A 55,864-nucleotide genomic window follows, 5' to 3' on the forward strand; every position below is an offset into this window, starting at 1 on the left:
AGGTGCTGCTGTGGACGCCGGTGCCCACCGAGGGCATGATCCCCGCCAAGGCCACGCTGAGCGTCGAGGGGGTCGACTTCTTCCCCGTCGACCGGGGCACCGCGGCCTTCCGCGGTGAGGGCGTCACCTCGATGCCCGAGCGGGGCCTGCTCGACTTCGCCGACTACCGCGCCGCCGACGGCCGCCTGCTCAGCTTCGAACGCCTCCAGGGCAAGCGCTGGAGCTCCTCCCACGCCCAGCCCCTCCCCCCCGGCACGATCAGGATCGAGAAGAAGCAGGGCGGCTAGACCGGGGTCCCGAGTGCCGGGACGAAGCAGGGCGGCTGGACCGGGATCCCGGGCGTCGAGGAGAAACAGAGCGGCCAGGACCCCGCGCCAGGAGAGCCCGGTGCCGAGAGCCGTCAGGAAAGGCCAGGAGAGCCCGGTGTCAGGAGAGCCTGGCGCCGGGAAAGGCCGACACCGGGAGAGCCCGGCGCTAGGAGAGCTCGACCTTCTTGGCGGAGGACCCGGGGTCGGCCGTCCAGCCGTCGTGGCTCTTCGCGGAGACCCACGACTGGCCGTCGTAGCGGATCCTGGACAGCCCGAACGTCTTGGCGTGGGCGATCGACCAGGCGGCCACCAGCCAGCCGCGCCTGCGCGAGGGGGCCTCGAAGGCGTCCCCGGGCCCCAGGGCCCTGGCGAGCCTGCGCGCCGCCCCCTGCTCGTCGGGGAGGGGGGTCTTGCCCGTCGGCGCGGGGTACCAGCAGTGCACGGCCCCGGGCACGCGCCCGGTGAACCCCGCGGCGAGGATCTTCCCGTCGGCCTCGTGCTGGGCGTACGCCGATCCGTCGGCCGAGCGCTGCACCTCCTGGGCCGCCTCGTGGAGCGGCAGCTTCCGATAGTTCCGCACCTTCACCAGCGCGGCGAAGAACTTCCCCGACGCGTAGACGGGGTCGACGAGCTGCTTGGGAGTGCCCCAGCCCTGGGAGGGGCGCTGCTGGAACGCGCCGACCGAGTCGCGGTCGCCGCCCGTCAGGTTCTCCAGCTTGGACTCCTGCATGGCGGTGGCGTAGGCGATCACCACGGCCCGCTCGGGCAGCTTCCTGCGGGCCGCCACGGCCGCGATGACCGCCGCCACCTTGGCCTGTTCGATATCCAGCTCCAGCGACCCCTCCGGTGTCGTGATCCTGCAGCCCTCGCCGAGGTCGACGAGCGGTGTCACCCGCCTGAGCAAGGTGAAGAGACCCACGGTGATGGCCACCGCGAGCACGGTCACGATCACGATGATCGCGATGACCCCTTTTGAGAAGCGCCGTCGCACGGTCAAGAACCTACAGGTCCCCAGCGATTGCGCGGCCTCCCCGAACCTCGCGAACATAGGCTCCGGGCCATGAGCCAGAGCGATGCCAGCCCGTTGCCCGCGGCCGTCGACGAGCTGTGGTGGCGCAGGGCCGAGCTGAGTCCCGCCGACGCCGAGGCCCGCGCCGTCGTGGTGGACGCGGTGGACATGCTCGACAGCGGCAAGGCCAGGGTCGCCGAGGTCTCCCGCACCGGCGAGGTGGTCGTGGACGAGCGCGCCCGGCGGGCCGTCATGCTCGCGTTCCGGGTGCTCGGCATGGCGAGGTCCCAGGTGGGCGACTTCCACCACCACGACCGCGTCCCGCTGAAGACCTCCGTCGAGGGGGTACGCGTCGTGCCGGGGGCGATCGCCCGCTGGGGCTCCTACCTGGCGCCGGGCGTCGTGCTGATGCCCTCGTTCGTCGACATCGGCGCCCACGTGGACGAGGGCAGCACGGTCGGCACCTGGGTGTCGATCGGCGCGGGCGCCCAGATCGGCAGGAACGTCCGGCTGTCCGGGGGAGCCGGTGTCGGGGAGACCGGCGGCCGGGACGGCGCGGAGGACCCCCTCGGCACCGGGGAGCCGTCGGCGGTGCCCGTGGTCGTCGAGGACGGCGCGCTGATCGGCGGCCGGGCCGTGATCTCCGACGGGGCCCGGGTGGGCCGGGGCGCCGTGGTCGGCGCCGGGACGATCCTGTCGGGCTCGACCCCGGTCGTCGACGTGCGGACGGGCGAGGAGCTGAGCCGCGGGCACGTCCCCGACTGGTGCGTGGCGACCGGCGGCACCCGGTGGCACGACTTTCCCGGCGGGGGCTTCGGCCTGCGCTGCGTCCTGGTGCTCGACCGCCTGGAGGAGGGCCACCGCCCCGGCCGGGCCGAACTCGGCCGCCTCCTGCACGGGTAGGCCTTCTCGTACGCGTTTCCGCACGGGTGGGCCTTCTCGTACGGCTTCCCGCACGCGTTCCCACACGGCTTCCCACACGGCTTCCCACACGGCTTCCCGCACGGCTTCCCGCACGGCTTCCCGTACGGGCAGGTCCGGGCGTCGAGGGGACCGGATCCGGCGCGGGCGCGGGCGGTTTCCCGCGGAGCCGGGCTCGGCCGGATCCCGTACGAGTACTAGGGTCGCGGGCATGAGTACGCGTCTGGACCTCACGCAGGATGCCGGGGAGCTCACCGCCAGGATCGTGGACGTCGAGTCGGTCAGCGGCGGCGAGAAGGCCCTGGCCGACGCCGTGGAGGAGGCACTGCGGCCGCTCCGGCACCTGACCGTCGAGCGCGACGGCGAGTCGATCGTGGCCCGCACCCACCTGGGCCGGGGCGAGCGGGTGGTGATCGCGGGACACCTCGACACCGTCCCCGTCGCCGGAAACCTGCCCAGCCGGGTCGAGGGCGACCGGCTGTACGGCTGCGGCACCTCGGACATGAAGGCAGGCGTCGCGGTCGCCCTGAAGCTGGCGGCGGCCCTCCCCGAGCCCGGCAGGGACGTGACCTACGTCTTCTACGACTGCGAGGAGATCGAGTCCGAGCGCAACGGCCTGCTGCGGCTCAGCCGCGACCACCCCGGCTGGCTCGCCGGTGACTTCGCCGTGCTCATGGAGCCCACCGACGGCGTGATCGAGGGCGGTTGCCAGGGCACGCTCAGGGCCCGGATCGTCACCCGGGGCAAGCGGTCGCACAGCGCCAGGTCCTGGCTCGGGGTCAACGCCGTCCACGCGGCCGAGCCGGTGCTCGCGATCCTGAACGCCTACGAGGCCAGGCTTCCCGTCGTGGACGGGCTGGAGTACCACGAGGGCCTGAACGCGGTGGGCATCGACGGCGGCGTCGCGGGCAACGTGATCCCCGACGAGTGCGTGGTGACGGTGAACTACCGTTTCGCCCCCGACCTGTCGCTGGACGAAGCGCGCGCCCACGTGAGCGAGGTGTTCGAGGGCTACGAGGTCCGCTTCACCGACGCCGCGGCGGCGGCCCGGCCCGGCCTCACCCATCCGGTGGCGGCGGCCTTCGTGGACGCCGTCGGCGGCACGCCGCGGGCCAAGCTCGGCTGGACCGACGTCTCGCTCTTCTCCGGCCTCGGCGTGCCCGCGGTCAACTACGGCCCCGGAGATCCGAACCTGGCGCACCAGAAGGACGAGTTCGTCTCGTTGCGGAAGATCGCCGACTGCGAGCGCGGAATGCTCGGCTGGCTGTCCTGAGAGGCCGGGCCCATCGAGCCGTTCGCGAGATCCTCGGCGGGCGAGACCACGCCGGACCCTCGGTACACGAGGCGATGCGAGCCACGCGAGCCATGAGAGACCGCGCGAGCCCTGGAGGGGCCGGTACAAATGAAAGTGGCTTTCCTCGCCGGCCATTTGGCGGGGAAAGCCACTTTCAGTCCCGAGCAGCACCCTCGGCAGTTAGACGCACCCTGTTCAAAATCCGGTTCCATGTTTTCATGGAGATTTTTCAAGATTTTTCTGGGACGGCGCTACGGTGACCCGCATGAAGAAAAAACGTCCGGAACGTCGCCAGGGAGCCGCGGTGGTTCGTGGTGATCTCGTCTCCGACTCCACCCACGACCAGCGGCTTCTTGATCGGAGAGGGCCGGCCGACTGGCTGCACATGGATCCGTGGCGGGTGCTGCGCATCCAGGCGGAGTTCGTCGAGGGCTTCGGCCAGCTCGCCGAGCTGCCCCAGGCGGTGACCGTCTTCGGGTCCGCGCGCACCCCCGTGGACAGCCCCGAGTACGAGATGGGCGTCCAGCTGGGCCGCAAGCTGTCCGAGGCGGGCTACGCCGTGATCACCGGTGGCGGTCCCGGCTGCATGGAGGCCGCTAACAAGGGTGCCGTGGAGGCCGAGGGCATCTCGGTGGGCCTGGGCATCGAGCTGCCCTTCGAGCAGAGCATGAACGAGTACGTCGACCTCGGCATCGAGTTCCGCTACTTCTTCGTCCGCAAGACCATGTTCGTGAAGTACTCCTGCGGATTCGTCACCCTGCCCGGCGGTTTCGGCACCATGGACGAGCTTTTCGAGGCGCTCACCCTGGTCCAGACCCAGAAGGTCACCTCCTTCCCGGTGGTGCTCATGGGAACGGAGTTCTGGGGCGGCCTGATCGACTGGATCAAGAACACTCTCGTGGGGACGGGCAAGATTTCCCCGGCGGACGTGGATCTCATTCACGTCACCGACGACGTGGACGAGGCGGTCCGGATCATCGTGGAGGCCGACACCAACAGGGGCGGGCGGCTGGAGGACGAACGCAAGTCGGCCATGACCACGGTCGGCGATGCCGAATAAGGTCAGTACGTGTTCATCTGTGTATTCCTCGCATCGAGTCAGAAGATCGACAAGAAGTACCTGGAGCTCGCGGAGCAGGTCGGCTCCGAGCTCGCGAGCCGGGGGCACTCCCTGGTGAGCGGCGGGGCCAGGGTCTCCTGCATGGGAGCCGTGGCCCGCGCGGCCCGCGCCGGTGGCGCCCGCACCATCGGGGTGATCCCCCAGTCGCTGGTGGACATCGAGCTCGCGGACGACGGGGCCGACGAGCTGGTGGTCACCACCGACATGCGCGAGCGCAAGGGGGTCATGGACGCCCGCTCCGACGCTTTCCTGGTGCTGCCCGGCGGCATCGGGACGCTGGAGGAGCTGTTCGAGATCTGGACGTCCCGCACGCTCGGCCTGCACGACAAGCCGCTGGTGGTCCTCGACCCCTGGGGGATCTACACGCCGCTGCGGGAGCTGGTCGAGGGCATGGACGAGGCGGGCTTCACCCGGCCGAACGTCTTCGACGCCATCTCCTGGACCACCACGGTCGACGAGGCGTTCCGGCTGCTGGAGAAGTCGACCACGCACCTGGAGCCGAGCCCGGAGGAGCTAGGCGAGGCCACGGCGGGTTAGCGCGGGCGGGCGTCGCCCGGCGAGGGAGTCGGTCATCTCGACCGCGAGCCGCACCTGCTCGACGCGGTCCGTACGGAAGACGCGGGCGCCGGCCCAGGCGCAGATCGAGGCCGCGGTGAGCTCCGCGGCCTCGGCGTCCCGCTCCCTCGCGACGGAGTCCCTGGAATCCCCGGCGTCCTCGTCGTCGCCGTCCCCGGCGTCCCTCACGGCCGCGGGGGCCAGCCGGGCGGGGGTGACGACAACGGTGTGCCCGGCACGGGCGAGCTCCTCGACCTCTCCGACCGAACGGGCCTCGACCCAGCCCGGTTCGGCCCGGTCACCGGGTCTGAGCACGACGAACGTCATGATCCGATCCTAGGCCAGCGGAGATGTGGCACGATTCGTATGTGCTGGTCGTATTAGCTTTCGCTGCCGTAGCCGTCATCGCCGGTGTCACGGTGGTCGCCATGGGCCGGGGAGGCGAGCTGAGCGAGTTCGCCCCCGACGTGCCTCCCCTGAACCTGCCCCAGGCGGGTCAGCTCGGCGCGGTCGACTTCATGGCGCTCCAGCTCCCGGTGAGCCTCGTCGGATACAACACGCAGAGCGTGGACGAGACCCTGAACCGGGTCGCCGGAGCCCTGAGCGAGCGTGACACCAGGATCGCCGTGCTGGAGCAGCGGGTCTCCGAGCTGCTCGCCGGCAGGCTCCAGGCCCGCCACGAGCTCAACCCCGGCTCCCCGCCCCCTCAGCGCGGCCTCGAGGCGCCGTACGAGCTTGCAGGCGGGAGCGGTTTCGGGGTGTCCGAGGAGCTGTCCGACGGGTCACCGGCCGTCTCGCGCGCCGAACGCGAGAAGGCGCAGCCCGGCCTTTCCGGCGAGAGCGGCTTCGGGGCGTCCGAGGAGCTCTCCAGCGGGTCACCGGCCGTCTCGCGCGCCGGGCGCGAGCCTGAGGTGCCCGGCGAGCCCTCCGGGCCGGAGAAGCCCTCCAAGGCCGCTGAGATCCCCGGGACCTCCGGGACCCCCGGGGCCACGGGGACGGCCGAGACCGCCGCGCCGTCCGGTGTGTCGCCGTTCGCCAGGCCGGCCGAATCGTCGGAGCTGCCCGAATCGTCAGAGCTGCCCGGACCGTCAGAGCCGTCCCCGGTGCCGGATTCGCCGTCGCCGTCGTCGTCGTCGCCTTCAGCCGCCAGGGTTTCGGATTCGAAGGACCTGAAAGGCGCGGAGGCGTCTCCCGGTTCCGTCGGCCTCCGCACCGGGGAGCGGCAGGAGACGGAGGACTCCCGGTGACCGAGGTCTCCCAGGTTGTGACTCCCATGACCCCCACGACCCCCGTGACCCCCGCGAACCCAGTGACCTCGGCGGAGCCCGCGGAGCTCGTGCGTTGCGGCTGGGCGACCTCCGCCCCCGACTACGTCGCCTACCACGACGAGGAGTGGGGGCGCCCGGTCACCGGCGACGACCGGGTGTTCGAGCGGATCGCGCTGGAGTCGTTCCAGTCGGGCCTGTCGTGGATCACCATCCTGCGCAAGAGGGAGAACTTCCGGACGGCCTTCGAGGGGTTCTCCATCCCGGCCGTGGCCGCGTTCGGCGACGAGGACGTCGCCCGCCTGCTCGGCGACGCGGGCATCGTCAGGAACCGGGCCAAGATCGAGGCGACGATCGCCAACGCGCGGGCCGCGCTCGGCGTCGGCCTGTCCGACCTCGTCTGGAAGCACGCGGACCCCGCCGCGCCCGTCCCGAGGACTCCGGCGGAGGTGCCCGCCCAGACCGCCGGTTCCAGGGCCCTGGCCAAGGACCTCAAGGCGCACGGCTTCCGTTTCGTCGGCCCGACCACCGCCTACGCGCTGATGCAGGCCATCGGCCTGGTCAACGATCACCTGGCCGACTGCTGGACACGCCGGGCCTGACGCCCGGAACGATCTGGGAAGGGTTCGGGAACGGCCCGAGGTCAGTGTCCCTCGAAGACGGGGCGCTCCTTGGCGAGGAACGCGCGGGTCGCGTTCAGGTGGTCCTTGGTCCTGGCGCAGGCGTCCTGGAGGTCGGCCTCCAGCTCCAGGGCCTCGGCGGGCGAGCTGGTGGCGGCGAACCGCAGGGCGCGCTTGGTCGCCGCGTAGGCGCTCGTGGGGCCCTGCGCCAGCCGTACGGCGAGGGCGCGGGCCTCGGTGTCCAGGTCTCCGGCCGGGACGACCCGCGAGACGATCCCGAGTTCGAGGGCGCGGCCGGCGCCGAAGGGCTCGCCGAGCAGCAGGAGCTCGGCCGCGCGGGCCGTGCCGACCAGGCGCTGGAGGGTCCAGGAGGCGCCCGAGTCGGGGGCCAGGGCGATCCCCGAGAAGGCCGTCGCGAACCTGGCCTTCTCCGAGGCGATCCGCAGGTCGCACGCGAAGGCGAGGGAGGCGCCCGCGCCCGCGGCGACGCCGTTCACCGCCGCGACGACCGGCTTGTCCATCTCCATGATCGTTCGGATGATCGGGTTGTAGTGCGCGCGCACGGTCCCGTCCAGCCCCCGGCCCGCCTCCAGGTTCGCGGCGTGTTCCGTCAGGTCCTGGCCGGCGCAGAACGCCCGTCCCGACCCGGTCAGCAGCACCGCCCGCACCGAGGGCGCCTGCGCCGAGGTCAGCGCCTCCAGCAGGGCGGTCTTCGCCCGGACCGTGAGCGCGTTCATCGCCTCCGGCCGGTTGATGACGATGGTGGCGACGGCGTCGTCGACGGAGTAGAGGACCTCGTTCAACGGATGCTCCTTCCGGACGTCCCGGTCGCGCCTGAGAGCTCACCGGGCCCCTGTCTGTACGGCTCTGTGTGGCTGTGTGCGGCTTCTGTCCTGTCTGTACGGCTGTTCGTGCGGGCCCGACGGCGGCTCCCGGGCTTCGTCCTGCCCATGGCCGTCCGCCAGGTTTTCGCCTTGTTTCGCCACGTATCAGGCATGGCGCCCGCTACGCCGCGCCGAGGTGGCGGTCGACGAAGGCGGCGGCGGCCGGGAGCAGCCGCCCGGCCTCGTGCTCGAAGTAGATCCTGGCCTTCTCCCCGGGCCAGCCCCGGGGCAGGAGCTCGGCGGGAAGCCCGGGGTCGCGGAACAGGAAGTTGCGCCACCCGTGCACCAGCCTGCTCCGGGTGGCGAACACCCGGTCGTCGCCCGCGTTGGCCGGCAGCCCGCCGACCAGGTCCATCGCCTGGGCCGTCCACTCCTCGTAGGCGGCCCCGATGCCGTCCAGGTCCCAGGTCCTGGCGACCAGGGCCGCGGGGTCGCCGTCGAGCACCGCGTCGAACCGGTCGGCGGAGAGGCCCTCGCCGTCGAGGATCGCGTCCAGCCCGGGGGCGGGGCGCGGCCCGATCCAGGTCGTCTCCGACATCGGGGCGTATCCGATGAAGGCCAGATCGGAGCGCAGGCGCTCGCGCCTGGACCGCTCGCGTACGGGTTCCACCACGAGGATGTGCCACCGGCCGTTCCACGTGATCGTCCCGACTCGGTAAATTCTCAGCGCGGCCTCGTCGAGGCGGTGCACGCATTTGGGGGTGACCTCGTAACCGGGGCCCTTGGGCAGCCTGGCGGGCGCGAGCCAGCCCTGCCGCACCATCCGCGAGACGGCGGTGCGCACGGCGGGAGCCGCGATGTCCAGCGGGGCGAGCAGACGCACGAGGGCGGCCACGGACGCGCGACCGCCTCGGGACCTGAGGTGGTCCCCGTACAGATCGAAGAGAGCGGCGCGGGCGTTCACGAGGACAAGTTTGGTCGTCTGAGGGGGCTCGGACAACGGTCTTGATCGCCGGATGAGCCGACGCTAAGACTGATCGTTCCCATTCTCCGTGCGGAGGCGGGATAATAGGACATCACAGAAGACGTGAATGCGTCGGCCACCCTCGGGTCAGTCGGAGATCCGGAGCCCGAAGCAGGAAGGGATACACGCATGGCGGCTATGAAGCCGAGGACCGGTGATGGTCCGCTGGAGGTCGTCAAGGAAGGCAGGGGGATCGTCATGCGGGTTCCTCTGGAGGGTGGCGGCCGCCTTGTCGTCGAGCTTTCGGCGGACGAGGCAAGTGCCCTCGGTGAGGAACTGAAGAAAATCGTCGGTTGATCCCGATCTAAGACAGAAGTGGTGGAGCCGGGCCCTATTTGAGCTTGCTCGGGGAGCATGACACCTGCGATGGCCCGCGCGACCGACGACGAACACGGCCCTGGCCGCCGGACCGCCTCACGGCGGCTCGCGCCAGGGCCGCGGTGTTCCTCCGGGCGTTCTCCCCGGTGTTCCTCCCGGTGTTCCCCGCCCCGCCGGGCCTGATGACTGGAGTTACCCCTATGCCCATCTCCCCCCATCTGCTCCTGCCTCGCGTTCCGTACGCGCAGGGGCTCTCCGCCGCGTCCCCCGGGGGCGCGGAGCCCGCCGCCGGGGAGGAAGCCGGGACCTCGCCCCCCGGTGACGCCGAGCTGCTGGCCGTCCCCTTCGCCGAGGACCTCGCGCCCGAGATCGAGCTGCCGGTGCCCGCGGCGGCGCTGCTCGCCCACCACAAGGCCAAGGGCGAGGCGGGTGAGATCGTCGAGGTCCCCGTCACGAACGGCGACGCCGTCGGCCGGGTGCTCCTCTACGGGATCGGCGACGGCTCGGCGACCGCCCTGCGCAAGGCGGGCGCGGCGGTGGCGCGGCGCGGCAAGGGCAGGGACGCCATCAGGATCGTGCTCCCGGGCGGGCCGGTGGCCGCGTTCGCGGAGGGCGCGCTGCTGGCGACGTACACCTTCAGGGCCGGTGAGGCGAAGTCCGCCCCGGTGAGGCTGGAGTTCGTCGGCGAGGAGGTCGAGGCGGAGATCGCCGAGGCCGAGGTGATCGCCGGGGCCGTGGCGCTCGCCAGGGACCTGGCCAACACCCCCTCGTCGGTGAAGTCCCCCGCCTGGCTCGCCGAGCGCGCCGCCGAGCAGGGGGTCGCGGTGCGGGTGTGGGACGAGCGGGAGCTGCGCTCCGGCGGGTTCGGCGGCATCCTCGCCGTCGGGCAGGGGTCGGTGAGCCCGCCCCGGCTGATCCAGCTCTCCTACGAGCCCGAGGGCGCGACCGGCCACGTGGTCCTGGTCGGCAAGGGCATCACGTACGACACCGGCGGCATCTCGCTCAAGCCGACGAGCAACATGGTGTTCATGAAGACCGACATGGCCGGAGGGGCCGTCGTCATCGCGGTCCTGGGCGCGCTGGCCGCGCTCGGCGTGCGGGTGCGGGTCACCGGCCTCGTCGCCGCCGCCGAGAACGCCTTCTCCGGCACGGCCCAGCGCCCCTCCGATGTGATCACGCAGTACGGCGGCCGGACCGTGGAGGTGCTCAACACCGACGCCGAGGGACGCCTGGTCCTGGCCGACGCGCTGGCCTACGCCGACGCGGAGCTGGACCCGGACGTCATGGTCGACATCGCCACGCTGACCGGGGCGATCGGCGTCGCCCTGGGCAAGGACCTCGGCGCGGTCTTCGCCTCCGACGACGAGCTGGCCGGGGCGCTGGCCGGGGCGGGGCAGACCAGCGGGGAGCGGCTCTGGCGGATGCCCCTGATCGACGACTACGTTCCCGCGCTCGACTCGTCCGTGGCCGACCTGGCCAACATCGAGGTCGGGTCGACCTACGGGGCCGGTTCCATCACCGCGGCGCTGTTCCTGCGCGAGTTCACCGGCGGACGGCCGTGGGCGCACCTGGACATCGCGGGTGTGGGCCGCAGCGGCGCGGACGAGGGCGTTCTCAGCAAGGGGGCCACCGGGTTCGGCGTGCGCCTGCTGCTCGAATGGCTGTCGGGACTCCACGAAGGTGACCGGGAGACGACGGTCGGAACGCGGTGACCGGGTGGCGGTGACCGGAAACGGTGACCGGGCAGGCGGTGATCGGGTGGCGGTGACCGGAACACGGTGATCGGAAAACGGTGGCCGGGCAGGCGGTGACCGAGGGGCGACGGCCGGAAGGCCGTGACCGGCGCGGTCGTGACCGGGAGGCGACGACCTCAAGGCGACGACCTCAAGGCGGTGACCGGGCAGGCGGTGACCGGCGCCAGGCTCGCGAGCCTGGCGCCCGCCCGTGCTCGTTCCCGTGCTCGGTCCCGTGCGCGGGTCGCCGCCGCCCGGCGGCTCGCTACCTGTTCGCTACCTGCTCGCCTCGGAGAGGCTGACGATGGCCTCCGCGGCCCGGAAGTGCTTGTTGCGGCCGAGGTCGCCGATGGTCTTGATGCCGAACGCCTTGGCCAGGTCCTTGGCGTCGCTCTCGCTGACGCCGGAGAGCGCGCTGACCGGGGCGTTGGCGAGCGTGTTGAGGTCGGCCCCCTCGTACTCCTTGTCGAGAATTTTGTCCAGCTTGGCGGCAACCGTCATGGTGCACCCCTGTATATCGATGATCATGGAAAAGGGCCGCGTTGTGGCCTTAACCTGCATCGTTTCCGGTCGATGGGGAATCGACCCGCCGCTTTCGGGATCCTGGTGATCACTTGACGGACCCGTATGAACGGGATTGCCCGGCCCGGGGCGTGTCGCGGACGGTGACGGCAGCCGGTGGGTCAGACCCGCCGCGGCGTCGTCGTGAACATCGTCACCGTCAGTCGGCGAGCTTGACGGCCGCCAGGATGCCGTCGCCCAGGGGCATCATCAGCGGGCGGAGCCGCTCGTCGGAGCGGACCAGCTTGCCCAGCTCCCTGATGGCGACCGTGTCGGGGTCCCGCTGCACGGGGTCGGCCACCCTGTTGCCCCAGAGGGCGTTGTCGAAGACGACGATGCCGCCGACCCGCAGCAGCCGGACGGACTCGGCCAGATAGTCGGCGTACTCGTGCATGGCGCCGTCGCAGAAGACGAGGTCGTAGCCGCCGTCGGAGAGGCGGGGGAGCACGTCGAGGGCGCGGCCGGTGATCAGGCGGATCCGGCCGCCGGAGAACCCGGCCTGGGCGAAGCTCTGCCTGGCCAGCCGCTGGTGCTCGGGCTCCACGTCCACGCTGGTGAGCGTGCCGTCCTGGCGCATGCCGCGGAGCAGCCACAGCCCCGAGACGCCGCAGCCGGTGCCGATCTCCACGACGGCGCGGGCGTTGATGGCGGTGGCGAGGAAGCAGAGGGCGGCGCCGCCACCGGGCAGGATCGGGGGCGCTCCCACTTCGGCGCCGCGCAGGCGCGCGGCCCGCAGGATGTCGTCCTCCCGGTGGAACTCGTCGGCATAGGCCAGAGTGGCCTCCAACGGACTTGTCGGCGTCTCTGCCATCGGCCTCTCCTCCCGCTTTCTCCGTACACAGTCATATAGGCGCTGGGTCGCAGCCTAAGGGAGGCAGGCCCGATCGGGAACTCATGTCACCCCCGGTGCGTTGCACGGTTTAAGCGGCCTTTGCCGGTCCTGAAGGTAGTCAGTGCGCACGAAGGGACGAAACCAGGCACTATGGCGATAGCGGTGGTCCCGGAGAGAGGAGTGCTGGTGGAGGAGTCCGACCACCAGGCCGAAGCTCCCGTGTCCGATTGGACACCTCCTACATGGGAGGAGGTGGTCCGGACGCACTCGGCGCGCGTCTACCGGCTGGCCTATCGGCTGACCGGCAACGTGCACGATGCGGAGGACCTCACACAGGAGGTCTTCGTCCGGGTCTTCAGGTCATTGTCGAACTACACGCCAGGCACTTTCGAGGGCTGGCTGCACCGCATCACCACCAACCTGTTCCTCGACATGGCGCGGCGCAAGCAGCGCATCAGGTTCGAGGGGCTCGCCGACGACGCCGCCGAGCGGCTGCGCGGGCGCGAGCCTTCTCCCGCACAGGTGTACGACGACACCCATCTGGAGCCCGACATCCAGGCGGCACTCGACGCGCTCGCGCCCGAGTTCCGCGCGGCCGTCGTTCTGTGTGACATCGAGGGGCTGTCCTACGAGGAGATCGCGGCGACGCTGGGCGTGAAGCTCGGCACGGTACGCAGCCGGATCCACCGTGGGCGGGCGCAGCTGCGTGAGGCGCTGGAGCATCGCGCGCCGCGGAACGATCAATTCCCCCCGAGCGTTACCCACGGGGAGGAATTCGCATGAGAAACCACAGTCATGACGAATGTCACGACGAGCCACTTGGCAAGGAGTGCGCATGAGTCACCTTGGAGAACGCGTTTCCGCGCTGGTCGACGGTGAGCTGAACCACCACGAGCGCGACCGTGCCCTGTCGCATCTGACCTTCTGCGCGCCCTGCAGGGCCGAGGTCGACGCCATGCGGGCGCTGAAGAGCCGGCTTCGCTCCCTCGACGGTCCCGCGATGCCGACGGACCTGACCATGTCCCTGCTGCGGATGGCGGAGCCCGGCGGCCCGTTGCCCCCGCGTGAGCGCCCCTTTCCGGCCTCACGCACCTTCGGCGGCGCGCCCATTCCGAGCATGCACAGCGTCGCTCCCCCCGACAACCGGCCCCGGGGCCGCGCCGGGGGCCCTCGCCGCGCCAGGAGAGCGGGATACGTCGCGGTGGGCGTCGCCTCGGCGGCCGTGGCGATCGGGACCCTGTTCGTGGTAGGCGGGACCGACCCCAACCCCCGTGTCGTGCCACCGGTCGACATGTTCGCCAACCAGCACAGGAACACCGTGCCCTACGGCGGTTCGGCGACGCCGATTCTCTCCCCCTCTCCGTGATCCGGCTGCCCGCCACGGTCATCCTGGCCGCCATGTTGCTGCTGGGGCTGGTGGCGGGTGGTCCGGCGTACGCCGTCCGGTCCCCGCACGCCGCGCCGCCGGACGACGTCGAGAGCGAGGACACCGGCCTGCACCTGCTCCGCGAGGCGGCGGTGGCGGGCCGGTCCCGCGGATACTCCGGCACCCAGTACGTCACCGCCTGGGGCGCCTCCGGCGCCACCTCCGCGGTGCTGGAGGTGCGCAACGTCCCGGGCAAGGGGCTGACGGTCCGCGCCGAGCCCTCCGGTTCCGTACGGACCGCCGATCCGGGCACCCCGGCCGGGGGCATGTCCAGCCCGTCCGAGGTGATGCTGGAGGTCCTGGCCCGCAACTACCGGGTCGTGGCCGCGGGGGAGGGCTTCACCTGCGGGCGCCCCGCCCGCCTCGTGGACGTCCTGCGGGCCGACGGCACGGTCGCCGCCCGATACTGGCTCGACGAGTCCGGGGGCCCGGTGCTGCGCCGCGAGCTCATGGACGCGGAGGGCCGGGTCGTCAGCGCCGGGGCCTTCGTCGACCTGACGCTCGACCCGGTGGCGAGGGGGGCGGCGGTGCCCGTGATGGCCGCCGGCGGCCTCGACCTGGCCGAGCTTCCCCGGCTGGAGAGGGCGGGCTGGCGGTTCCCCCGCGCCCTGCCCGGGCGCCTGGAGCTGTTCGCCGCGCACGACACCCCACCCGGATACCTGTACCTGGGTTACTCGGATGGCCTGTCGGTTGTGTCGGTCTTTATCCAGTCTGGGATGCTTGACGAAGAACGTCTCCGAGGTTGGCATGCGGAGCGGCGCGAGGGGCATACGATCTGGGTTCGAGACCCAGCTGGGCAGGAGACGATCTGGGCGAGTGGGGGTCATGTCTACACCGTCTTTGCCGACGCGCCGGCCGACATGGTCGACGCCGCCGTCGCGGCGTTGCCGCACGAGCCCGTTCCCGATCTCTGGACGCGGCTCGGCCGAGGCGCGAGCCGCCTGCTCTCCTGGGTCAATCCCTTCGGATAACGCGTGCTTTACACATCTCGTATGCCGCTCGGGGGAAGATTGCCGGGTTGACTCGGTGAGCGGCCGCCTGCGAGGCAAGGAGTAGTGAGTATTCGATGACCGACGATGCCCGTACTTCCCATGAGGCGCACGATGCTGAGGGGCGTACACCGTCGGACTTCACCGACGGCGGACACGGCACTCCCGAGTCCCGGCGCGCCGACTCCTCAGGCCCTTCAGGCGCTGATCTCCCGCGCCCGGACGGTCCCGAGTTCTCCCGGCCGGAGTTCCTGCCCGCCGGGGAGGGGCCCTTCCAGGCCGACCGGCCCCGCGACGACGGCTGGAGCCAGCTGGGCGCCCAGCCCGGCCGCGCCCGGTGGGGCGGCGGGCGGCGGGACCAGCCCGAGCTGCTCCGCCACGACGACGGGCACGGCGACAGGCGCGACGACGGATACGGTGTCAGGCCCGGCGACGGATACGGCGACAGGCCCGGCGACCGGGACGTGCCGCCCGGCGAGGGCGGCCGGGACCCCGGCTTCACGGGGGAGCACTGGGGTGACCCCTCTGGCAGGCCCAGGCACGACACGGCGGTCTTCGCCTCCCAGCCCGCTCCGCCCCCGCCCGCCCAGGCGTTCGGCATGGGGCCAGGCTGGGCGCCGCCCCCGGGAGGTCCGAGCGGTCCCGGGAGCTTCGGCGGCCCGCCGCCCGCGTCCGCGCCCGTACGGCGCGGGCCGCGCACCGCGACGCTGGTGGTCCTCGCCCTGATGATCGCGCTGCTCGCCTCCACGCTGGGCAGCGTCGGCACCTACCTCCTCACCAAGCCCTCCGGCTCGGGGCGCGACCCCTCCTTCAGCCTGGGAGGGGCGCCGACGGGCTCCAACACCCGGGCCCCCGACTCCGTCGCGGGCGTCGCCTCGAAGGTCCTGCCCAGCGTGGTGTCGCTCGCCGTCGAGGGCGGTGCGAGCTCCAGCACCGGCTCCGGCTTCCTGATCAAGGGCGGCTACGTGGTGACCAACAACCACGTGGTGGCCAACGCCGGGACGACCGGCCAGATCCAGATCCAGTTCAACAACCGCAAGTCCACCTCCGCCGTCGTCGTGGGCACCGACCCCGAGTCCGACCTGGCCGTGGTCAAGCCCGCCGAGACCTTCGGCGCCCCCGAGATCACCCTCGGCAACTCCGACAACGTGGTCGTGGGCGACCCGGTCATCGCCATCGGGTCCCCGCTGGGCCTGACCGGCACCGTCACCTCCGGCATCGTCAGCTCGCTCAACCGTCCCGTCCAGGCGGGCGAGGAGAACAGCACCGAGGCGACCTGGCTCAGCGCCGTGCAGACCGACGCCGCCATCAACCCCGGAAACTCGGGGGGCCCGCTGGTCAACGTCAACGGCGAGGTCATCGGCGTCAACTCGGCGATCGCCACGCTCGGCAGGTCGGTCGGCGGCCAGAGCGGCAGCATCGGCCTCGGCTTCGCCATCCCGGTGAACCACGCCCGGCGGGTCGCCCAGGAGCTGATCACGACGGGCAAGGCCAAGAAGTCGCGGATCGGCGTCGCCATCGACCCGACGTACCAGGGTGTCGGGGTGCGCATCGCCACCGAGTCCAGGCAGGGCGCCCAGCCGGTCGAGCCGAACGGTCCCGCCGCCCAGGCGGGTCTCAAGCCCGGAGACGTCATCCTGGAGGTCGAGGGCGTCGTGCTCCAGGACGGCAACGAGCTGATCGCCATGATCCGCAACCGGGCTCCCGGCGAGAAGCTCTCGGTCAAGTACCAGCGGGGTGGCCAGGAGAGCACCGCGACGGTGACCGTCGGCGTCGCTCCCGAGCAGCCCTCTCCCAAACCCTCCTGAGCGTGAGGGCGGGGCGCGTGCCCGCGAGCGGGCGCGTTAGTGTGGAACCTCTCCGGCGTATGGCCGGAGAGGAGCTTCTGGCATCCTCCCGGTAGGAGATCACCGTGTTCGGACTCGGCTGGCCTGAGATCGTGGCGCTGGTGGTGATCGCCCTTCTCGTCTTCGGCCCGGAGAAGCTTCCCCAGGCCGCCTCTCAGGCGGGCAAGACGCTGCGCAACCTGCGCCGGATGGCCAACAACGCGAGAGACGACCTGCGCACGGGCCTCGGGCCCGAGTTCGCCGACTTCGACCCGGCCGACCTCAACCCGAAGAACTTCGTCCGCAAGCACCTCACCGCCGACCTTGAGGACGACTGGAACGGCACCTCGGCCACCACCGCCACCGCCGAACCGGCCGCCCACGCGATGAGCGGCGCCGACGAGCTGGGCTACGGCGAGATCCCTCCGTACGACTCCGACGCGACCTGATCCCGATCGCCGGGTTTTGCGTGGTTTTTACGCTTCGACCGGCTGTACCCGTTCCGCGCACGGCCGGCATGGCCGGTCTGTCCCGCTCACGGTCGGGATGCGCGGCGCGTACGGCCGACCCGTCCCACACGCTTCCACACACCTCCCGGCATGACGACGGCGGCGCCCCCGTGAAGGGGCGCCGCCGTCGTCATGTCAGGGGAGGGCCGGTCCGGCCTCCCGGGGAGTGCGGGCCGGGGCTCAGCGCCGGGTGGGCGAGATGCCGAGCTGGAGGCCCTTGATGCTGCCCGACTTCTTGCTCAGGGAGGCGGCGATGCGGCTCAGCTCGGTCGCCGCGGGGGCGTCCGGGTCGGTCAGCACCAGCGGCTTGCCCTCGTCGCCGCCCTCGCGCAGGCGCATGTCGATGGGCACCTGGCCCAGGAGCGGCACGCGGGCGCCGAGGGTGCGGGTGAGCGCGTCGGCCACGGTCTGGCCGCCGCCCTCGCCGAAGACCGGGATCCGCTCGTCGCAGTGCGGGCAGGGCAGCCACGACATGTTCTCGATGACACCGGCGATCTGCTGGTGGGTCTGGACGGCGATCGACCCGGCGCGCTCGGCGACCTCGGCGGCGGCCTGCTGCGGGGTGGTCACCACCAGGAGCTCGGCCGAGGGCATCCGCTGCGCCACGGAGATCGCGATGTCGCCGGTCCCCGGGGGCAGGTCCATCAGCAGCACGTCCAGGTCGCCCCAGTAGACGTCGGCCAGGAACTGGTGCAGCGCCCGGTCGAGCATCGGGCCGCGCCACACGACCGGGGTGTTGCCCTCCGGTTTGAACATCCCGACCGAGATGACCTTGATGTCATGCGCCACCGGCGGCATGATCATGTCCTCGACCTTGGTGGGCCGCTCGGAGATGCCGAGCATGCGGGGAATGCTGTGGCCGTAGATGTCGGCGTCGACGACGCCGACCTTCAGGCCGCTCGCGGCCATCGCGGCGGCGAGGTTGACGGTGACGGACGACTTGCCGACGCCGCCCTTGCCGGAGGCGACCGCGAAGACGCGGGTGAGCGAGCCGGGCTGGGCGAAGGGGATCTCCTTCTCGGGCCCCTTGTTGCCGCGCAGCTTGGTCTGCAGCGTCTTGCGCTGCTCGGTGCTCATGACGTCCATCTCGACGGAGACGCCGGTCACTCCGTCGATCGCGGAGACCGCGCCGGTGACGTCACGGGTGATGGTGTCCTTCATGGGACAGCCGGAGACCGTCAGGAAGATCGCGACACGTACGGCTCCCTCGGGGGAGATGTCGACGCTCTTGACCATGTCGAGTTCGGTGATCGGCCGACGGATCTCAGGGTCGTTGACGGTCGCGAGGGCGGCCATCACCAGTTCCGGGGTAGGTGCCATCGAAGTGTCGGCAATCACGCCACCCTGGGGCGACGGGGGATGCCGTCCCTCCTTGTCTGTTATCGATGAGGCGTCTCACGGGCGGGATGCGCCCGTTCGTGGCGCCCGAATGGCTTGGCAGGAGGCCGATCCCATCGGGGAACGGTCGGCGTCGTGAGCCCATGGTACGAACCCGAGGACACCGGGAGGAATTCCGAACCCGGTGATGATCACTGAATTCGGACAATTCGCTGTGTAGATGCGCGTGCAACGTTCTAAGGTTACTCCGTGACCCTCACGGCGGGCGAGTCAAGAGAGAGCGTCGGCTCGGCGGAGCTGGTGGTCTGGCGCATGCTCCAGCGGGCCCAGGTGCGCATCACCCGGGCGCTGGAGGCCGACCTGCTGGTCGAGCACGACCTGGCCCTGCCCTCGTACGAGGTCCTGTCGCAGCTGTCCGAGGCGCCCGAGCGGCGGCTGAGGATGAACGACCTGGCCGACCGGGTGCTGCTCTCGCGCAGCGGCCTGACCCGGCTGATCGACCGCCTCCAGCGCGACGGCCTGGTCGAGCGCGAGGCCTGCAGCAGCGACGCGCGCGGCCTGTTCGCGGTCCTGACGGACGCGGGCGCCGCGCGGCTGGCCGAGGCCGGTCCCACCTATCTGCGCGGGGTCCGCTCCCAGTTCCTGGACATGCTCGACGCCGACGAGCTGCGGCAGTGCGCGGCCATGCTGAACAAGCTCTTCCCGGGCCCCCAGGGCGACAGCGACCCGTACTGACGGGCTCCTTCCCGGTTTTCGGGCCGATGCCGGCCCGTACCGGCGACTCCCTCCCCGGCCCCTGGCTCCCGGCCCCGTTCCCGGGCGGCGCCGACTCATGCGGGCCCGGGCCGACCCGTGCTGGCTCACCGGCCTCTTCCAAGTCACCCGGCGGTTTTCCACCTGTCGCGGCGCGGTTCTGTCGTTCTGACCTCTCCCCGGACAAGACTGTTGGGCGCCATGTCACATGCCAGCCCCAGAGTGATGTCGAACGCATAAAGGATCTTGCCGGTCATACGGACACTCATGGAGATTGCGGATATTCCCGACTAATGCGGAGGCTCGATGCCAAAGTTACGAGCAGCCCTCACCGCCCTCATCGTGGTCGCGGTGGGTGTCACCCCGGCCCACGCGGCCGCCCAACCCTCTATCACCGTTGAGCAGGGAAGGACCCAGCCGGTCTTCTCGTACGCCGACGCCGTCCGCGAGCACGTCTACGTCGAGTCGAGCGTCGACAGCGACTCCGACGGGAGGCCGGACCGGGTCCGTGTCGACATCATCAGGCCGAAGGAGTCCGGTCCCGGGCTCAAGGTGCCGGTGATCATCGACGAGAGCCCGTACTACGACAACTCCGGCCGGGGCAACGAGTCCGAGCGGAAGGTCTACGACGCCGCCGGGAACGTCACGAAATTCCCCCTGTACTACGACAACTACTTCGTGCCGCGCGGCTACGCCGTCCTCAACGTCGACATGATCGGGACCACCAGGTCCGACGGCTGTCCCGACGTCGGCGGGAAGGCCGACGTGCTGGGCGGCAAGGCCGTCATCGACTGGCTGAACGGCCGCGCCACCGCCTACCGCGCCGACGGCACGCCCGCGGTCGCGGACTGGACCACCGGCAAGTCCGCGATGATCGGCAAGTCGTACGACGGCACGCTGGCCAACGCCGTGGCGGCGACCGGCGTGCGGGGGCTGGAGACGATCGTCCCGATCTCGGCGATCAGCTCCTGGTACAAGTACCAGCGCTCCAACGGAGTGATCTACAACTACGACTACATGTCGTGGCTGGGCAACTACGTCGACAGCGACCCCACGGCCAAGTGCGCGGCCACCTGGGCGCGCCTGGACGCCGAGGACGGCGACGACACCGGGAACTACAACGGCTTCTGGGCCGAGCGCGACTACATCGCGGGCTCGCTGGCCGACGCCTCCAAGGTGCGCGCCAGCGTCTTCGCCGTGCACACGGTCAACGACCTCAACGTCATGCCCGACAACTTCTCCAAGTGGTGGAAGGCCCTGGCCGACCGGAACGTGCCCCGCAAGATCTGGGTCGGGCAGTACCAGCACGTGGACCCCTTCGACTTCGAGGGGCGCCGTGACCTCTGGGTCGACACGCTGCACCGCTGGTTCGACTACTGGCTCCTCGGCGTGCGGAACGGCATCATGCGCGAGCCCCGCGCCGACGTGCAGAGCAGCCTCGACCGCTGGACCACCCAGTACGACTGGCCCGCCCCGCTCGCCCTGAAGGTCCCCTTCCGCCCCGCGGCGGACGGCTCCTTCAGCCTCGTACCGGCGAAGAAGGGGCAGACCGCCACGTTCACCGACATCCGCCAGTCCGAGGAGGCGATGGTCGCCGACGTCGGCACGGCGAAGCCGGGACGGGTGGCCTTCACCACCGGTGGGCTGCCGCTGGACCTGCGCCTGTCGGGCACGCCCGTGGTGGACCTGCGCGTCGCGCTCGACAGGCCCACCTCGAACCTGACCGCCCTCCTCGTCGACTTCGGCGAGGACACCCGGATCGACTGGCGGCGCGGCCAGGGCATCACCACGGTCACCGAGGAGAGCTGCCACGGCGAGAGCACGGCCGCCGACGACGGCTGCTACAAGCAGGTCGTCACCAACCGGGCCACCCGCCCGCTGGAGATCGTCGCGCGGGGCTGGATCGACGTGCAGAACCGCGACTCGCTCAGCACGCCCTCGCCGCTGCCCGCGGGCACCTACGGCAAGGTGAGCTGGGAGACGCTGCCGCAGGACTACGTCTTCAAGAAGGGACACAGGCTGGCCCTCGTGATCGCGGGCACCGACTCGACCTACAGCGACGAGACGGCCACCGGCGCGAACGTCACCGTCGACCTGGCCGGGAGCAGGGTGCTCCTGCCGCTGGCGCTCAGCACCCTGCGGAGCACCGACGTGCCGAAGGACACGGCCAGGTGGACCGGCCCGCAGCTGCTGGACCTGCCGGAGCCGGAGAACCTGTTCTACTGACCTTCGGGAGGTTCTTCAGGAGATAGGCGAGGTCCTCAGGAGGTAGGCGAGGTCCTCAGGAGGTTCGTGAGACGCGGACGGGGTGTGAGCGGGGCGATATGCCCGGCTCACACCCCGTCTTCTGTCGTCGGGGGCGACCCTCGGGACCCGCCGACGGCCGCCGTGCGCGGTGCTCAGCCCGCGCCTGCGCCGGGCGAGGCCGTGACCGAGGCGGAGACCCCGGCTCAGGACTCCATGGATCCCTGGGGCTCCTGGAGGTCCTCCTGCAGGCGTTGCAGCTCCGAGCGGATGTAGTCGCGCGTCGCCACCTCGCCGAGCGCCATCCGCAGGGCGGCGATCTCCCGGGTGAGGTAGTCCAGGTCGGCCTGGTTCCGCTCCGCCGCCCTGCGGTCGTGCTCGTTCTGGACCCGGTCGCGGTCGTCCTGCCGGTTCTGGGCGAGCAGGATCAGCGGCGCCGCGTACGAGGCCTGGAGCGACAGGATCAGCGTCAGGAAGATGAACGGGTACGGGTCGAACTTCAGCGACGGGGGAGCGAGGACGTTCCACAGGACCCAGACGGCGACGAAGCCCGTCATGTAGACCAGGAACCTGGCGGTGCCGAGGAAGCGGGCGATCCGCTCCGACAGCCGCCCGAACGCCTCGGGGTCGTAGTGGGGGCGCAACCGCGGGCCGGGCTGCCTGGGCTGGTCGAGGCGGTCAGGCATGCTCGCCCTCTCTCGGCGGGTGGTCGCCCCGCTCGCGCCAGTCGTCCGGCAGCAGGTGGTCGAGCACGTCGTCCACGGTGACGGCGCCGACCAGGCGGCCCGCCTCGTTCACGACGGGAGCCGCGACGAGATTGTAGTTGGCCAGGTAGGAGGTCACCTGGTTCAGGCTGAACCCGGGCCTGATCGGGTCCAGGGAGGTGTCCAGGATGCCGCCGAGCAGGGTCGAGGGAGGCTCGCGCAGCAGCCGCTGGAAGTGGGCCAGGCCGAGGAAGCGGCCGGTGGGCGTCTCGACGGGCGGCCGGGCCACGTAGACCTGCGCGGCCACCGCCGGGGTGAGGTCGCGCTGGCGGATGTTGGCCAGCGCCTCGGCGACCGTCGCGTTCGGCGGCAGGACCACCGGCTCGCTCGTCATCATCCCGCCCGCGGTGTTCTCGGGATAGCTCAGCAGCCGCCTGACCGGCGCGGCCTCCTCGGGCTCCATCAGCGCCATCAGCGCCTCCGCCTGCTCGGCGGGGAGGTCCTGGAGCAGGTCGGCCGCGTCGTCGGGGTTCATCTCCTCCAGCACGTCCGCGGCCCGCTCGGGGGCGAGCCTGCTCAGGATGCCGATCTGGTCCCGTTCGGGAAGCTCCTCCAGCACGTCCGCGAGCCGTACGTCGTCGAGGGCCGCCGCCACCTCGACCCGCCGCTTGTCGGGCAGCTCGTGCAGGGCCCCGGCCAGGTCGGCGGCGCGCATCGACTCGAAGGCGACCAGCAGGTTGGCGGCGCCCTGGTCCTTCTGGACGGCGCCGAAGCCGCGTACCTCGTCCCAATCGACGATCTTGGTCGCGCCGCGCCTGCGCAGCCCGATGCCGGGGGGACTCCCGACCACCGCGACCTTGGTGATCAGCCACTCGGAGCCTCTCGTCTCCTCCATGGCCAGGTCCAGGACCGTCATCCGCTCGCCGTCGACCTCCACGCGGAGGTCGAGCAGCTCGGCGATGGCCAGGGTCTCGGTCGCCCGCTGCTCGAACCTGCGCATGTTGAGCTGGCCGCTGAAGACGACGGCGCCCGCCTTGGCGGACCGTATCCGGGTGATCGGCAGGAAGACCCTGCGCCGGGGCTGCACCTCGACGACCAGGCCGTGGACGTGCGGCGGCGCGCTGCCGGCGATGGCCACCACCACGTCGCGGACCCGGCCGATCTGGTCCCCGGCGGGGTCGAAGACCGGGGTGCCGGCGAGACGCGCGATGAAGATCCTCACATCTGAAGCGTAGGCCGCATCTCGGGCCGTCCGGTCGCTGCCACGCTCCCCCGCCCACGATCTGGAATCGGCTTGCTGTCCGATATCCCGACATGACAGCATCAAACGTGCTTAACGGTAATTACGGAAACGGTGGGTCATGAGACGTGCAGGACTGCTGATCGCGCTCGCGTCGTCCCTGTGTTTCGCCTTCTCGGGACCCATGGCCAAATACCTGGGCGCGGCGGGGCTCGCCCCGCTGGAGGCGGTCTGGATCCGGATGGCGGGCGCCGGGCTGCTGCTCGCCGGCGTCCTCGCGGTCGCCCGGCCCTCGGCCCTGCGCATCCCCCGGTCACGGCTGCCGTTCCTGCTGGCGTACGCGGTGATCGCGGTCGCCGGTGTGCAGGCGCTGTTCTTCGCGGCGATCACCCGGCTGCCGGTCGGCGTCACCCTGCTGATCGAGTACACCTCGCCGGTGGTGGTGGTGCTCTGGGTACGGTTCGTCCGGCGGGTACGGCTGCCCCGGGCGGCCTTCGCCGGGGCCGTCGTCGCGGTGGTCGGGCTCGGCATCGTGGTGGAGGTCTGGTCGGGTCTCGCCCTCGACCCGGTGGGCCTGCTGCTCGCCTTCGCCGCCATGATGGGCTGCGCCGGATACTTCCTGCTCAGCGACAGCCTCGGCGACGACGTCGACCCGCTCGGCCTGATCGCCTGGGGCCTGCTCGGCGCCGCCGCGGTGCTCCTGCCGATCTCCCGGCCGTGGGACATCCCCTGGGGGGAGATCAGCGGGACGGCCACCCCCGAGGGCGGCCTCACGCTGCCGGTCGTCGGGGCGCTGGTCTGGCTGATCGTGGTCGCCACGGCCGCCGCCTACATCCTCGGCGTCCTCGCGATCCGCCGCCTGTCGGCCGCCATCGGCGCCACGGTCGCCTCGCTGGAGGTCATCGCCGGGGCCGTCGTCGCCTGGATCCTGCTGGGCGAGGCGCTCGGGCCCTTCCAGATCTTCGGCGGCGCGATCGTCCTGGCGGGCGCCTACCTCGCCCAGCGGGCCACGACCGCGCTGCCCGCGCCCGTGACCGCGCGTGAGACCGGGGAACCGGCTCCCGTGGGGTGATTGCCCGGGGTGCCCTGAACGCCGCAGGGCGGCCCGAGGTCGGGGACGAGCCGTATCACCTGGGAGGCCGTCGCCCAGCGGTCAGGCGGGTTCGCGTGGGACGAGCCGTATCACCTGGGAGGCCGCCGCCCGGCGGTCAGGCGGGCTCGCGCGGGACGAGCCGTATCACCTTGGAGTCACCTTGGAGGCCGCCGCCGCCCAGCGGTCAGGTGGGCTCGCGTGGGACGAGCCGTATCACCTGGGAGGCCACCGCCCAGCGCTCCAGCAGCCTCGTGCCGTCGGGGGCGTTGAGCCGCTCCTTGGCGAGCGCGGCGACCGCGTCGGGGGTCTTCGCCTGGTCCACCACCTCCACGGAGGCCTCGAAGGCCACCAGGCGCCCGCCGTTGTCCTTGCTGCGCAGCGTCACCCGCACCTCCCCGGCCTCGGCCAGCCCCGGCAGCGGCTGCTCGCCCCCGCCGGTGACCAGGTAGATCGCGCCGTCGTGCCAGGTGTGCCAGGCCAGCCGGGGCCGGTCCAGCGACAGCCACAGGACGCTCGACTTCTTCGCGCCCTCCTCGATCACGCCCATGAGACGAATGTACGGCCTGTGCCTCCCCGAATGGCGGTACAGGCCATACACGCCGCCGGGTCAGCGCCGCGAGAGCCTCCAGGCCGCCGGGAGCAGCCCGGCCGCGACGACGATCTTGAGGGCGTCGCCGAGCAGGAAGGGCAGCACGCCGAGGGAGAGGCCGGTGGCGAGATCCACCTGGGCGACGGCGACGAGGACCGGCAGCCCGAAGGCGTAGATGACCAGGTTGCCGAGGATCATCGTGCCGATCGTGCGAGGGACGGTGCGGTCGCCGCCGCGCTCGGCGAGCTTGCCGACGACGGCCGCCGCGGCGACGAAGCCGATGACGTACCCGAAGGACGCCCCGCCGAAGCCGGAGGCGCCGTCGGCGAACCACGGCACGCCCGCGACCCCGGCCAGCAGGTAGAGCGCCATGCTCAGCACCGCGCGGTTCATGCCGAGGGCGGCGCCCACCAGCACGACCGCGAAGGTCTGGCCGCTGACCGGCACCGGCGAGCCGGGCAGCGGGAAGCTGAGCTGCGCCGCCAGGCCCGTCAGGGCGGCGCCGCCGACCACGAGCGCGACGTCGCGGACGCGGGAGGCGGGGATGAGGTCGGACAGTACGGCGGGCCTGGCCACCGAGGAGGCGTTTGCCATCGTGCTGGTCTCCTTTGGCAGATTCTTGATGTCCATTCTTCTGACATCTCCGGCAAGGGTCCTACGAGATCACCGCCAAGAACAGGGCGGGGTCTTTGTGTGGACGCCATAACGGCCATAACGGTCATGATGGCCGTAACATCCGCAACACCCGTAACATCCGGCCGGTCTGTCGTCCGTTCCCGGGCGGGCGTTAGCGTGTTCCCATGCGTTCCCGACGATCGTGTCTCGCGGTGCCCGGCAGCAACCCCAGGTTCCTGGAGAAGGCGCAGGGGCTCCCCGCGGACGAGGTCTTCCTCGACCTGGAGGACTCCGTCGCGCCGCTCGCCAAGGAGGGCGCGCGCAAGAACGTCGTGGCCGCCCTGCGCGAGGGCGACTGGTCGGGCAGGACGAGGGTCGTCCGGGTCAACGACCTCGGCACCCAGTGGACCTACCGGGACGTCATCGAGGTCGTGGAGGGCGCGGGGGAGTTCGTCGACTGCCTGATGCTGCCCAAGGTGGAGGACGCGGCCCAGGTGATGTGGCTCGACACGCTGCTCACCCAGATCGAGAAGGCGAACGGCCTCCCGGTCGGCCGGATCGGCATCGAGGCCCAGATCGAGAACGCCAGGGGCCTGGTCAACGTGGACGCCATCGGCGGCGCGTCCCCGCGCCTGGAGACGCTCGTGTTCGGCCCGGCCGACTTCATGGCCTCGATCAACATGCGGACCCTGGTGGTCGGTGAGCAGCCGCCCGGCTACACCGAGGGCGACGCCTACCACTACATCCTGATGCGGATCCTGATGGCCGCCAGGACACACGACCTGCAGGCCGTCGACGGCCCGTACCTGGCGATCAAGGATCTCGACGGGTTCCGCCGGGTGGCGGGGCGGGCCGCGGCGCTCGGGTTCGACGGGAAGTGGGTGCTGCACCCCTCCCAGATCGAGGCGGCGAACGAGGTGTTCTCGCCGCCGCAGGAGGACTATGACCACGCCGAGCTGATCCTCGACGCGTACGAGTACTACACGACGGTCGAGAGGCGCGGCGCGGTCATGCTCGGCGACGAGATGATCGACGAGGCGTCCAGGAAGATGGCGCTGGTGGTCGCGGCGAAGGGCAGGGCCGCCGGGCTGCGGCGGACCACGGCCTTCACCCCGCCTACAGCTTGATCCCGATGGTGGTGAAGAACCAGAACGACGAGGTCAGCCAGAGGCCGGTCAGGGCGACGAAGGTCAGCCCGCCGAGGACCGGGAGGGTCCAGCCGGGCAGGCCCCGCTTGGGCAGCGACAGCATCTTCGCGGTGAAGACACCGTAGAAGAAGCAGCCGAGCAGCGAGTGGATCATCACGCGCGGCACGTCGAACTGGGTGCCGAGCGCGTACAGGCAGTGGAGCGCCACCGGGATCGTGAGGATGAACGCGACCCGCCCCGACCAGCGGTGCAGGGTCCCGATCCACGGCACGTCCAGCTTGATCCGGCCCCACATGACCAGCGCGGAGAAGAGCTGGACCAGTGCGAGCAGGAACGCGCCGGTGGTGAGCCAGGCCTTCATGGCCAGCGCCCCGGAGAACCCGGCCAGGCCGATCGCGTACCCGGTGGGCGCGTGGACCCGCCCGTAGACGCCCAGCCCGACCGCGACCAGCCCGCCGACGACGAGCGGGACGAGGAGCGGCGCGATGTTGTTCGGCTGCCGGTGCTGGACCGGCGTGATCTGCGTGTCACTCATCAGAACCCCTCGATGAACTCGTCGACGTCCTGCGGGTCGACCTCCACGCCGTTCACGACGGCGTTCTCTCCCGGCTCGGGGATCGGCACCTCGGCGACCTTGTCACCCACGAGGGTGAGGCCGACCCTGGTGCCGTCGTCGAGGTAGATCCATCCGGCCCGGACGTTCGCGCCGCGCACGAGCGCGGTCGCCCGGTAGAGGCCGGAGGGCTTCTTCACGGTCGGCGCCTTGAAGGTCCACTTCTTACCGTCGAAACCGAGGTCTCCCGTGGCCCTGCCGCCGGCGAGCCGGGCGGTGAGTGAGGCGCCGTGGCGGCCGGACAGGGTGACCTTGCCGTCGGCGGCCTTGCCCTTCATCCAGGCCTCGATCTTGCCGTCGCAGAAGTAGCCGACCGCCTTGCCGTTCCTGATGGAGATGGCGATCAGCCCGCCGTTGCCGGTGACCCGCCCGGCGTAGTCGGCCTTGACGGGGGTGGGTTTGGCCGTCTTGACGGCCTCCGGCTCCGGTTCGGGCGTGGCCTCCGTGGTGGCCTGGGCCACCGGGGCGGCCACGTCGTCCTGTGCGTTGACGGCCTGTGTGGCCGGTGAGGTGGTGGCGCTGGCCACGCCGAGGGCGACGGCCATCACCGCTCCTGCCGCCAGTGTGTATACGGGCCCCAGCCGTGTCATATCCGCTCCCTGGGGTGGTGGGTTGTGAAGTCAGGTGTACATGCCGTCGTTCCGGGAGTCTGTGAACTAATCCGCACACGGGCCGACGAAGCCGGATTCCTGCCGGAGGCTTCTTGCCGGAGGTGGACCGCTGCCGACCGTTGCCGACTGTGATGCCTCGCGACTCTAGGCGGAGCGAGGTGTCGTTTAACGGGGTTTCACCGGAAAAACCGTGATTGACGGCCGGGGGCGTCACGTTCCGCGACAACGGGGGTGTCCCGCGACGCCGAGGATTACGTTCACCCGCCGCCTGGTGATCGTCCGAGGGCGCGTGACCGGCCCTCGCGCCCGGCCCTTACGCCCGTCCCGCGCATGGCCCTCGCGCCCGCGCCGTGACCGGTTCGCGTGACCGGCCCTGTGATCGGTTCGCGTGACCGGCTCTCGCGATCGGTCCCCCTGATCGCTCCCCGCGGTCGGTCCCAGCGTCGGTCCTCGCAACGGGGGATTCGGGGGATCTTCCAGTGGCTGATGTTTTTGAAATTTAAAGGATAAAACCTGACAATTCCGGCGCTCGGTTGATAAATCTGACTAGAGAGGTCTCGTCATTGCGGCCCGGACGTGTTGCTCTTGACTGTGTACGGAAGGCGGCCGGGTATCCGGCCGTGGGAGGTGATCGTTTCCGGAGAACGGGGTAGTAGTAGGGTCGCGTGCGATTTGCCGCATCCGTAGGGGTTGCGGCCTGCTGTTACGGAGACGACTGGAACGGTCCGGGGTGGTGACTCCGGGCTGGAACGGGCTTCCTGCAAGGAGGTGCTGAGCGTGGCCTCGGGCCCCCACGACCCGCGCTCGCGAGAGTGGCCGGCGGACGACGACGGCGTACACGACGATGCTGTGCACGAAGGCGGGTCCCAGGAGTCCCACCCGTCCCCGCCGACGATCCAGCACACCCCGCCGGGCCCCTCCGACGACGGGGCGCGAGGTCTCCCCATGGCGTCCCCGTGGATGCTCCCGCCGTTCGCGGCGCCCACCCCGGACGACGGCGAGCCGCCCCAGGCCCGCCCCGAGGGTCTCGGTGGCGAGCGTCGCCGCCCGTACGCCCGCCCCTACGGCCCCGCGTCCCCGCCTTCCACGCCTCAGCCTCCCGTACCTCAGCCTCCCGCGTCCCAGGCCGCCGGGCCCCCGCCCCCGCAGGAGCCTCCCGCCGGTCCCGCCGCCGATTCCCCGCCCGTGGAGGAGAGGCCCGGGGGGCCGGGACGCCACGCCACGCCCGAGCGGGGGCGTCCGCGCCTGGTGGACCGTCCGGACCTGCTGGTCGCCTCCGGGCCCGCCCCCGAGCGCAGGGGCAGGAGAAGGGCCGAACGGCCCGATCTCCTGGTCGCCTCGGCGCCGTCCCGGGAGACTTCGGCACCTCCTCGGGAGACGGAGATGGGCCGGACGGGACCTCCGCCCGTGCCCGAGGACCGGATCAGGGTCGAGCCGAGCATCGCGGCGACGCCGGAACCGGCGCCGGAGCCGGAGTCCCGGCCCGCGCCCAGACCGGAACCCGGAGCGCGGACCAGACCGGAACCCCGAGCGGAATCCAGGCCGGAGTCCAGGCCGGACCCCGGATCGGTGCCCGGCTTCGTGCCCGGACGGCCCGCCGAGCACGAGCGGTCGGCCGAGTACGAGCGGCCCGCCGAACCCGGATGGCCCGCCGGGCACGAGCGGCCCGCCGACCCCGGACGGCCCGCCGAGTACGAGCGGTCCGCCGAGCCTGAACCGTCCGCCGAGTACGAGCGGCCCCCCGTGCCGGTCGAGGACGACTTCGAACCCGTACGCCGCGTGGGCCGCCCGCCCGGTGGCAGGCCCGCCAGGCCCGACCTGCTCGTCGCGGAGGGCCCGCCCGGCAGGCGGGGGCCGAACGGCGGGCGGCACCACCGCCCGGCCACCGCGCCCTCCGCCGTGCGCCGTTCCACCCCGACCAGGCGCAGGCGCGGCCGGGGGCTGGTGATCCCGTTCCTGATGGTCCTCGTCCTCACCGTCGCGGTCGGCGGCGGCCTGGTCCTGTGGGGCTGGGTGAGCAGCCCGTTCGCCACCGGCCTCCGGCTGGTCGGCGACGAGGTGAGCTCGGGCGACGACAACTTCGTGCCGCAGGCCGGTGTCGGCGGCAACGGGTCCAACCAGGTGCTCAACGCGGTCGCCTCGGTGGGCTCCGTCATGGTCGCGGTCGGCAGCGACACCACCAGCCCGGTCCCCAGGCCGCTGTTCCTGGTCTCTCCCGACGGCGGCACGACCTGGCAGCTGGGCAGGGTGACCGGCCCGGCGGGGTACGAGACGGGGCCGACCACGGTGGGCCGGGTGGCGGGCGGCGACGGCCTCTGGCTGGCCGCGGGGAACGACCCCCTCGGTTCCGGGCACGGCCTGTGGACCAGCTCCGACGGCTACGGCTGGACCGCGGCCGACCCCGGCGAGCTGGGCGCCTTCACGCGTGGCGACAAGATCATGGACTTGGCCAGGACCGGCTCCGGGTTCGTCGCGGTCGGCGCCGCCGTACTGGACGACGGCACCACCGGGGCCGTCGCCTGGGTCTCCCCGGACGGGCGCGCCTGGGACCGGGTGGAGACCCGGGAGATCGGCATGCCGGACAAGGTGCGCGGCATCAAGGCGGTCGTCGCCAAGGGGGACACCGTCGTCGCGCTGGCCGACCCGGCCCAGGGCCAGTCCACCTCGGTCATCCTGCGCTCGTCCGACGGGGGCAGGAGCTGGCAGCGGACCGGCACCGCGCTCAACGACGTCGTCCCGGAGCCGGGAGCGCTCGCGGTGGCCGCCGACGGGTTCGTGCTCGTACCGACCCAGCAGCGCAGCGACGAGGGCGAGGTCCGCGTCTACTGCTCGCCCGAGGGCGCCGACTGGAAGGCTTGCGGCGCCATCACCGGCCTGGGGCCGGAGGGCACGGGTGTCAAGCGCCTCGCCTCCTCCTCTGCGGGGGTGGCCGCGGTCGTCGAGTCGGGCTTCGAGCGCTACACCGTCCACACCAGCGAGGACGGCCGCGACTGGAACAGGACCACCGACCTCGGCGAGGTGCCGGGCTCGCTGCGGGCCCTCGCGATGTCCGACAACGGCACGCTCGTCGTCGGCGGCGACGAGCGTGCCGCCGACGTGGACAACCGGGTGGTCCTCATCACCGCGCCCAAGGGCGGCGAGCCGAAGCCGGTGTCCCTGGGCGGGATCCAGGGCCTCGCCAGAGCCGCCCGCGAGACGGCCAGGGTGGCCGCGGGGGACGGCGGGTTCGTCGCCGTGGGCGCCGTCTCCGGCGACGCCGGGATCTGGAACAGCGGGAGCGGTGAGAACTGGAAGGCCGGTGGCCCGGCGCAGCTCCTCGGCGGCCCCAGGCGGCAGGCGCTGGCCGACGTCGCGCACGGCAGGCGGGGCTGGCTGACCGTCGGCAGCACGATGACCGACGCCTCCTCCACCGAACCGCTGATGCTCACCTCCTCCGACGGCCAGAGCTGGCGCAGGGTGCCGGTGCTGGGCCCCCTCGCCCCGGCGAACGACCACGACTTCCTCGCCCCGCACGCGGTGGCCGCGGGGCCGTCCGGCTACGTCATGGCGGGCGAGGACCGCGGGCCCGCCGCCACCGTGCCCGTCCTGTGGTTCTCCGCCGACCTCAAGCGCTTCGCCAGGGCCTCCAAGCTTCCCGCGGGCGGTACGGGGGTGCGGCTGCACGACGTCTCCGCGACCTCGTCCGGGTACGTGGCGGTCGGCGGCACCGGCACGGCCGAGCGCGAGACCGGGGTGGTCTGGGTGTCGGCCGACGGGGTCAACTGGACCGCGCGCAAGCCGGTCCTGCCCCCGGGGGCGACGTCCGCGGGCCTGCGGCACGTGGTCCTGTACGGCGGGTACGTCGTCGCGGCGGGCACGGCCAGGACGGAGGACGGCACGAGGGCCTTCGGCGCGGTGTCGGACGACAACGGGGCGAGCTGGGAGTTCTCCTGGCTCCCCGCCGACCGGGCGTCCGCCGTCCAGGACCTCGCCGCGACGCCGGAGGGTGTGGTGGCCGTCGGCTGGCACGGGGCGCCGGGGGCCGGCGACAGCGCGGCCTGGACCTCCGAGGACGGCCTGAAGTGGCAGCGCCACACCCCGCGCCAGGGCAGCCTGGACGGCGACGGCGCCCAGTGGCTCGGCGCGGTGGCGGTCTCCGGCGGCCAGGTCGTGGCCCTGGGCCGCTCCACCACCTACAGCGCGGACCACCTCACCCTGTGGCGCTCCACGCTCACCTCGTCGCGATGACCGGGAACCGCCGCGCTCCGCGCTCGCGGCGGTCCCGTGACCGGGCCGCGCGAACTCACCCGGGCGCGATGACCCCCCACTCGGCCAGCGCGTCCAGCAGGCCGGGGGTGAGGGGGAGCCGGGGGAGCTCCTCGGGGGTGAACCAGCGGGCGTCCGCGGCGTCGTCCCCGGCGGCGAGCGTGCCCCCGGAGACCTCGGCGAGATAGTCGCGGATCTCGTAGACGGCGCCACCGGGACCCGGGCGGTCGACGGTCCCGGCCAGGGGCCCGGGGACGACCGTCAGCCCGGTCTCCTCCAGGACCTCCCTGGCGACCGCCTCGGGGTCGGACTCCCCGGGTTCGACCCGCCCGCCGGGGACGGACCACAGGCCCTCACCGGGCGGCCGGCCCCGGCGGACCAGCAGCATCCGCCCCGAGCCGTCAAAGACGATCGCTCCGACACAATTTACGCGCACGTGAACAACATTACGTTGTGATAACGACCAAGCCTCTTGACGGATGGCCCGCCGAAGAAGCAGCGTGGGTAGGCGTGAAAGCCGCCCCTACGTGCCCACGGTGTTTCGGCCCGCTTCGTCCGCCGAGTGCTTGGTCAAGCTCCTGGAGATGCGGTCCCCACGGCGATGTCCTGCCGTTCCAGCCACCCAGACCTCCGTCCTCCGCGGCCGTGGAGGCCGTCACCCGAGGTGCCCGCGTGCCCGCCTGGGTTCCCTGGCCGCTGCCCACGGGGTGGCTGGTCACGGGGTTCGGCGAGGTGGGCGACGAGCGCAGCGACGTGCGGGCCACCGTGGTCGCGGTCTCCGGCCCCTCGCTGACCCACGGCCCCGCCGACCTGCTGATCATCGCCGAGGAGCCCGGAGTGGGGCTCGGCGCGGCGTTCGCGGGACTGGACGCCACCGACCCGGGGACCGGGTTCGACAAGGGCCCGCCGCACGCCAAGATCGACGTCCGGGGCCATCCGTCCGCCCTGTGGTGCGTCACCGCCGCCCCCGACCGGGCCGTCTACGCGGGCGAGGCGCTGGGAAACTGGCTCTGGGCGGTCGTGTGGCCCGCCGAGGCCGGTTATCTGATCACCCTGGCCGAGCTGTCCCTGCGTGACCTCCGCGACCAGGACCAGACCCTCGACCTGCCCTTCGGGGCGTTCTCGCCGCGTCTGGACGTCCCGGCGCCCTGACACCGCCGGGCCGCCCGCACCCGCCCCGCCCTCCCCTTCTCCGGAGACTTGACCCTTCTGTCCGAACCGGGGGGCGGGGGGAGGCAGTAAAGTTCGGAAGCGTGACAGCGCGTATCGAGCGAGTGGTGACCGAGGGCGTCGTCGATGTCGACGGCGTCGAGCACAAGGTCGAGAACAACACGTGGATCCTGGGTGACGACGAGGATGTCATCGTCATCGACGCCGCGCGCGACGCGGAGAGGATCCTGGAGAAGGTCGGCGAGCGGGAGGTGCTGGCGATCATCTGCACCCACGGCCTGCCCGACCACGTGGGCGCGGCCATCGAGGTCGCGGCCAGAGACGAGGCGGTGGTCGCACTCCACCCGAAGGACCGGCCGCTGTGGCGGCTGACCTGGCCCGACACCTGGCCGGACATCGACATGGAGGACGACGGCCTGTTCGAGGTCGGCGGCGTCCAGCTGGAGGTCATGTCCACCCCGGGCATCTCCCACGGTGGCGTCTCGCTGTACTGCGAGGCCCTGGACGCCGTCTTCACCGGCAAGACCCTCCAGGCCGACGGCCCCGGAAAGATCGGCGGTGAGTACCCCGCGCTGGCCGACCAGCTGACCGCCATCGGCGGGCGGCTGTTCACCCTGCCGCACCGCACCCGGGTGCTGCCCGCGCACGGCGAGGAGACGACCATCGGCGATCTGGAGCCCCAGTTCGACGCCTGGCTCTCCGGCTCGCTCACCCGCGACCCCGACGCGCCGGAGGAAGAGGAGGGTCCGCTGACCGACGGCACCCGCGTGTCCGGAATCCGGCTGAACCCCCGGAACGACCTGCTGTAGATGGACCAGCTTCCCCTGGAGGGCATGCCGCGGCGGCTCTACGCCTGCACGCCGTCGCGGCTGAACAACTGGCTCGACTGTCCCCGCCGCTACCGGTTCACCTACATGGACCGGCCCACGCCGCAGAAGGGCCCGCCGTGGGCGCACAACAGCGTGGGCGCCAGCGTGCACAACGCCCTGGCGGCCTGGTGGCGCGAGCCGTACGAGCGGCGCACGCCCGAGATCGCGCGGAGCCTGCTCGCCACGGGATGGATCAACGAGGGGTTCCGCGACGCCGAGCAGTCGCGGACCTGGCGTGACAGGGCCGGGGAGATGGTCTCCGGATACGTCGCGAGCCTCGACCCGTCCGCCGAGCCGGTCGGCGTCGAGCGTACGGTCGCCACGCGCACGTCCGTCCTGGCGCTCTCCGGCCGGGTGGACCGGCTCGACCGGCGCGGCGAGGAGCTGGTCGTGGTCGACTACAAGACCGGCCGCCGCCCGCTGAGCACCGACGACGCCCGTTCCTCGCTCGCGCTCGCGGTCTACGCCATCGCCTCCTCCCGGATGATGCGCCGCCCCTGCCACCGGGTCGAGCTGCACCACCTGCCGACCGCCTCGATCGTGGAGTGGGAGCACAGCGACGAGTCGCTCGCCCGCCACCTGGGCCACGCCGAGGAGATCGCCGCCGAGGCCTCCGAGGCCGACGAGCGCTACAAGGAGTGGTCGGCCACCACCCGCCCCAAGGGGACCGCGCCGCCCAAGGCGCGCGGCGGCGGCGACCGTTCCGCCCCCGAGGTGCCCCCCGAGATCGACGCGGTCTTCCCGCCCCGTACGGGCCCGCTGTGCTCGTGGTGCGACTTCCGCCGCCACTGCCCCGAGGGCCAGGCCGTGGGCGAAGACCGCGAGCCCTGGGCCGCCCTCGCCGACTGACCCCCGCGGGCGAGGCCCGCCCCTCCTGATCTCCCGGGACCGAGGCCGAGGCCGCGTTCGCGCCAGAGATCGGTGAGAGGTCAGGAGGGCCGGGACGGCCAGCGGCGCGGGTCGGTCAGCCCCCTGAGCCCCCCGCCCATGTCGTAGCCCGCCGCGCCGAGCCGCTCGCGCGAGGCGGCGAGCATCTCGCGGGTGGCGGGCATGAACGCCCGGTCGTGGACGGGCTCGGGCAGCGTGCCCAGGGCGAGCCGGAACGCTCTCAGCCCCGCGGTCACCGCACCCGGCGGCACCTCGGGCAGCACGCCGTACATCCGCCTGGCCCAGTCAGGCAGCGCGTAGTAGCAGAGCGCCCCGAAGGGGAAGTAGACGGGTTTGCCCGGGGCGAGGGCGCGCAGCCCGTCGGGCAGGCGCGGCCACATCAGGAAGCGGACCGTGGACACGGCCTCGGGGGTGGCCCTCAGCAGCGGGCGCGTCGCGGCGAAGTAGTCGTCCAGCTCCGCCAGGGAGCCGGGCACGTCCTCGGCGTGCAGGCCGACGTAGGTGGCGCTGCGGCGCTGCTCGGCCAGGTAGCGGTCGGCCTGGCGGTCGTCGAGCCCCAGGCCCGAGCGCCGCGCCACGGACAGGTAGGAGGAGACCTCCGCGCAGTGCACCCAGAGCAGCAGCTCCGGGTCGTCCACCCGGCGGACCCGGCCGGTGCCGGGGTCGTCGAAGCGCAGCCGCCGGTGGATCCCCCGGACGCGGCGGCCGATCTCGTCGGCCTCGGCGGGACTGCCGAAGGTGACCCTGCCCACGAAGTCCGCCGTACGCCGGAGCCTCCCGAACGGGTCCCGCCGGAAGTCGGAGTTCTGCCAGACCCCGCGCATCGCGAGCGGGTGCAGGGCCTGGAGCATGAGGCCGCCGACCCCGCCGATCCACATGGAGCGGTCGATGTGCACCAGCCACGTCGCGGTGTGCGGTGGCTGGACGACGATCTTCCCGATGTCCTCGATGCTGGCCATGGTCGGCACATGGTGACACGGCGTCCAGCGGCCCGTCCAACAAGACCGGGCCCCCGGCCGGTCAGCTCCTCAGGCGGCTCTCGGCGGCGTTCCAGAAGCGGATGAGGGCGGCGGCCGTGGTCTCGGGGGCCTCCACCGCGGGGGAGTGGGCAGAGCCGGGGACGACCACGCAGTCGGCGTCCAGGCGGCGGGCCATCTCCGACTGCATGCGGGGCGGCCAGCCGTCGTCGTGCTCGCCGTACAGGACCAGGGTGTCGATCCCGACCTGGGTGAGCTCGTCGCACCGGTCGGGCGCGGAGAGCACCTCCTCGGTCATCGTGAGCATGCCGACGGGCGAGTTGGCGAACAGCCGCTTGCGCAGGAAGGCGATGATCTCGTCGGACACCCCCGAGGCCAGGGCCTCGGGCTCCATCCGGGTGTGCCACAGGTGCTCCAGGCCGACGCCGGGCAGCTCCGAGATCATGAAGCGGCCCGCGCGCTCGCGGGGCCCGACGATCGCGGCGGGCCCGGAGCTCATGAGCGTGTAGGACACGAACCGGGTGCGGCCGTCGATGACCGCCTCCCGGGTGACCAGGCCGCCGAACGAGTGGCCGACCAGGTGGATCGGGCCGCCGTGGCCGATCACCTGGGCCAGGACGTCGACGTCGTTGCCGAGCGCCGCGCAGGTGTAGGCGCTCCTGTCGTCAGGGCCGTTCGTCTCGAACTGGCCGCGCATGTCGACCGCGACGACCTGACGGCCCGACTGCGCGAGCGTCTGCAGGACCGCGATGAAGTCTTCCTTGCTGCCGGTCAGGCCGGGAACGAGCAGGGCGGGCCACCGCTCGGGGATGCCGCTGACGGGCAGGGCCTCCAGTACGGCGAAGGCGCCCACCGCCGTCTCGATCTGACGAGAGCGGACGCCAGGAGGCAGGGTCAGAAAACGCGGCGTACTCACGTGGCCCCACGATACCTCTCTTGGTGACATCGCTCCGTGCGTCCGGAAGGGGCCGGGAGCGTGAAAAAGGGGCGCCACCGGCAAGGTCGCGCCCCTTCACATGGTGACACTTCTAGTTGGGGCGACGCGTTCCCCGCTGTTGCTGGCCGCTGCGCGCCGGGGGGCGACGGCGGCTCTGCACGCGTTCCGAGGCCGCCGAGGGGGCGATCTCGTCGTCCTCCGACGCCAGGTCGGGCGACTTGAAGATCACCGAGAACGGGCTCGGAGGAATGATCTTCTCGGGCTGCGGCCGGGGCCTGGGGGCCTCCGCCACGGGCTCGTCGTCCCAGCGCTCTGCCATGGTGTCGTCGTCCTCTCCGGGATCCGTGAACTCCGCCACCCGCTCCTCGGCCCACGACGGAGCCGAGGGGGCCTCCGCGACCGCCGGGGTCACCGGGGTCACCTGGACGTCCGCCTGCTGCTCGCGCCTGCCGCGGCGCTGCCGGCGAACCGGCTCCTCCGCCACGGGCTCGGCGTGCGCCGGGACAGCCTGTGCCGCCGGGGCCACCGGGGTCTCCGGTGCCTCCGCCGTGCCGACGAGGCTCACCTCGGGATTCAGACCCGCCTTGCGAGCCCGTCCCCTGCGGGGCGCGGTCTCGGCGGACTGCTCGTCACGGACGTCCCTGCGGGCTGCCATGTCGGGCTCCACCTCGGCGATCTCGACGACAGGGGGCTGAACCTCCTCGGCCACGACCGGCGCGGGGGTCTCCTCGCCGGTACGGCCTCCGCGGGTGCGGCGGCGCTCGCGGGACGTGCGCGCGGGGCGCTCACGGCGCTCCTCGCGGTCGTCGTCGCGTCCCCTGCGGGAGTCGTCCTCGCGCCCCTTGCGCGGGGAGCGGGACCGGATGCGGCCCGTCTCGCCGAGATCCTCGACCTCCTCGGCGGCCAGGCCCGCCCGGGAGCGGTTGGCGCGCGGCAGCACGCCCTTGGTGCCCTCGGGGATGCCCAGGTCGCTGAAGACGTGCGGGGAGGTCGAGTAGGTCTCGACCGGCTCGGGGAAGGGGAGCGAGAGCGCGTTGTTGATGACCTTCCAGCGAGTGAGGTCCTCCCACTCGACGAAGGTCACCGCGACGCCTGTCTTGCCGGCCCGGCCGGTGCGGCCGATCCGGTGGACGTACGCCTTCTCGTCCTGCGGGCAGTCGTAGTTGACGACGTGGGTGACGTCGTCGACGTCGATGCCGCGCGCCGCGACGTCGGTCGCGACCAGCACGTCGATCTTGCCGTTGCGGAAGGCCCGCAGGGCCTGCTCGCGCTGGCCCTGGCCGAGGTCGCCGTGCACGGCCGCGGCGGCGAAGCCGCGCTCCTTGAGCTGCTCGACGACCATGTCGCAGGCGCGCTTGGTCTCACAGAAGATCATCGTGAGCCCGCGGCCCTCGCACTGCAGCAGGCGGCCGACGATCTCGATCTTGTCCATCCGGTGCGTGCGCCAGACGAACTGCGTCGTCTGCGGGGTCGCCTCGGCCTCGATGTCGTTGTTCTCGGCCCGTACGTGGGTGGGACGGGTGAGGTAACGCCTGGACAGGGCGACGATCTCGCCCGGCAGGGTCGCGGAGAACAGCATCGTCTGCCGCTCCGCGGGGATGAGCTTGATGATGCGCTCGATGTCGGGCAGGAAGCCCAGGTCGAGCATCCGGTCGGCCTCGTCCAGGACGAGCGTGCCGATCTGGCTGAGGTCGAGGTGCTTCTGCTTGACCAGGTCGAGCAGGCGGCCCGGGGTGCCGACGATGACGTCGACGCCCTGCTTGAGCGCCTCGATCTGGGGTTCGTAGGCGCGCCCGCCGTACACGGTGAGGATCCGCGAGCCGAGCTTGCCGGCCGCCGTCACGAGGTCCTCGGTGACCTGGACGGCGAGCTCGCGGGTCGGCACGACGACCAGCCCGCGGGGCTTCTTGCGGTTCTTCCTCGGCTTGCCGACACGTTGCAGCATCGCCACGCCGAAGGCGTAGGTCTTGCCGGTGCCGGTGCGCGCCTGGCCGATGATGTCCTGGCCGTTGAGGGCCAGGGGGAGTGCCATTTCCTGGATCGGGAACGGCGCGATGATGCCCTCGGTCTCAAGGGCATCGGCGATCTCTGGGGTGACTCCGAGGTCTCGGAACGTCGTCAGCTTGGCCTGCCTAAATCTCCGTTGAAGGCAGGCCTGCCGGGACCACGGGCAGAAAACGTGTTCCCCGTGCCGGGTCCTCGCGGAAGGTCCAGCCCTCTCATGTCATCAGCGACCGCTGCGGCGTCACGCCGACTTTTGGGGGCGTCCGGGAGTGGATATCCCGGATTAACACGGTGCGGTCGCACTTTCACAGAGCAGTGTACTCGATACCACAACGGAGAACCGATTTCTTCGTATTCCCGGTGAATCGTGAGGTCGCTGAGCTCGTAGGCTGCGTCCATGAGCGATTCCCCTCCCGGTGTCTCCGACCTGCTCGGCGTCCTCGCCTACGCCGAGCTGACCGCGTTCCTCAGACTCGCCGAGGACGCCACCCGGTACGCCCCCTCACTGACCGATCAGGCGGCCCTCGGCGGCCTCGCGGCGGCCGAGTACGCGCACTTCGAGTTGCTCCGCGACCGGCTCTCCTCCCTCGGGGTGGATCCCGAGAAGGCGATGGAGCCGTTCACCGGGCCGCTGGACGACTGGCACGCCCTCACCTTCCCCGGGGACTGGCTGGAGGCTCTCGTCAAGGCGTACGTCGGCACGGGGATCGCGCTCGACTTCTACCGCGAGGCGGCCATCGGCGTGGACGACGAGACGCGGAACCTCGTCGACGAGGTCCTCGCGGACGAGGGGCGGTCGCAGTTCGCCGTCGAGAGGGTCCGCGCGGCGCTCCAGGAGGACCCCAAGCAGGGCGGGCGGCTGGCGCTGTGGGCCAGGCGCCTGGTGGGGGAGGCGCTGAGCCAGGGGCAGCACGTGGCCGCCGCCAGGCCCGAGCTCGCGGCCCTGCTGGTGGAGGCGGCGGGGGAGGACATCGGCCGGATGTTCGCCCGGCTGACCGAGGCGCACGGCCGGCGGATGGCCGCCCTCGGGCTGACCCCGGGTCCCTAGCGGCCCTTCACCTTTGGCGCGAACGCCGGAGCACCGCGGACGAATCCGGTAGCGTGCGGGACATGAGGGCCTCGCGCCGCTATGGCAGTTCCTTGACGAGATGTGGGCCGAACCGCTGGACTTCGCGTCCCGTGCTGCGCAGAGGGGGCGCGGGCTGCCCGGCGATCAGCCGGGGGCGGGAGCATCTCCGCCGCGTCAGACGCCCGCGCTGCTGCGGGCTCGACGAGCGGGACGAGTGCTCGGGCACCTGAGGGACGGGCGCTCCCGGGGCGGGGATCCCCGCCCGGTGTTCCCGTCACGGTGTTCGTGAGTCCAGTAGTCCCGAGGCCGCCGCTCCTCCCGGCCGGTCCCGGACCGGGGTCTCCTCCGGCCGTTCCCGAGCCGGTGCCCCTTCCGGCCGGCGGGGCGCGCCCGCACCGGATCCGCGGACCGCGCCATGTCGCGAAGGGCGACCTGGCGCGAGTCCGGAATCCGTCAGAGCGTGCCGCCGAAGCCGACGGGGCGCGCCTCCTCCTCGCCGATCTCGATGAAGCCGAGTGAGGCGACCGGGACGATGATCTTCCGGCCGTTCACGTCGGTGATGGTGAAGACACCGTTGCCGGACGCGAGGGCGGCGTTGAGCTCGCTCTCGACCTGCTCGGCCGTGAGGTCGGTCTCCACTACGAGTTCACGGTGTACGGAACGTACGCCGATCTTGATTTCCATCGTGCTCCCTTTCGATGAGGGTTGCTCGTCCCATGGTCGCCCCATCGGGGATCCGACGCGCCGGTTGATCGCGGGAAGCGAACAGCCCGGCCGGGAGGCCTGAGGATTCCCGGACGCGGGTGAGGTGCGGGGAGACCGGCCCGCCGGGGGGCGGGGTGCCCGGGGGCTCAGTGGTCGGCGACGGTGCGGGGGAAGCCGGAGATGCCGCGCCACGACAGGCGGGCGATGAGCTGGGTGGCCGCGTCCTTGGGGATGGAGCCGTTGCTGCTGATCCAGTAACGGGCGCTGACCTCGGCCATGCCGACGAGCCCGACGCCGAGCAGGCGCGCCTCGTCGCTGGAGCAGCCGGTGTCCTCCTGGATGACCTGGCTGATCATCTCGGCGCTCTCGCGGAGGTTGCGCTCCATGCGCTGGCGGACCGGGGCGACGTTGCGGAGGTCCGACTCGAACACGAGCCGGAACGCCTCGCCCTGGCTGGAGACGAAGTCGAAGAAGGCGCCGATCGCGGCCTGGACGCGCTGCTTGTTGTCCGTGGTGGAGGCGAGGGCGTCGCGACAGCGGGCGATCATGTCGTCCACGTGCAGGTCGAGCAGGGCGAGATACAGCTCCTGCTTGCCGGGGAAGTGCTGGTAGAGGACCGGCTTGCTCACCCCTGCCCGCTCGGCGATCTCGTCCATCGCGGCCGCGTGGTAGCCGTTCTCCACGAACACCTCCTGCGCCGCGCTGAGCAGCTGGCGGCGGCGGGCCGTCCGGGGCAGCCGGGTGCCCCGGGGCTTGGCGTCCGGGGTAGCGGTCACGTGGTCTCCTCGTGTGAAGCTCCTGGCGTCTGTGGCCATCCTACGCGTGGGTAACCCGGGTCAGCGATAATCGTCCTCGTCGAGCTCGACGGTGCGCCGCTGCTCGAAGGCGTCCGCGGGATCGGCCTCCAGGGGGATGGAATCGGGCCACTCCGACCCCTCCTCGCGAGCCGTGCGGCTCTGCTCGGCGGCGTCGGCGGGGTCGACCTCGATCGGAAGGTCGACGGGCGCGTCGGAGCCGTTCTCGCGCACCGGCCGGTGTTGCTCGGCGGCGTCGGCCTCGGGCGTCTCGACGGAGAGCTCCTCGGGAAGGTCGGCAACCGCTTCCCCGTACGATCTGTCGCCGCGCGCGTTCATATGTCTGACATCCCCTGTCGTCATCCGGGCTTCGGCACGTTCCCTCTCCTCACCCGGTTCCTGCAAACGTCGGACATCGCCCAGCGTACGACCTGGGGTGCCGCGCGCCGAGAAAGACGCGGCATCGGATTGCCCATGGCGGCGCCTGCCTCGTTGACGGTCTTTCACGGCTGTCCGGCGATATTTGCGAACGTGAGTGCGATGGGTGGAGCGCCGAGTGGGTGCTCGGCGGGAAGGGCCGCGCCGAGTGGATCGAGGGGGCCGTGTTGTTCGGGGCGTGAGGAAGGCGAGGGGGCAGAGAGAGCAGAGGGAGCAGGGGGCTGGTTCGAGGGAGGCGACGGGTCCGAGGGGGCGGGGCCGGGCGGTGTCGTGGTGGGCGGGGGATTCCGCGCCGGGCGCCGGGACCTCCCGGATATCGGGACCCCTCGAATTTCAAGGCTTTGTGAATATCGGGATCTCCCGGATATAGGGACGTCCTGGATATCGGGATCTCCCGGATATGACAGAGCGGGGGCTCCGCGGTCGGAAAACCGCGGAGCCCCCGCCTGTGATTCGTGAGAAATGAGAACTCGCACTGTATCGAGATTCGGAATCCCGGGAAATGTCTTCCCGGCCTTCCGTGCTCACCGTCCGGATCGGTGTTCTTCCGTGGAAGAACGCGATCCTGGTGAATACGGGATTCCTACCCCTCCGTCACGGTTCCGGAGCCGCTGTGAAACGCGGTTCCAGCCGTTGTCGGCCTCGTGTTCCGATCCCGTGTCGAGCGTGGATCAGGACGACGTGGCTGCGGTGCCCGTGCCCGGAACGACCGGAGGCGGAGGCGGAGTCGAAGTGGTGTCCCCGAGCGGCACGAGGCGGTCGGAGCGGGTCCTGTTGTCCAGGCGGTTGCGGTTGCAGTTGTCCTGGTTGAGCGTCAGCCTGAAGCGGTGGTGACTACGACGGTAGTGACGGTCACGGCCGCAGCAGCCGCCGCCGCCCCAGGTCGTGAAGGTGCCGGCGGTGACCGCGGTGGTCATCGCGTTGGCGCTCGTGATGGTGGTCGCCGCGCCCATGGCGACGACTCCGCCGGCCAGTGCCGTGCTGATCGCGAGCCCTGCGAGAACACTCTTGAACTCGGGCATTGCGTTTCCCCCTTGAAAGGATCGATTTACCAATTTTTGGCATTTCCGTATGAGCCGGAAATTGCCAGAGATGGCTAGAGATGGCCGGTGATGAGCCATCCCTGGTTGTCATAGTTTCCTCGTATGTCTGCCGACAAACAGAGATCGAAGGCTTTTACCCTACTCTTAGCTATTTATCGTCGACGTTGGATGCTTATTGATGGCTTTAAAGTGAAATGTATTTAATGTCGGATTTGTTCTTCTGGGACGCGGGAGGGCCGGTGTCGCCGGGAGGTGGGCCGGTGTCACTCCCGTGCGCCGTTCCCGTGTGCCGCGCGGTGTCGCCGCGATGTCCCCGGCCCCGGGGCCGGGACCTCCCGGAAGGGGGACCGGCCCCTCGCGGGAGCGGATCCGTCGCCGCGCTTCGGCGTCGAGGCCGTACTCCGGTCCGGAGGTGGATCGCCCTCGGGGGCGTCGGAAATGGGAGATAACAGACGAAAGCCCCGCGATTCGGAAACCGCGGGGCCTCGCCTGTGATCTCGTGAAATGAACAACTCGCACTATGTCGAGGGTCAGGGGCCCGGGGATCTCTCCTCAGGTTCCCGCCGTCGCCGTTCGACCGGTGTTTCCGGATGAGAAGCCCGGTCGCGGTGGACGCGAGGGTCCTGTCCCTCCGTCACGGTTTCGAAGCCGCGGACGATCGCGGATCCGGCCGTGAATGAGCTTGTCCTCTTGACCGTGCCGCGCCCCGGCCGGGGTGTGCGGCCTCGGCCCGATGACTAGCCGGCGGCGCCGGCTCCGCCGAAGAGCGGGACGATGCGGTCGGTACGGCTGTCGTTGATCAGCTCGTTGTCGTTGTTGTTGTGGTTGTTGATGATCAGCCTGAAGCGCTTGCGGCTGTGGTGACGGTGGCAGCTGCCGCCGCCGCAGCAGCAGCGACGCCCACCGTAGCCGCCGCCACCGCAGGTCTGGAAGGCCGCGGCGGTGACCGTGGTGGTCATCGCGTTGGCGCTCATGACAGTGGTCGCCGCGCCCATGGTGACGACTCCGCCGGCCAGTGCCGTGCTGACCGCGAGCCCTGCGAGGACACTCTTGAACTTGGGCATTGCGTTTCCCCCTTGAAAGGACTAATTATCCCTGTTTTCGACATTTTCCGTATAAAACGAAAAACGTCAGGGATAGCCGGTGATGAGCCATCCCTGGTTGTCATAGTTTCCTCACATGTCTGCTGACAAACGGACATCGAAGGCTTTTGCACTCCTCTTAGCTATTTATCGTCGATGTTGGATGCCTATTGGTCGTTTTGAAATGAAATGTATTTAATGTCGGATTTGTTCTTTGAGAACGGGAGGAAGGCGCGGGACGCCGCCGGACGGTGAGCCGGTGCCGCCCTCGCGTACCGGAGCCGGGGTGGTGGGGGCGGGACGGAGCGGGAACTCGGGGAGGGGGCGGAGTGCGGGGCGGCGGCGGGAAAGGCGGTGCGCGGGAAGCCCCGGGGACGCGCGAAGGCCCCGCGGTCCGGAAACCGCGGGGCCTCGCCTGTGACTTCGTGAAATGAGAACTCGCACTGTGTCGAGGGTCAGGGTCCTGGGGATCTCTCCTCAAGTTTCCGCTGTCGCTGTTTGGCCGGTTTCTCTGGGTGAGAAGCGCCGTCGCGGCGAATGCGGGGGTCCTGTCCCTCCGTCACGGTTTCGAGACCGCGGGAAATCGCGGGTCGAGCCGTGAGTGGTTCCGTCCTCTGACGGTGCCGCGTCTCGGTGGGAGCGCGCGGCCCCGGGGCCGGTGACTACTCGTCGTCGCCGCCGAGGGTCAGGGGCCGGAGACGGTCGCTGCGGTTGTCGTTGCGCAGGTAGTTGTCGTTGTTGTTGTGGTTGTTGATGATCAGCCTGAAGCGGTGGTGGCTACGGCGGTGGTGACGGTGGCCGCCGCAGCAGCGACCGCAGCCGCGCCGCCAGCCGCAGCCGCCACCCCACGTCGGGTAGGCGGCGGTGGTGATCGCGGTGGTCATCGCGCTGGCGCTCGTGACGGTGGTCGCCGCGCCCATGGCGACGGCTCCACCGGTCAGTGCCGTGCTGATCGCGAGCCCTGCGATGACACTCTTGAACTTGGGCATGCGTTTCCCCTTTGAAATGATCGGTTACCCCGATTTCCGACATATTCCGCATGAGCCGGAATTGTCAGGGACGGCCGGTGATGAGCCATCCCTGCTTGTCATGATTTCCACCCATGTCTGGCGAGAAACGAGAATCAGGGGGTTTTACTCTGTTCTTATCCATTTATGGCATGTGTTCAACTCTTATTAGTTATTTTGAAATGAAATGTCTCTAATGTCGTATTTGTTCACCGAGGGTGAGAGGGGTCCGGCCGCCGAGTGGCGCCCGGCGTCTGCGGGCGGTCCTGCGAACGCCATCGAGCTGATGGCGATAAATCGTGTGATAAAAGACATCTGGCGAAAAGGGCCTTATGTGTCTTTTGTGGCCCCCGGAGGCTGTCGCCCGGCATGTCGCGAGCCGAACTATCGTGGAAGGGCAGCGGAACGACGGGAGGACGCGCGGTGAGCAACCCAATCCCCATCTGGCCGGGCGAGATGATCGACCTCGGCGAGCAGCGGGTCCACGTGCGGTCGACGCCGCGAGGGCCCTCCGAGACCGCCGTCTACGTGCACGGTCTCGCGGGCTCCGCGACCAACTGGACCGACCTGATGAGCGAGCTGTCCGGAGTGGTGACGGGGTACGCCCTCGACCTGCCCGGCGCCGGATACTCCCCGGAGCCGCCCGGCGGCGACTACTCCGTCGACGCCCACGCCCGGACCGTCACCGCCCTGATCGAGCGGGTCTCCGACACCCCCGTGCACCTGTTCGGCAACTCCCTGGGCGGCGCCGTCTCGGTGCGGGTCGCCGCCACCCGCCCCGACCTGGTCCGGTCGCTGACCCTGATCTCCCCGGCCCTGCCCGACCTCCTGCCCCGGTACGGCCCGGCCCGGGTGGCGCTGTCCACCGTGCCCCACATCGGCGAGTGGGCCGCGAGCCGGCTCACCCTCGTGCCCGCCGAGCGCAGGCTCGGCGCCACGATGGCCATGTGTTACGCCGACATCGGGCGGATCCACCCGCAACGGCTCAAGGAGGCGGCCGAGGAGCTGCGCCGCAGGGACGGCCTGCCGTACGCGGTGGAGGCCCTGATCAACTCGGCCCGGGGCATCGTCGCCGAGTACTTCAGGCGCGGGGAGACGAACCTGTGGCGGCAGGCGGCCACGGTGACCGCGCCCACGCTGGTCATCCACGGCCGCCACGACCGCCTCGTCAACCCCCGGATGGCCGCCCGCGCCGTCCGGACGTTCCCGCGCGTGCGGCTGATGCTGCTGCCCGACGCCGGGCACGTGGCCCAGATGGAGTTCCCCGAGCGGGTGGCCCGCGAGGCCGGGCTCCTGATCGCCGAGACGGTCCTCGCGCCGGTTGGGGAATGACGGGGGCACCGGGTTAGGTTGTGAGTGGAGCGTGCTGCGCCAGCCGCATCAAGGACCCCTGAAACGGGAGCAGAACTGTGTCGTTGCCACCGCTGGTAAAGCCGGCAGCCGAGCTGACCGTCGACGAGGTGCGCCGTTACTCGCGCCACCTGATCATCCCGGACGTCGGCATGGCCGGGCAGAAGCGCCTGAAGAACGCCAAGGTGCTCTGTGTGGGCGCCGGAGGCCTGGGCTCCCCCGCGCTGCTCTACCTCGCGGCCGCGGGAGTGGGCACGCTCGGCGTCATCGACTTCGACGTGGTCGACGAGTCCAACCTGCAGCGGCAGGTCATCCACGGCCAGTCCGACGTCGGCCGCCCCAAGGCCGAGAGCGCCGCCGACAGCGTCAAGGAGATCAACCCGCTGGTCAAGGTAGTCGTCCACAACGAGGCGCTCACCACCGACAACGTGATGGAGATCTTCGCCGCCTACGACCTGATCGTCGACGGCACCGACAACTTCGCCACCCGCTACATGGTCAACGACGCGGCCGTCCTCCTCGGCAAGCCGTACGTCTGGGGTTCGATCTACCGCTTCGACGGCCAGGCCAGCGTCTTCTGGGCCGAGCACGGCCCCTGCTACCGCTGCCTGTACCCCGAGCCCCCGCCGCCCGGCATGGTCCCCTCCTGCGCCGAGGGCGGCGTGCTCGGCGTGCTGTGCGCGTCGATCGGCTCCATCCAGGTGAACGAGGCGATCAAGCTTCTCGCGGGCATCGGCGAGCCGCTGGTCGGCCGTCTGATGATCTACGACGCCCTGGAGATGAACTACCGCTCCGTCAAGGTCCGCAGGGACCCCGAGTGCGTGCTCTGCGGCAAGAACCCGACGGTCACCCAGCTGCTCGACGACTACGAGGCGTTCTGCGGCGCGGTCTCCGAGGAGGCCCAGGAGGCCGCCTCCGGCTCCACGATCACCGCCGCCGAGCTCAAGTCCTGGCAGGACAAGGGCGAGAACATCTACGTGATCGACGTCCGCGAGCCGAACGAGTACGAGATCGTGTCCATCCCCGGCGCCGTGCTCATCCCCAAGGGCGAGTTCCTCAACGGCTCGGCGCTGGAGAAGCTGCCGCAGGACAAGAAGATCGTCCTGCACTGCAAGTCCGGTGCCCGCTCCGCCGAGGTCCTCGCGGTCGTCAAGAACGCCGGCTTCTCCGACGCCGTCCACGTGGGCGGCGGCGTGCTCAGCTGGATCAAGACGGTCGACCCGAGCCTGCCCGCCTACTAGCCCGCCCGCCTACCAGAAGGCCCGGAGGCCCCGCGTGACCCGCGCTCCGCGGAGCACCCGCTCCGCGGGGCGTTCGCTGTGCGGGGCGTTCGCTGTGCGGGCCGTGCGGGGCCGTACGGAAAGGCCCGGCGGGGTTCCGCCGAGGTCACCAAGCGCTCTCCACACCGACGGATCTGGACGGAACGGCGGATGACACCCGCCGTACCGCATTAAGGTCGGGGACGTGAATGAAGTCCCACGTCAGCGGCGGCGTCCATGGCCGACGCTGGTCGTGGCTTCCGCACTGACGCTGCTCTGCGCGATCGTGGCCGGGGTGGCGAGCAGCGCCGCGGCGACGGAGCTCACCCGGGGACCGACCCAGGCGGAGCTCGACCGGGCCGCCCTCGACGAGGTGGCCAGGCGCTGGCAGGCCTGGCCCGCCGGGCGCGTCTTCCCCGCGACCGTCCCCTACGCCGCCGAGCAGGGCGGCGAGGAGAGGGCCCGCCGGGTGGGCATCTCGCCGGAGACCCGCTGCGACGGCGCGGTCGACGCCGGGCTGCGCAAGGCGCTGCGGCGGGCGGGCTGCCTGGGCGTCCTGCGGGCCACCTACATCGACGCGCTCCAGGGGATCGTGGTCACCGTCGGCGTCGCGGCCTTCGCGGACGAGCTCGGCGCCACCAGGGCGAAGGCGGCGCTGCCCAGGGGCGGCGGTCCTTCGCCCGGCCTGAGGGCGCTCGCCTTCCGGGGCACCGTCACCGACCGGTTCGTCTCCGCCGGGCGCCAGGCGGGCCTCGTCCGGCAGGCGGGCCCGTACGTGGTGATGGCCACGGCCGGCCAGACCGACGGCCGGCCCGCCAGGGCGGTCGGCGCGCAGCGGCCGACCCTGTTCGCGTTCACCGGGGACATCGCCGACCGCATCCTCGCCGACCTGTCCATGCCCGCCCGCCCCGACTGCGTCTCCACGGAGTGGCGATGCTGACCACGCGGAGACGTCTCCCCACCGTCGCGGCGGGGAGCCGGGTGACACCGAGGGCGTTGTGGAACGTTCTGATGCGGACGGTGCCGGTGGTGCTGGCGGCGGCGGTGGTGCCGGTGATCCTGGCCCCGGTCCCGGCCGCGCGGGCCGACGACGTGAGGGACAGCCAGCGGGAGGTGCTGCGGACCCTCGGCCTGCCCGCCGCCTGGCGGATCTCCGAGGGCCGGGGCGTGACCGTGGCCGTGCTCGACTCCGGGGTGGACCGCGACCACCGCGACCTGGCCGGCTCGGTGACCGAGGGCAGGGACTTCACGGCCGGGGCCAACCCGCCCGGGGTGAGCCCTCTGAGGCTGCACGGCACGTACATGGCGTCGCTGATCGCCGGGCACGGGCACGGGCCGGGCGGGGCCGACGGGGTGATCGGCGTCGCGCCGCGCGCGAGGGTGCTGTCGGTACGGGTCATCCTGGAGGACGAGGAGCCGGGCTTCCGGGAGTTCAACACCGCAGAGCGCTACGAGAACGTGGTGGCCAGGGGCATCAGGCACGCGGTGGACCGGGGCGCCGACGTGATCAACATGTCGATCTCCAAGGAGCTGGCGACGAGGGAGGAACGGTCGGCGATCCGCTACGCGATCTCCAAGGGAGTGGTGCTCGTCGCGGCGGCGGGCAACGAGGGCGCCGAGGAGCCCGACGCCGGCGGCAACGCCCCCTACTCCTACCCGGCGGCCTTCCCCGGGGTGGTCTCGGTCGCCGCGACGGACCGCGGGCTGCGCCGGGCCTCGTTCTCCAACCGCAACCCCTCGGTCCTGGTGGCCGCGCCGGGGGTGGACATCCTCGGCGCCGGTCCGGGGGACGAGTACTGGGTCGGCCGGGGCACCTCGCAGGCGACGGCACTGGTCTCGGGGGTCGCCGCCCTCATTAAGAGCAAATATCCGAAAATGTCGCCCGTGCTGGTCGTGCAGGCGATCACCGAGGGAGCCACCCGGCGGCCCGTCGGCGGCTACGACACCGGTACGGGCTTCGGCGTCGTCAACGCGACCCGGGCCCTCACCGCCGCCGCGAGGATCTCCCGGCACACCCTCACCGCCGAGGGGGCCGGGGGCGCCGGGGGGCACGACCCCGCCCGCCCGCTGGGCCTCGTGGCCGAGCCGGTCCGGGTCGTGCACCGTGACCGGGACCGGATCACCCTGTACGGCGGCGTGGCCGTGGCCGCCGGGCTCGGCGCGGTCGTCTCCCTGATCGCGCTCGCCGTGTTCGTCGGCCGTACCCGCTCCTCGGAGACCTTCGAGGAACCCGCACCGGATCCGCTCACGCCCTCCTGGCCGTGAGCACCCGCCCGGCCGTGAGCACCCGACGGCGCCGGGCGGGCTCCCCGGGCGGTCCCCGGGGGTCGGGCCGGACCCGGCGCGGCGCCGGACGGGCTCCCCGGGCGGCACCCGGGGGTCGGGCCGGACCCGCCGTGGCGGCGCCGGGCGGACTCCGCCGCCAGGCGCTCTCCGGGGCGCGGCCACGGAGAGTGCCGCGAAAATACCCGCCGCCGATAGGGCGGAGGGGTCCTTCGACGTAGCATCGGAGTATGTCGCAGCAAGGGCGGTCCCGGGAGCCGGAGAGGCCTCTGGGAACCCCCGCCCCCCGCGCTCGCGGTGGCTGGCCGCCGTCAGGCTCCCGGGTGGGCGGCATCGGCGGTGCCGGAGGCGACCGGGTCCGCCGGGCCCGGCGGGCGCCCGCGCCGGGCGCCTCCACCGGGCGGTCCCGCGTTCGGGCCTGGCCGGCGGCGGGCCGCGACCGCGCGGCGGTCAGACGAGCCGAGCTGGCGACCCTGGAGCAGGGCATCCGCTTCCGCACGATCTTCCTGATCCTGATGGGCACGATCCTCGCCATCGCCGCCACCAACGTGCTGACCGGCACGGTCGGGCTGGTGCGCGAGACGAGCTCGCGCCCGCTGACCGCCGCCGAGCAGGACCGCTACATCCAGGACGACATCGCCAGGCGCTGGCACACCTGGACCGCCGACCTGGTCTTCCCCGTCGAGCTGCAGTACATCGGCCTCGGCAGGGTCCAGCAGTACGCCCGCAGGGTCGGGCTCGCCCCCGAGGTGGCCTGCGCGGCGGGCACGGACGCGCCGGTGGGTTCGGTGCTCTCCGAGTACGGCTGCCGCACCCTGCTGCGGGCCACCTACGTCGACCAGACGTCCTCGTTCGCCTTCACCGTGGGCATCGCCGTGCTCGACGACGAGGAGCGGCGGATCGCCGCCTCCGCGCAGCTGGCCGTGGACGACCGGGTGGGGGTGCGCCCCGTGGCCTTCCCGGGCACGGCGACCGAGCTCTTCGGGGCCGCGCAACGACAGCGCAACGCCTGGGTGGGCGTCGGCCCCTACATCGTCTTCTCCACCGCCGGCTACACCGACGGCCGCACCCGCCAGGCGGTCGCCCCCGAGGAGATCCTGCACAGCGAGCTGTGGCCCGCGGCCCAGGCGGTCGCGGGGCGCATCGCCCGCGCTCTCGGCGACGAGCCCAGCGCCGTGCCCCAGTGCACCCAGGGGAACGTGTGCTGAGGCGGCGTCTCTGGGCGGCGGGAGCGCTGGTCGCGTTCTCGGTGGCGGGCCCGGTCCCGGTCGCCGCCCCGGCGACGGCCACCTCGGCGCTCGCCGAAGCGGCGTCGTCCGTGTCGTCCGTGTCGTCCGTGTCGTCCGCGTCCTCCGGGACGGTCGCGTCGTCGACGCCGACGCCCGAGCCGGTGCCCTCGGAGTCCGCCCCGCCCGAGCCGGCCCCGCCCGAGTCCGCGCCGCCAGAGTCCGCGCCGCCCGAGCTTGCCCCGCCCGCGACGGCTCCCGAGGGGGCCGCGGACGTCCGCGAGGACCAGCGCTGGGTGCTGGAGATGCTCAACACCGAGGAGGCGTGGAAGGTCACCAAGGGGTCGGGCGTCATCGTGGCGCTCGTCGACAGCGGGGTGGACGACCAGGTCGCCGAGCTGCGGGGGCGGGTGATCTCCGGGCCGGACATGGGGTCGATCAGGTTCGACAGGGACACCCCGGACGCCGGGCGGCACGGCACCGCGATGGCCTCGCTCATCGCCGGGGCGGGCAGGGGGGAGGAAGGCCTTCTCGGGGTCGCGCCCGAGGCCAGGATCCTCTCGCTGCCGCTGATCGTCGAGGAGCGGCCCGAGGACGGGACCGCCCTGCCCGAGGAGGACCTGCGCTCGCGCGACGACAGCCCGCTGGCCCGCGCGATCCGCTACGCCGCCGACCACGGGGCCAAGGTCGTCAGCATGTCGCTGGGCGCTTACGGGCCGCACCGGAGCGAGCGGGAGGCGGTCTCCTACGCGCTGTCCAAGGGCGTGGTGCTCGTCGCCGCCGTGGGCAACGACGGCGACTCCCAGTACGCCATGGACAACGCCACCTCCTTCTGGAACTTCCCCGCCGGATACTCCGGGGTCATCGGGGTGGGCGCGGTGGACGACCTGGGCAAGCCCGCGGTGTTCAGCAGCGACAACCTGTCGGTCCTGGTCTCGGCGCCGGGCGTCGACGTGCCGGTGGTCGTTCCCGGCGGGAAGTACGGGTCCTCGGAGGGGACGAGCTCGGCGACCGCACTGGTGGCCGGGGTCGCCGCCCTCATAAAAGCAAAATATCCCGATATATCGCCCCAAATGGTGTCGCAGGCGCTCACCTCCACGGCGACGGCGGGTCCCGCCAACGGCTACGACGACCACATCGGGTTCGGCGTCGTCGACGCTGCGGCCGCCCTGGCCAAGGCGGGCCGGCTGATGGCCGGCACGGCGGCGGTCCCGGTGCCCGACGGCAAGCGCTTCGGCGACGGCACCCTGCCCACCGAGCCCAGCAGGCCGGGCCCCGAGCCCGCGCGCCTCTGGCTGTACGGTGTGGGCCTCGCGGGCGGCCTGCTGGCGTTCGCGGCGGCCGTGGCGATGCTCAACCGGCACTCCGGCAGGGAGGGGCCGATGACGGCGGCCTTCGAGCCGGTCCGGCGCGGCAGATCGCGAAGGTAACCGTAATTCGACTGCGATTCGAACGCGTTTTGGACACCGTTCGGATGCGGTAGCCCGGATGTCTGGATTCACGCTCCGGAAAACCTGGAACGTTCGCTAGTCTCGCGCGTTATGGGGTACGAGTTGCGCGTGGAGCGCCCTGCGCCTCTCGCCTTCGCGGAGCTCGCGACTGTGCTGGGGCAGGCGGGGTTCGAGTTCAGGGGATCGCAGGAGTCGGGGGAGATCCTGGCCCGTCACGACGGAGCGGTCCATGCCATCGCGACATGGAACGGCAGCCTCTCCGGCACACCCGGATCCGACTGGCAGGTAGCCCAGCTGGCGCGCGTGTCCGCCCTCCTGGGAGCGCGGCTGGTCGGCGAGGACGGCGAGTCCTACGCGATCCGCGGCGGCCTGGTCGAGCAGCTGAACGGCTCGGCGGCCTACGAGTTCGGCAAGCTCGACGAGATCCTCTCCGCCGGACCGACCGTATGGAGTCAGTAGGCCACCCCACCCCGTACGCCGAGCGGGTGCTCGACCTGGTCGAGCGCATCCCGCCGGGGATGGTGATGTCCTACGGCGACATCGCCGAGTATCTCGGCGAGGGGGGTCCGCGCCAGGTGGGCCGCGTGATGTCCACCTGGGGCGGGGGCGTGCCCTGGTGGCGCGTCGTGCACGCCGACGGCACCCCGCCGCCCGGCCACGAGCAGCGGTGCCTGGCGAGCTGGCGCGAGGAGCGGACCCCGCTGAGGGGCGCCCGCGCCGACATGCGGGCGGCCAGATGGGACGGGAACCCGTAGATCGTACGGCGGGAGAGGGCGGCCGGCGGAAGGATTGTACGGCGGGACGGGACGGGAAACCCGGCTACATTACAAATGCCTGTAAATCCCGCAAGGCCGTAAATGACGGCGTAACCGGCTCCGCTGTGGCGCACTAACATGGCCTAGGACAGCGCTCTGTCCGAAAGGCGGTGCTTTCCCCATGGCCACCGGTGCCACTCCCGCACGATCCAGCGGCGACCCCGTCGCTGATCGTCTGCGGGCTGTCCAGGATCTCTGCGACCGGGGAGAACCCCTCGACTCGATCATGGCGGCGGTGCTGGCCGACGGGCTGAAACCGGCTGAGCGCCGCCGTTTCGACGCCGACGCGCTGGCCGGCCCCCTGGGGTCCCGGCTGGAGATCGCGGCCAAGCGGGGCGCCGCCAGGCGCCGCGAGTTCGTCACGCTCCTGAAGCCGTACGTGACCGGTGTCGACGCGAAGGTCAAGCGCGACCTGCCGGTCGCCCGCAGGCTCGCCTTCCACCTGATCGAGCATCGCGGGATCGACGAGCTCGCCGACGGCGACGCGCTGCAGAAGCTCGTGACCGCCGCGGCGGAGCCGTCCAGGCGGGTCCGCAAGAGCCTCCGCTGGTACGCGGACCTGCCGCTCCAGGACGAGCTGCCCGAGGCCCTGTACCGGCTGCGGGCGGCCGACCTCATCCCGGTGACCCAGGTCGAGGACATCTCCTGGTCGGGCGGGCGGCTGCGCGTCAGCGGCCACGCCTACCTGGCCGGGCTCTCCGTGCGAAGCCGCCGCTTCAACCGGGCGAGTGTGGTCCTGCGCGGCCCGCGCTGGCTGCCGCCGGTGCGGCTGCGCACCCGCAGGACCTTCCACCCCGAGGCGACCCACGGCGCGGAGGAGGCGGGCTGCAACTACGACTGGTCCGGTTTCACCGCCGAGATGAGCCCGTGGCCGCTGCGCTGGCGCTCGGCCGTGCGGGCCGTGGTGCGCGGGGGCAAGCGGCTGCTGCGCCGCCGCGCGACCGTGCAGGACACCACCACCTGGCGTACCGAGATCGTGATCTGGAGCCGGGGCGCCCGCGCCGACGGTCTCCTGCGTGGCCCCTCCACCGGCCGCACCGAGCGCCCGGCGGGGCTGGACCTCGGCAAGGGCTGGTGGATCCGTCCCGTCTGGACCTCCGACCGCGCCCTGCAGATCGTGCTGCAGCCCACCCGGGCCGAGCTGGTCGGCGTACGGCTGGACGACGAGCGCCTGGAGGTCGAGGTCTTCCTGCCGGGCAAGGGCGTGAGCAGGGGGCAGGCCCGCCTGGACGGCCACCGGATCGCCGCCGACTTCACCCCCGTCGAGGGCGGCACCACCGTCGTCGTGCCGCTCGCGACGGCGTCCCTGCTGCAGGAGCGCGACGGCGGCCGGCTCTGGATCGAGCCCAAGGGCGACCCGGCGGCCTCCGTCATGATCGGGAAGGCTCAGGAGAGCCGCACGGTCGTCGGCGACCGGGAGATCACCGTGCTGCGCGACCGGCGCGACCGCGTGAGCGTCTCCGCGCACCGGATCCGCCCCGTCGTCGACGCGGCGACCTGGGACGAGCGGGGCGTGCTCACCCTGGAGGGCTCCTACCCGGGCTCCGGCGAGGCCGCGCTCACCCTCAAGCACCGCACCGGGCTGATCCACGCCGTCCCCCTGGAGCGCGAGGGCTCCCGCTTCACGGTCAGGGTCGCGCCCGCCGCGATGCCCCGCTTCGGCGACACGGCCCCGCTGGGCAGCGGCACCTGGAGCATGGCGGTCCGCGACGCGGCCGGGCAGATCGTCCCGTTCCGGGTCGACCACGCCATCCTCGACGGGCTGGACGAGGACACGAAGATCCTCGACGGCCGCGAGTACCGCCTGATCTCCACCCGGTTCGACATCCCGGTGCTGTCCGTCGCCGAGCACCTCCCCGACGACGAGAAGGGCGCCGGCGGCCTGTTCGCGCTGCGCCGGCACTTCTACCCCGCCGAGCGGAGCCGCGAGCTGAACGACGCGACCGTCTACGTCGCCTACGACGGGCGGCAGTACGAGGGCAGCGTCCGCGCGGTCTACGAGGAGCGGGTGCGGCGCGGCGACGCGGGCGAGCACATCTGGATCGTCAAGGACGGCGCGTTCGTGCCTCCGGGGCCCGAGGCCCTCGGGTTCGGCACGGGCGCGGGCCCGACCGTGGTGCGCGCGGGCAGCCGCGAGCACTACGCGGCGCTGGCCCGCTCGCGCTACGTG

Annotated in this window: 56 protein-coding genes (2 of these 56 running past the window's edge); 32 read left to right on the plus strand and 24 right to left on the minus strand. The window is 71.6% G+C overall.

All coding sequences use genetic code 11. The annotated features are described in order from the left end of the window. Window positions 1-287 carry the end of a DUF4178 domain-containing protein gene (locus ABT053_RS25665; RefSeq protein ID WP_350972010.1) on the plus strand. It extends 391 nt beyond the left edge of the window, so only the last 287 of its 678 coding nucleotides appear in the window; its start codon lies beyond the left edge, outside the window; its stop codon occupies window positions 285-287. 187 nt (window positions 288-474) lie between these two features. Here the strand turns inward: ABT053_RS25665 and ABT053_RS25670 are convergent, their stop codons facing one another. Beyond that, a complete protein-coding gene (locus ABT053_RS25670; protein WP_350972012.1) occupies window positions 475-1,299 on the minus strand; it encodes a hypothetical protein in 825 nt (274 codons plus the stop codon). A gap of 69 nt (window positions 1,300-1,368) precedes the next feature. On the opposite strand from ABT053_RS25670, the gene ABT053_RS25675 reads away from it, so the two are divergent. The 4 genes from ABT053_RS25675 (at window position 1,369) to ABT053_RS25690 (ending at window position 5,189) form a co-directional block, all read left to right on the plus strand. Continuing rightward, window positions 1,369-2,220 (plus strand): 2,3,4,5-tetrahydropyridine-2,6-dicarboxylate N-succinyltransferase, encoded by an 852-nt coding sequence (locus ABT053_RS25675; protein ID WP_350972014.1) that lies wholly within the window; start codon window positions 1,369-1,371, stop codon window positions 2,218-2,220. Between the two features lie 229 nt (window positions 2,221-2,449). Next, window positions 2,450-3,511 carry a succinyl-diaminopimelate desuccinylase gene (gene dapE, locus ABT053_RS25680; RefSeq protein ID WP_350972016.1) on the plus strand — a complete coding sequence of 354 codons (1,062 nt, stop codon included), beginning with the start codon at window positions 2,450-2,452 and terminating at the stop codon, window positions 3,509-3,511. A 286-nt stretch (window positions 3,512-3,797) separates the two neighbouring features. Then, complete coding sequence (locus tag ABT053_RS25685; protein ID WP_350972018.1) at window positions 3,798-4,592, plus strand: LOG family protein; 795 nt, start codon at window positions 3,798-3,800, stop codon at window positions 4,590-4,592. A gap of 9 nt (window positions 4,593-4,601) precedes the next feature. Beyond that, window positions 4,602-5,189: an LOG family protein gene (locus ABT053_RS25690; RefSeq protein WP_350972019.1), complete on the plus strand. Its 588-nt coding sequence runs from the start codon at window positions 4,602-4,604 to the stop codon at window positions 5,187-5,189. Here ABT053_RS25690 and ABT053_RS25695 read toward each other — a convergent pair. Next, window positions 5,166-5,534, minus strand: a complete 369-nt coding sequence (locus ABT053_RS25695; RefSeq protein WP_350972020.1) for a hypothetical protein — start codon at window positions 5,532-5,534, stop codon at window positions 5,166-5,168. The genes ABT053_RS25690 and ABT053_RS25695 overlap by 24 nt on opposite strands. A gap of 41 nt (window positions 5,535-5,575) precedes the next feature. On the opposite strand from ABT053_RS25695, the gene ABT053_RS25700 reads away from it, so the two are divergent. Both ABT053_RS25700 and ABT053_RS25705 read left to right on the plus strand, forming a co-directional pair. Continuing rightward, window positions 5,576-6,454, plus strand: coding sequence for a hypothetical protein (locus ABT053_RS25700; RefSeq protein WP_350972021.1), 879 nt, complete (start codon window positions 5,576-5,578; stop codon window positions 6,452-6,454). 26 nt (window positions 6,455-6,480) lie between these two features. Continuing rightward, on the plus strand, window positions 6,481-7,074 hold the full coding sequence (locus ABT053_RS25705; protein WP_350972022.1) for a DNA-3-methyladenine glycosylase I: 594 nt from the start codon (window positions 6,481-6,483) through the stop codon (window positions 7,072-7,074). Between the two features lie 41 nt (window positions 7,075-7,115). Here the strand turns inward: ABT053_RS25705 and ABT053_RS25710 are convergent, their stop codons facing one another. Continuing rightward, entirely contained in the window at window positions 7,116-7,895 is a 780-nt protein-coding gene (locus ABT053_RS25710) for an enoyl-CoA hydratase-related protein (protein ID WP_350972023.1), read from the minus strand. 202 nt (window positions 7,896-8,097) lie between these two features. Continuing rightward, window positions 8,098-8,880, minus strand: coding sequence for a PaaX family transcriptional regulator (locus tag ABT053_RS25715; RefSeq protein WP_350972024.1), 783 nt, complete (start codon window positions 8,878-8,880; stop codon window positions 8,098-8,100). 189 nt (window positions 8,881-9,069) lie between these two features. On the opposite strand from ABT053_RS25715, the gene ABT053_RS25720 reads away from it, so the two are divergent. Then, a complete protein-coding gene (locus ABT053_RS25720) occupies window positions 9,070-9,237 on the plus strand; it encodes a DUF3117 domain-containing protein (protein WP_084195322.1) in 168 nt (55 codons plus the stop codon). Window positions 9,238-9,458: 221 nt separating this feature from the next. Then, entirely contained in the window at window positions 9,459-10,970 is a 1,512-nt protein-coding gene (locus ABT053_RS25725) for a leucyl aminopeptidase (protein ID WP_350972026.1), read from the plus strand. A 297-nt stretch (window positions 10,971-11,267) separates the two neighbouring features. Here the strand turns inward: ABT053_RS25725 and ABT053_RS25730 are convergent, their stop codons facing one another. Next, a complete protein-coding gene (locus ABT053_RS25730; protein WP_350972028.1) occupies window positions 11,268-11,492 on the minus strand; it encodes a hypothetical protein in 225 nt (74 codons plus the stop codon). Window positions 11,493-11,712: 220 nt separating this feature from the next. Next, on the minus strand, window positions 11,713-12,363 hold the full coding sequence (locus ABT053_RS25735; protein WP_350972030.1) for an O-methyltransferase: 651 nt from the start codon (window positions 12,361-12,363) through the stop codon (window positions 11,713-11,715). A gap of 171 nt (window positions 12,364-12,534) precedes the next feature. Between ABT053_RS25735 and sigE the strand changes: the two genes are divergently transcribed. The 5 genes from sigE (at window position 12,535) to ABT053_RS25760 (ending at window position 17,074) form a co-directional block, all read left to right on the plus strand. Next, window positions 12,535-13,167, plus strand: coding sequence for an RNA polymerase sigma factor SigE (gene sigE, locus ABT053_RS25740; RefSeq protein WP_329085768.1), 633 nt, complete (start codon window positions 12,535-12,537; stop codon window positions 13,165-13,167). 52 nt (window positions 13,168-13,219) lie between these two features. Then, entirely contained in the window at window positions 13,220-13,750 is a 531-nt protein-coding gene (locus ABT053_RS25745; protein WP_350972032.1) for an anti-sigma factor family protein, read from the plus strand. Continuing rightward, window positions 13,747-14,781, plus strand: a complete 1,035-nt coding sequence (locus ABT053_RS25750; RefSeq protein WP_350972034.1) for a sigma-E factor regulatory protein RseB domain-containing protein — start codon at window positions 13,747-13,749, stop codon at window positions 14,779-14,781. Before ABT053_RS25745 ends, ABT053_RS25750 begins: the two co-directional genes overlap by 4 nt. Before the next feature lie 95 nt (window positions 14,782-14,876). Further along, window positions 14,877-16,607, plus strand: a complete 1,731-nt coding sequence (locus ABT053_RS25755) for a S1C family serine protease (protein ID WP_350972035.1) — start codon at window positions 14,877-14,879, stop codon at window positions 16,605-16,607. 104 nt (window positions 16,608-16,711) lie between these two features. Next, on the plus strand, window positions 16,712-17,074 hold the full coding sequence (locus ABT053_RS25760; protein WP_350972036.1) for a sec-independent translocase: 363 nt from the start codon (window positions 16,712-16,714) through the stop codon (window positions 17,072-17,074). Between the two features lie 240 nt (window positions 17,075-17,314). Here the strand turns inward: ABT053_RS25760 and ABT053_RS25765 are convergent, their stop codons facing one another. Further along, window positions 17,315-18,454, minus strand: a complete 1,140-nt coding sequence (locus ABT053_RS25765; protein WP_350972038.1) for an Mrp/NBP35 family ATP-binding protein — start codon at window positions 18,452-18,454, stop codon at window positions 17,315-17,317. A gap of 267 nt (window positions 18,455-18,721) precedes the next feature. Between ABT053_RS25765 and ABT053_RS25770 the strand changes: the two genes are divergently transcribed. Further along, window positions 18,722-19,207 carry a MarR family winged helix-turn-helix transcriptional regulator gene (locus tag ABT053_RS25770; RefSeq protein ID WP_350972040.1) on the plus strand — a complete coding sequence of 162 codons (486 nt, stop codon included), beginning with the start codon at window positions 18,722-18,724 and terminating at the stop codon, window positions 19,205-19,207. A 143-nt stretch (window positions 19,208-19,350) separates the two neighbouring features. Here the strand turns inward: ABT053_RS25770 and ABT053_RS25775 are convergent, their stop codons facing one another. Continuing rightward, window positions 19,351-19,482, minus strand: coding sequence for a hypothetical protein (locus tag ABT053_RS25775; RefSeq protein ID WP_350972042.1), 132 nt, complete (start codon window positions 19,480-19,482; stop codon window positions 19,351-19,353). 49 nt (window positions 19,483-19,531) lie between these two features. On the opposite strand from ABT053_RS25775, the gene ABT053_RS25780 reads away from it, so the two are divergent. After that, a complete protein-coding gene (locus ABT053_RS25780; protein WP_350972043.1) occupies window positions 19,532-21,451 on the plus strand; it encodes a Xaa-Pro dipeptidyl-peptidase in 1,920 nt (639 codons plus the stop codon). Between the two features lie 224 nt (window positions 21,452-21,675). Here the strand turns inward: ABT053_RS25780 and ABT053_RS25785 are convergent, their stop codons facing one another. Then, a complete protein-coding gene (locus ABT053_RS25785; RefSeq protein ID WP_350972045.1) occupies window positions 21,676-22,155 on the minus strand; it encodes a DUF1003 domain-containing protein in 480 nt (159 codons plus the stop codon). After that, window positions 22,148-23,395 (minus strand): magnesium transporter MgtE N-terminal domain-containing protein, encoded by a 1,248-nt coding sequence (locus tag ABT053_RS25790; RefSeq protein ID WP_350972046.1) that lies wholly within the window; start codon window positions 23,393-23,395, stop codon window positions 22,148-22,150. The genes ABT053_RS25785 and ABT053_RS25790 overlap by 8 nt, the downstream gene beginning before the upstream one ends. Window positions 23,396-23,534: 139 nt before the next feature. Between ABT053_RS25790 and ABT053_RS25795 the strand changes: the two genes are divergently transcribed. Then, window positions 23,535-24,485, plus strand: a complete 951-nt coding sequence (locus ABT053_RS25795) for an EamA family transporter (protein ID WP_350972047.1) — start codon at window positions 23,535-23,537, stop codon at window positions 24,483-24,485. A gap of 205 nt (window positions 24,486-24,690) precedes the next feature. On the opposite strand, the gene ABT053_RS25800 is transcribed toward ABT053_RS25795, so the two are convergent. Further along, window positions 24,691-25,053, minus strand: a complete 363-nt coding sequence (locus tag ABT053_RS25800) for a hypothetical protein (protein WP_350972049.1) — start codon at window positions 25,051-25,053, stop codon at window positions 24,691-24,693. Window positions 25,054-25,113: 60 nt separating this feature from the next. Further along, complete coding sequence (locus ABT053_RS25805) at window positions 25,114-25,689, minus strand: biotin transporter BioY (protein WP_350972050.1); 576 nt, start codon at window positions 25,687-25,689, stop codon at window positions 25,114-25,116. 206 nt (window positions 25,690-25,895) lie between these two features. Between ABT053_RS25805 and ABT053_RS25810 the strand changes: the two genes are divergently transcribed. Next, entirely contained in the window at window positions 25,896-26,837 is a 942-nt protein-coding gene (locus ABT053_RS25810) for an HpcH/HpaI aldolase/citrate lyase family protein (protein WP_350972051.1), read from the plus strand. Here ABT053_RS25810 and ABT053_RS25815 read toward each other — a convergent pair. Next, the gene (locus tag ABT053_RS25815; protein WP_350972052.1) at window positions 26,827-27,393 is read right to left on the minus strand and encodes a DUF6529 family protein; all 567 of its coding nucleotides are present in this window, start codon (window positions 27,391-27,393) and stop codon (window positions 26,827-26,829) included. The genes ABT053_RS25810 and ABT053_RS25815 overlap by 11 nt on opposite strands. Further along, a complete protein-coding gene (locus ABT053_RS25820; RefSeq protein WP_350972054.1) occupies window positions 27,393-28,016 on the minus strand; it encodes a hypothetical protein in 624 nt (207 codons plus the stop codon). Before ABT053_RS25820 ends, ABT053_RS25815 begins: the two co-directional genes overlap by 1 nt. Before the next feature lie 843 nt (window positions 28,017-28,859). Between ABT053_RS25820 and ABT053_RS25825 the strand changes: the two genes are divergently transcribed. Beyond that, window positions 28,860-32,309 carry a sialidase family protein gene (locus tag ABT053_RS25825; protein WP_350972056.1) on the plus strand — a complete coding sequence of 1,150 codons (3,450 nt, stop codon included), beginning with the start codon at window positions 28,860-28,862 and terminating at the stop codon, window positions 32,307-32,309. Window positions 32,310-32,364: 55 nt separating this feature from the next. Here ABT053_RS25825 and ABT053_RS25830 read toward each other — a convergent pair whose 3' ends face one another. Continuing rightward, a complete protein-coding gene (locus tag ABT053_RS25830) occupies window positions 32,365-32,763 on the minus strand; it encodes an NUDIX hydrolase (protein ID WP_350972057.1) in 399 nt (132 codons plus the stop codon). Between the two features lie 74 nt (window positions 32,764-32,837). On the opposite strand from ABT053_RS25830, the gene ABT053_RS25835 reads away from it, so the two are divergent. The 3 genes from ABT053_RS25835 (at window position 32,838) to ABT053_RS25845 (ending at window position 35,215) form a co-directional block, all read left to right on the plus strand. Continuing rightward, a complete protein-coding gene (locus tag ABT053_RS25835) occupies window positions 32,838-33,479 on the plus strand; it encodes a DUF6758 family protein (RefSeq protein WP_350972175.1) in 642 nt (213 codons plus the stop codon). A gap of 101 nt (window positions 33,480-33,580) precedes the next feature. Further along, complete coding sequence (locus tag ABT053_RS25840; RefSeq protein WP_350972059.1) at window positions 33,581-34,306, plus strand: MBL fold metallo-hydrolase; 726 nt, start codon at window positions 33,581-33,583, stop codon at window positions 34,304-34,306. Continuing rightward, complete coding sequence (locus tag ABT053_RS25845; RefSeq protein WP_350972060.1) at window positions 34,307-35,215, plus strand: RecB family exonuclease; 909 nt, start codon at window positions 34,307-34,309, stop codon at window positions 35,213-35,215. 80 nt (window positions 35,216-35,295) lie between these two features. Here the strand turns inward: ABT053_RS25845 and ABT053_RS25850 are convergent, their stop codons facing one another. The 3 genes from ABT053_RS25850 to ABT053_RS25860 form a co-directional block, all read right to left on the minus strand. Next, entirely contained in the window at window positions 35,296-36,213 is a 918-nt protein-coding gene (locus tag ABT053_RS25850; protein WP_350972061.1) for an oxygenase MpaB family protein, read from the minus strand. Between the two features lie 61 nt (window positions 36,214-36,274). Next, window positions 36,275-37,147 (minus strand): alpha/beta fold hydrolase, encoded by an 873-nt coding sequence (locus ABT053_RS25855; protein ID WP_350972062.1) that lies wholly within the window; start codon window positions 37,145-37,147, stop codon window positions 36,275-36,277. A 112-nt stretch (window positions 37,148-37,259) separates the two neighbouring features. Continuing rightward, complete coding sequence (locus ABT053_RS25860; protein ID WP_350972064.1) at window positions 37,260-39,200, minus strand: DEAD/DEAH box helicase; 1,941 nt, start codon at window positions 39,198-39,200, stop codon at window positions 37,260-37,262. Window positions 39,201-39,569: 369 nt separating this feature from the next. Between ABT053_RS25860 and ABT053_RS25865 the strand changes: the two genes are divergently transcribed. Further along, complete coding sequence (locus ABT053_RS25865) at window positions 39,570-40,220, plus strand: ferritin-like fold-containing protein (RefSeq protein ID WP_350972066.1); 651 nt, start codon at window positions 39,570-39,572, stop codon at window positions 40,218-40,220. Window positions 40,221-40,694: 474 nt separating this feature from the next. Here the strand turns inward: ABT053_RS25865 and ABT053_RS25870 are convergent, their stop codons facing one another. From ABT053_RS25870 to ABT053_RS25895, 6 genes are all read right to left on the minus strand, one after another. Next, window positions 40,695-40,925 carry a DUF3107 domain-containing protein gene (locus tag ABT053_RS25870; RefSeq protein ID WP_350972068.1) on the minus strand — a complete coding sequence of 77 codons (231 nt, stop codon included), beginning with the start codon at window positions 40,923-40,925 and terminating at the stop codon, window positions 40,695-40,697. A 167-nt stretch (window positions 40,926-41,092) separates the two neighbouring features. Continuing rightward, a complete protein-coding gene (locus ABT053_RS25875) occupies window positions 41,093-41,722 on the minus strand; it encodes a TetR/AcrR family transcriptional regulator (protein WP_329085733.1) in 630 nt (209 codons plus the stop codon). A 60-nt stretch (window positions 41,723-41,782) separates the two neighbouring features. Then, window positions 41,783-42,079: a hypothetical protein gene (locus tag ABT053_RS25880; RefSeq protein WP_350972069.1), complete on the minus strand. Its 297-nt coding sequence runs from the start codon at window positions 42,077-42,079 to the stop codon at window positions 41,783-41,785. Between the two features lie 770 nt (window positions 42,080-42,849). Further along, window positions 42,850-43,200 (minus strand): hypothetical protein, encoded by a 351-nt coding sequence (locus ABT053_RS25885; protein ID WP_350972071.1) that lies wholly within the window; start codon window positions 43,198-43,200, stop codon window positions 42,850-42,852. Window positions 43,201-43,958: 758 nt separating this feature from the next. Continuing rightward, a complete protein-coding gene (locus ABT053_RS25890; protein WP_350972072.1) occupies window positions 43,959-44,285 on the minus strand; it encodes a hypothetical protein in 327 nt (108 codons plus the stop codon). Between the two features lie 680 nt (window positions 44,286-44,965). Beyond that, window positions 44,966-45,292 (minus strand): hypothetical protein, encoded by a 327-nt coding sequence (locus ABT053_RS25895; protein ID WP_350972073.1) that lies wholly within the window; start codon window positions 45,290-45,292, stop codon window positions 44,966-44,968. A gap of 441 nt (window positions 45,293-45,733) precedes the next feature. On the opposite strand from ABT053_RS25895, the gene ABT053_RS25900 reads away from it, so the two are divergent. The 9 genes from ABT053_RS25900 to ABT053_RS25940 all read left to right on the plus strand — a co-directional run. Next, window positions 45,734-46,642, plus strand: coding sequence for an alpha/beta fold hydrolase (locus ABT053_RS25900; protein WP_350972074.1), 909 nt, complete (start codon window positions 45,734-45,736; stop codon window positions 46,640-46,642). A gap of 77 nt (window positions 46,643-46,719) precedes the next feature. Next, complete coding sequence (gene moeZ, locus ABT053_RS25905) at window positions 46,720-47,901, plus strand: adenylyltransferase/sulfurtransferase MoeZ (RefSeq protein WP_350972075.1); 1,182 nt, start codon at window positions 46,720-46,722, stop codon at window positions 47,899-47,901. Between the two features lie 271 nt (window positions 47,902-48,172). Continuing rightward, complete coding sequence (locus tag ABT053_RS25910) at window positions 48,173-48,859, plus strand: hypothetical protein (RefSeq protein WP_350972076.1); 687 nt, start codon at window positions 48,173-48,175, stop codon at window positions 48,857-48,859. Beyond that, window positions 48,853-50,184, plus strand: a complete 1,332-nt coding sequence (locus tag ABT053_RS25915) for a S8 family serine peptidase (protein WP_350972078.1) — start codon at window positions 48,853-48,855, stop codon at window positions 50,182-50,184. The genes ABT053_RS25910 and ABT053_RS25915 overlap by 7 nt, the downstream gene beginning before the upstream one ends. Before the next feature lie 341 nt (window positions 50,185-50,525). Further along, on the plus strand, window positions 50,526-51,410 hold the full coding sequence (locus ABT053_RS25920) for a hypothetical protein (protein WP_350972080.1): 885 nt from the start codon (window positions 50,526-50,528) through the stop codon (window positions 51,408-51,410). After that, window positions 51,404-52,858 (plus strand): S8 family peptidase, encoded by a 1,455-nt coding sequence (locus ABT053_RS25925; RefSeq protein ID WP_350972081.1) that lies wholly within the window; start codon window positions 51,404-51,406, stop codon window positions 52,856-52,858. Before ABT053_RS25920 ends, ABT053_RS25925 begins: the two co-directional genes overlap by 7 nt. 111 nt (window positions 52,859-52,969) lie before the next feature. Then, window positions 52,970-53,338, plus strand: coding sequence for a hypothetical protein (locus ABT053_RS25930; protein ID WP_350972083.1), 369 nt, complete (start codon window positions 52,970-52,972; stop codon window positions 53,336-53,338). Further along, window positions 53,326-53,634, plus strand: a complete 309-nt coding sequence (locus ABT053_RS25935; protein ID WP_329085718.1) for an MGMT family protein — start codon at window positions 53,326-53,328, stop codon at window positions 53,632-53,634. Before ABT053_RS25930 ends, ABT053_RS25935 begins: the two co-directional genes overlap by 13 nt. A 181-nt stretch (window positions 53,635-53,815) precedes the next feature. Continuing rightward, on the plus strand, window positions 53,816-55,864 hold the 5' portion of the coding sequence (locus tag ABT053_RS25940) for a CDP-glycerol glycerophosphotransferase family protein (protein ID WP_350972085.1). It continues 852 nt past the right edge of the window; the window shows 2,049 of its 2,901 coding nt (coding positions 1-2,049); the start codon lies at window positions 53,816-53,818; its stop codon lies beyond the right edge, outside the window.

This window comes from Streptosporangium sp. NPDC002524, from assembly GCF_040295985.1.
GTDB lineage: Bacteria > Actinomycetota > Actinomycetes > Streptosporangiales > Streptosporangiaceae > Streptosporangium.

Excerpts from the sequence above, each read along its gene's own strand:
- ABT053_RS25675 (WP_350972014.1), top strand. The coding sequence starts at position 1,369 with ATGAGCCAGAGCGATGCCAGCCCGTTGCCCGCGGCCGTCGACGAGCTG.
- dapE (WP_350972016.1), top strand. The coding sequence starts at position 2,450 with ATGAGTACGCGTCTGGACCTCACGCAGGATGCCGGGGAGCTCACCGCC.
- ABT053_RS25685 (WP_350972018.1), top strand. The coding sequence starts at position 3,798 with ATGAAGAAAAAACGTCCGGAACGTCGCCAGGGAGCCGCGGTGGTTCGT.
- ABT053_RS25695 (WP_350972020.1), bottom strand. The coding sequence starts at position 5,534 with ATGACGTTCGTCGTGCTCAGACCCGGTGACCGGGCCGAACCGGGCTGG.
- ABT053_RS25705 (WP_350972022.1), top strand. The coding sequence starts at position 6,481 with ATGACCCCCACGACCCCCGTGACCCCCGCGAACCCAGTGACCTCGGCG.
- ABT053_RS25720 (WP_084195322.1), top strand. The coding sequence starts at position 9,070 with ATGGCGGCTATGAAGCCGAGGACCGGTGATGGTCCGCTGGAGGTCGTC.
- ABT053_RS25725 (WP_350972026.1), top strand. The coding sequence starts at position 9,459 with ATGCCCATCTCCCCCCATCTGCTCCTGCCTCGCGTTCCGTACGCGCAG.
- ABT053_RS25730 (WP_350972028.1), bottom strand. The coding sequence starts at position 11,492 with ATGACGGTTGCCGCCAAGCTGGACAAAATTCTCGACAAGGAGTACGAG.
- ABT053_RS25735 (WP_350972030.1), bottom strand. The coding sequence starts at position 12,363 with ATGGCAGAGACGCCGACAAGTCCGTTGGAGGCCACTCTGGCCTATGCC.
- sigE (WP_329085768.1), top strand. The coding sequence starts at position 12,535 with ATGGCGATAGCGGTGGTCCCGGAGAGAGGAGTGCTGGTGGAGGAGTCC.
- ABT053_RS25745 (WP_350972032.1), top strand. The coding sequence starts at position 13,220 with ATGAGTCACCTTGGAGAACGCGTTTCCGCGCTGGTCGACGGTGAGCTG.
- ABT053_RS25755 (WP_350972035.1), top strand. The coding sequence starts at position 14,877 with ATGACCGACGATGCCCGTACTTCCCATGAGGCGCACGATGCTGAGGGG.
- ABT053_RS25765 (WP_350972038.1), bottom strand. The coding sequence starts at position 18,454 with ATGGCACCTACCCCGGAACTGGTGATGGCCGCCCTCGCGACCGTCAAC.
- ABT053_RS25775 (WP_350972042.1), bottom strand. The coding sequence starts at position 19,482 with ATGACCGGCAAGATCCTTTATGCGTTCGACATCACTCTGGGGCTGGCA.
- ABT053_RS25780 (WP_350972043.1), top strand. The coding sequence starts at position 19,532 with ATGCCAAAGTTACGAGCAGCCCTCACCGCCCTCATCGTGGTCGCGGTG.
- ABT053_RS25785 (WP_350972045.1), bottom strand. The coding sequence starts at position 22,155 with ATGCCTGACCGCCTCGACCAGCCCAGGCAGCCCGGCCCGCGGTTGCGC.
- ABT053_RS25795 (WP_350972047.1), top strand. The coding sequence starts at position 23,535 with ATGAGACGTGCAGGACTGCTGATCGCGCTCGCGTCGTCCCTGTGTTTC.
- ABT053_RS25800 (WP_350972049.1), bottom strand. The coding sequence starts at position 25,053 with ATGGGCGTGATCGAGGAGGGCGCGAAGAAGTCGAGCGTCCTGTGGCTG.
- ABT053_RS25805 (WP_350972050.1), bottom strand. The coding sequence starts at position 25,689 with ATGGCAAACGCCTCCTCGGTGGCCAGGCCCGCCGTACTGTCCGACCTC.
- ABT053_RS25810 (WP_350972051.1), top strand. The coding sequence starts at position 25,896 with ATGCGTTCCCGACGATCGTGTCTCGCGGTGCCCGGCAGCAACCCCAGG.
- ABT053_RS25815 (WP_350972052.1), bottom strand. The coding sequence starts at position 27,393 with ATGAGTGACACGCAGATCACGCCGGTCCAGCACCGGCAGCCGAACAAC.
- ABT053_RS25820 (WP_350972054.1), bottom strand. The coding sequence starts at position 28,016 with ATGGCCGTCGCCCTCGGCGTGGCCAGCGCCACCACCTCACCGGCCACA.
- ABT053_RS25845 (WP_350972060.1), top strand. The coding sequence starts at position 34,307 with ATGGACCAGCTTCCCCTGGAGGGCATGCCGCGGCGGCTCTACGCCTGC.
- ABT053_RS25850 (WP_350972061.1), bottom strand. The coding sequence starts at position 36,213 with ATGGCCAGCATCGAGGACATCGGGAAGATCGTCGTCCAGCCACCGCAC.
- ABT053_RS25860 (WP_350972064.1), bottom strand. The coding sequence starts at position 39,200 with ATGGCACTCCCCCTGGCCCTCAACGGCCAGGACATCATCGGCCAGGCG.
- ABT053_RS25865 (WP_350972066.1), top strand. The coding sequence starts at position 39,570 with ATGAGCGATTCCCCTCCCGGTGTCTCCGACCTGCTCGGCGTCCTCGCC.
- ABT053_RS25870 (WP_350972068.1), bottom strand. The coding sequence starts at position 40,925 with ATGGAAATCAAGATCGGCGTACGTTCCGTACACCGTGAACTCGTAGTG.
- ABT053_RS25880 (WP_350972069.1), bottom strand. The coding sequence starts at position 42,079 with ATGAACGCGCGCGGCGACAGATCGTACGGGGAAGCGGTTGCCGACCTT.
- ABT053_RS25885 (WP_350972071.1), bottom strand. The coding sequence starts at position 43,200 with ATGCCCGAGTTCAAGAGTGTTCTCGCAGGGCTCGCGATCAGCACGGCA.
- ABT053_RS25890 (WP_350972072.1), bottom strand. The coding sequence starts at position 44,285 with ATGCCCAAGTTCAAGAGTGTCCTCGCAGGGCTCGCGGTCAGCACGGCA.
- ABT053_RS25895 (WP_350972073.1), bottom strand. The coding sequence starts at position 45,292 with ATGCCCAAGTTCAAGAGTGTCATCGCAGGGCTCGCGATCAGCACGGCA.
- ABT053_RS25915 (WP_350972078.1), top strand. The coding sequence starts at position 48,853 with ATGCTGACCACGCGGAGACGTCTCCCCACCGTCGCGGCGGGGAGCCGG.
- ABT053_RS25930 (WP_350972083.1), top strand. The coding sequence starts at position 52,970 with ATGGGGTACGAGTTGCGCGTGGAGCGCCCTGCGCCTCTCGCCTTCGCG.
- ABT053_RS25935 (WP_329085718.1), top strand. The coding sequence starts at position 53,326 with ATGGAGTCAGTAGGCCACCCCACCCCGTACGCCGAGCGGGTGCTCGAC.